Annotated in this window: 46 protein-coding genes and 1 riboswitch; of the genes, 31 read left to right on the top strand and 15 right to left on the bottom strand. The window is 65.8% G+C overall.

Translation table 11 applies throughout. The features are described 5' to 3' along the window. The first annotated feature begins 98 nt into the window (after positions 1–98). Positions 99–971 carry a sugar phosphate isomerase/epimerase family protein gene (locus ACXR2W_RS13070; protein WP_458816459.1) on the top strand — a complete coding sequence of 291 codons (873 nt, stop codon included), beginning with the start codon at positions 99–101 and terminating at the stop codon, positions 969–971. A gap of 73 nt (positions 972–1,044) precedes the next feature. Here ACXR2W_RS13070 and ACXR2W_RS13065 read toward each other — a convergent pair whose 3' ends face one another. The 3 genes from ACXR2W_RS13065 to ACXR2W_RS13055 form a co-directional block, all read right to left on the bottom strand. Next, complete coding sequence (locus tag ACXR2W_RS13065) at positions 1,045–1,434, bottom strand: hypothetical protein (RefSeq protein ID WP_458816461.1); 390 nt, start codon at positions 1,432–1,434, stop codon at positions 1,045–1,047. 81 nt (positions 1,435–1,515) lie between these two features. Next, positions 1,516–2,979 carry a SulP family inorganic anion transporter gene (locus ACXR2W_RS13060; RefSeq protein ID WP_458816463.1) on the bottom strand — a complete coding sequence of 488 codons (1,464 nt, stop codon included), beginning with the start codon at positions 2,977–2,979 and terminating at the stop codon, positions 1,516–1,518. A gap of 34 nt (positions 2,980–3,013) precedes the next feature. Continuing rightward, positions 3,014–3,775: a sulfite exporter TauE/SafE family protein gene (locus ACXR2W_RS13055; RefSeq protein ID WP_458816545.1), complete on the bottom strand. Its 762-nt coding sequence runs from the start codon at positions 3,773–3,775 to the stop codon at positions 3,014–3,016. A gap of 224 nt (positions 3,776–3,999) precedes the next feature. Between ACXR2W_RS13055 and ACXR2W_RS13050 the strand changes: the two genes are divergently transcribed. Then, the gene (locus ACXR2W_RS13050; RefSeq protein ID WP_458816465.1) at positions 4,000–5,442 is read left to right on the top strand and encodes a sugar porter family MFS transporter; all 1,443 of its coding nucleotides are present in this window, start codon (positions 4,000–4,002) and stop codon (positions 5,440–5,442) included. Positions 5,443–5,605: 163 nt separating this feature from the next. Next, positions 5,606–7,078, top strand: a complete 1,473-nt coding sequence (locus ACXR2W_RS13045) for a sugar porter family MFS transporter (protein WP_458816467.1) — start codon at positions 5,606–5,608, stop codon at positions 7,076–7,078. 18 nt (positions 7,079–7,096) lie between these two features. Here ACXR2W_RS13045 and pnuC read toward each other — a convergent pair whose 3' ends face one another. The 4 genes from pnuC to ACXR2W_RS13025 form a co-directional block, all read right to left on the bottom strand. Then, positions 7,097–7,825: a nicotinamide riboside transporter PnuC gene (gene pnuC / locus ACXR2W_RS13040; RefSeq protein ID WP_458816547.1), complete on the bottom strand. Its 729-nt coding sequence runs from the start codon at positions 7,823–7,825 to the stop codon at positions 7,097–7,099. Positions 7,826–7,901: 76 nt separating this feature from the next. Then, positions 7,902–8,030, bottom strand: a riboswitch (FMN riboswitch). Between the two features lie 79 nt (positions 8,031–8,109). Continuing rightward, positions 8,110–8,478 carry a hypothetical protein gene (locus ACXR2W_RS13035; RefSeq protein WP_458816469.1) on the bottom strand — a complete coding sequence of 123 codons (369 nt, stop codon included), beginning with the start codon at positions 8,476–8,478 and terminating at the stop codon, positions 8,110–8,112. A 140-nt stretch (positions 8,479–8,618) separates the two neighbouring features. Then, the gene (locus ACXR2W_RS13030) at positions 8,619–9,626 is read right to left on the bottom strand and encodes a sugar phosphate isomerase/epimerase family protein (protein WP_458816471.1); all 1,008 of its coding nucleotides are present in this window, start codon (positions 9,624–9,626) and stop codon (positions 8,619–8,621) included. A 43-nt stretch (positions 9,627–9,669) separates the two neighbouring features. Next, positions 9,670–10,857: a Gfo/Idh/MocA family protein gene (locus ACXR2W_RS13025; protein ID WP_458816473.1), complete on the bottom strand. Its 1,188-nt coding sequence runs from the start codon at positions 10,855–10,857 to the stop codon at positions 9,670–9,672. Between the two features lie 235 nt (positions 10,858–11,092). Between ACXR2W_RS13025 and ACXR2W_RS13020 the strand changes: the two genes are divergently transcribed. The 4 genes from ACXR2W_RS13020 (at position 11,093) to ACXR2W_RS13005 (ending at position 15,490) form a co-directional block, all read left to right on the top strand. Then, complete coding sequence (locus tag ACXR2W_RS13020; protein ID WP_458816475.1) at positions 11,093–12,124, top strand: LacI family DNA-binding transcriptional regulator; 1,032 nt, start codon at positions 11,093–11,095, stop codon at positions 12,122–12,124. Positions 12,125–12,437: 313 nt separating this feature from the next. Next, a complete protein-coding gene (gene iolG, locus ACXR2W_RS13015) occupies positions 12,438–13,445 on the top strand; it encodes an inositol 2-dehydrogenase (protein ID WP_458816477.1) in 1,008 nt (335 codons plus the stop codon). A 34-nt stretch (positions 13,446–13,479) separates the two neighbouring features. Then, the gene (locus ACXR2W_RS13010; RefSeq protein ID WP_458816479.1) at positions 13,480–14,256 is read left to right on the top strand and encodes a TIM barrel protein; all 777 of its coding nucleotides are present in this window, start codon (positions 13,480–13,482) and stop codon (positions 14,254–14,256) included. A gap of 100 nt (positions 14,257–14,356) precedes the next feature. Next, entirely contained in the window at positions 14,357–15,490 is a 1,134-nt protein-coding gene (locus ACXR2W_RS13005; RefSeq protein WP_458816481.1) for a LacI family DNA-binding transcriptional regulator, read from the top strand. A gap of 802 nt (positions 15,491–16,292) precedes the next feature. On the opposite strand, the gene ACXR2W_RS13000 is transcribed toward ACXR2W_RS13005, so the two are convergent. From ACXR2W_RS13000 to ACXR2W_RS12990, 3 genes are all read right to left on the bottom strand, one after another. After that, on the bottom strand, positions 16,293–17,177 hold the full coding sequence (locus ACXR2W_RS13000) for a sugar phosphate isomerase/epimerase family protein (protein ID WP_458816483.1): 885 nt from the start codon (positions 17,175–17,177) through the stop codon (positions 16,293–16,295). A gap of 101 nt (positions 17,178–17,278) precedes the next feature. Then, on the bottom strand, positions 17,279–18,331 hold the full coding sequence (locus ACXR2W_RS12995; RefSeq protein ID WP_458816485.1) for a Gfo/Idh/MocA family oxidoreductase: 1,053 nt from the start codon (positions 18,329–18,331) through the stop codon (positions 17,279–17,281). 257 nt (positions 18,332–18,588) lie between these two features. Beyond that, positions 18,589–19,650, bottom strand: a complete 1,062-nt coding sequence (locus ACXR2W_RS12990) for a LacI family DNA-binding transcriptional regulator (protein WP_458816487.1) — start codon at positions 19,648–19,650, stop codon at positions 18,589–18,591. A gap of 142 nt (positions 19,651–19,792) precedes the next feature. On the opposite strand from ACXR2W_RS12990, the gene ACXR2W_RS12985 reads away from it, so the two are divergent. The 11 genes from ACXR2W_RS12985 to ACXR2W_RS12935 all read left to right on the top strand — a co-directional run bounded on the left by ACXR2W_RS12985 (position 19,793) and on the right by ACXR2W_RS12935 (position 32,642). Next, entirely contained in the window at positions 19,793–21,262 is a 1,470-nt protein-coding gene (locus ACXR2W_RS12985) for an aldehyde dehydrogenase family protein (RefSeq protein ID WP_458816489.1), read from the top strand. A gap of 51 nt (positions 21,263–21,313) precedes the next feature. Continuing rightward, a complete protein-coding gene (gene iolD / locus ACXR2W_RS12980; protein ID WP_458816491.1) occupies positions 21,314–23,263 on the top strand; it encodes a 3D-(3,5/4)-trihydroxycyclohexane-1,2-dione acylhydrolase (decyclizing) in 1,950 nt (649 codons plus the stop codon). Continuing rightward, positions 23,260–24,105 (top strand): HpcH/HpaI aldolase family protein, encoded by an 846-nt coding sequence (locus ACXR2W_RS12975; RefSeq protein ID WP_458816493.1) that lies wholly within the window; start codon positions 23,260–23,262, stop codon positions 24,103–24,105. The genes iolD and ACXR2W_RS12975 overlap by 4 nt, the downstream gene beginning before the upstream one ends. Next, positions 24,102–25,037 (top strand): NAD(P)-dependent oxidoreductase, encoded by a 936-nt coding sequence (locus ACXR2W_RS12970; RefSeq protein WP_458816496.1) that lies wholly within the window; start codon positions 24,102–24,104, stop codon positions 25,035–25,037. The genes ACXR2W_RS12975 and ACXR2W_RS12970 overlap by 4 nt, the downstream gene beginning before the upstream one ends. 94 nt (positions 25,038–25,131) lie before the next feature. Next, positions 25,132–26,112 carry a substrate-binding domain-containing protein gene (locus ACXR2W_RS12965; RefSeq protein WP_458816550.1) on the top strand — a complete coding sequence of 327 codons (981 nt, stop codon included), beginning with the start codon at positions 25,132–25,134 and terminating at the stop codon, positions 26,110–26,112. Positions 26,113–26,134: 22 nt separating this feature from the next. Beyond that, entirely contained in the window at positions 26,135–27,181 is a 1,047-nt protein-coding gene (locus ACXR2W_RS12960; protein ID WP_458816498.1) for an ABC transporter permease, read from the top strand. After that, on the top strand, positions 27,178–28,095 hold the full coding sequence (locus ACXR2W_RS12955) for an ATP-binding cassette domain-containing protein (protein ID WP_458816500.1): 918 nt from the start codon (positions 27,178–27,180) through the stop codon (positions 28,093–28,095). The genes ACXR2W_RS12960 and ACXR2W_RS12955 overlap by 4 nt, the downstream gene beginning before the upstream one ends. 419 nt (positions 28,096–28,514) lie before the next feature. Continuing rightward, a complete protein-coding gene (locus ACXR2W_RS12950) occupies positions 28,515–29,762 on the top strand; it encodes a Gfo/Idh/MocA family protein (protein WP_458816502.1) in 1,248 nt (415 codons plus the stop codon). 37 nt (positions 29,763–29,799) lie between these two features. Further along, the gene (locus ACXR2W_RS12945) at positions 29,800–30,684 is read left to right on the top strand and encodes a sugar phosphate isomerase/epimerase family protein (RefSeq protein WP_458816504.1); all 885 of its coding nucleotides are present in this window, start codon (positions 29,800–29,802) and stop codon (positions 30,682–30,684) included. Next, entirely contained in the window at positions 30,681–31,730 is a 1,050-nt protein-coding gene (locus ACXR2W_RS12940; protein ID WP_458816506.1) for a Gfo/Idh/MocA family protein, read from the top strand. Before ACXR2W_RS12945 ends, ACXR2W_RS12940 begins: the two co-directional genes overlap by 4 nt. A 72-nt stretch (positions 31,731–31,802) precedes the next feature. Then, entirely contained in the window at positions 31,803–32,642 is an 840-nt protein-coding gene (locus tag ACXR2W_RS12935; protein WP_458816508.1) for an SDR family oxidoreductase, read from the top strand. Positions 32,643–32,753: 111 nt separating this feature from the next. Here ACXR2W_RS12935 and ACXR2W_RS12930 read toward each other — a convergent pair whose 3' ends face one another. Together ACXR2W_RS12930 and ACXR2W_RS12925 are read right to left on the bottom strand one after the other, a co-directional pair. Beyond that, positions 32,754–32,927 carry a hypothetical protein gene (locus ACXR2W_RS12930; protein WP_458816510.1) on the bottom strand — a complete coding sequence of 58 codons (174 nt, stop codon included), beginning with the start codon at positions 32,925–32,927 and terminating at the stop codon, positions 32,754–32,756. Positions 32,928–32,930: 3 nt separating this feature from the next. After that, entirely contained in the window at positions 32,931–34,226 is a 1,296-nt protein-coding gene (locus ACXR2W_RS12925) for a helix-turn-helix domain-containing protein (protein ID WP_489948862.1), read from the bottom strand. Between the two features lie 530 nt (positions 34,227–34,756). On the opposite strand from ACXR2W_RS12925, the gene ACXR2W_RS12920 reads away from it, so the two are divergent. The 7 genes from ACXR2W_RS12920 to ACXR2W_RS12890 all read left to right on the top strand — a co-directional run bounded on the left by ACXR2W_RS12920 (position 34,757) and on the right by ACXR2W_RS12890 (position 44,816). Next, positions 34,757–35,347 carry an RNA polymerase sigma factor gene (locus ACXR2W_RS12920; protein WP_458816514.1) on the top strand — a complete coding sequence of 197 codons (591 nt, stop codon included), beginning with the start codon at positions 34,757–34,759 and terminating at the stop codon, positions 35,345–35,347. Positions 35,348–35,641: 294 nt separating this feature from the next. Next, a complete protein-coding gene (locus tag ACXR2W_RS12915) occupies positions 35,642–36,904 on the top strand; it encodes an RNA polymerase sigma factor (RefSeq protein ID WP_458816516.1) in 1,263 nt (420 codons plus the stop codon). Positions 36,905–36,910: 6 nt separating this feature from the next. After that, positions 36,911–38,269 (top strand): Ig-like domain-containing protein, encoded by a 1,359-nt coding sequence (locus ACXR2W_RS12910; protein ID WP_489948861.1) that lies wholly within the window; start codon positions 36,911–36,913, stop codon positions 38,267–38,269. Positions 38,270–38,418: 149 nt separating this feature from the next. Further along, complete coding sequence (locus ACXR2W_RS12905; protein WP_458816520.1) at positions 38,419–41,130, top strand: DUF7927 domain-containing protein; 2,712 nt, start codon at positions 38,419–38,421, stop codon at positions 41,128–41,130. Positions 41,131–41,201: 71 nt separating this feature from the next. Beyond that, complete coding sequence (locus ACXR2W_RS12900) at positions 41,202–42,689, top strand: SpaH/EbpB family LPXTG-anchored major pilin (protein ID WP_458816522.1); 1,488 nt, start codon at positions 41,202–41,204, stop codon at positions 42,687–42,689. 105 nt (positions 42,690–42,794) lie between these two features. Then, positions 42,795–43,751 (top strand): class C sortase, encoded by a 957-nt coding sequence (locus tag ACXR2W_RS12895; RefSeq protein ID WP_458816524.1) that lies wholly within the window; start codon positions 42,795–42,797, stop codon positions 43,749–43,751. Between the two features lie 249 nt (positions 43,752–44,000). Continuing rightward, positions 44,001–44,816: an RNA polymerase sigma factor gene (locus ACXR2W_RS12890; protein WP_458816526.1), complete on the top strand. Its 816-nt coding sequence runs from the start codon at positions 44,001–44,003 to the stop codon at positions 44,814–44,816. On the opposite strand, the gene ACXR2W_RS12885 is transcribed toward ACXR2W_RS12890, so the two are convergent. Next, the gene (locus tag ACXR2W_RS12885) at positions 44,806–46,257 is read right to left on the bottom strand and encodes an amidase (RefSeq protein WP_458816528.1); all 1,452 of its coding nucleotides are present in this window, start codon (positions 46,255–46,257) and stop codon (positions 44,806–44,808) included. The genes ACXR2W_RS12890 and ACXR2W_RS12885 overlap by 11 nt on opposite strands. A 93-nt stretch (positions 46,258–46,350) precedes the next feature. Between ACXR2W_RS12885 and ACXR2W_RS12880 the strand changes: the two genes are divergently transcribed. The 5 genes from ACXR2W_RS12880 to ACXR2W_RS12860 are packed head-to-tail and all read left to right on the top strand — an operon-like array spanning position 46,351 to position 50,852. Beyond that, positions 46,351–47,685: a metal ABC transporter solute-binding protein, Zn/Mn family gene (locus tag ACXR2W_RS12880; protein ID WP_458816530.1), complete on the top strand. Its 1,335-nt coding sequence runs from the start codon at positions 46,351–46,353 to the stop codon at positions 47,683–47,685. Continuing rightward, positions 47,682–48,464 carry a metal ABC transporter ATP-binding protein gene (locus tag ACXR2W_RS12875; RefSeq protein ID WP_458816532.1) on the top strand — a complete coding sequence of 261 codons (783 nt, stop codon included), beginning with the start codon at positions 47,682–47,684 and terminating at the stop codon, positions 48,462–48,464. Before ACXR2W_RS12880 ends, ACXR2W_RS12875 begins: the two co-directional genes overlap by 4 nt. Then, positions 48,464–49,549 carry a metal ABC transporter permease gene (locus ACXR2W_RS12870; protein WP_458816534.1) on the top strand — a complete coding sequence of 362 codons (1,086 nt, stop codon included), beginning with the start codon at positions 48,464–48,466 and terminating at the stop codon, positions 49,547–49,549. The genes ACXR2W_RS12875 and ACXR2W_RS12870 overlap by 1 nt, the downstream gene beginning before the upstream one ends. Then, positions 49,546–50,460, top strand: coding sequence for a metal ABC transporter permease (locus ACXR2W_RS12865; protein WP_458816537.1), 915 nt, complete (start codon positions 49,546–49,548; stop codon positions 50,458–50,460). Before ACXR2W_RS12870 ends, ACXR2W_RS12865 begins: the two co-directional genes overlap by 4 nt. Continuing rightward, positions 50,457–50,852, top strand: coding sequence for a Fur family transcriptional regulator (locus tag ACXR2W_RS12860; RefSeq protein WP_458816539.1), 396 nt, complete (start codon positions 50,457–50,459; stop codon positions 50,850–50,852). The genes ACXR2W_RS12865 and ACXR2W_RS12860 overlap by 4 nt, the downstream gene beginning before the upstream one ends. Before the next feature lie 317 nt (positions 50,853–51,169). On the opposite strand, the gene ACXR2W_RS12855 is transcribed toward ACXR2W_RS12860, so the two are convergent. Both ACXR2W_RS12855 and ACXR2W_RS12850 read right to left on the bottom strand, forming a co-directional pair. Further along, on the bottom strand, positions 51,170–54,898 hold the full coding sequence (locus tag ACXR2W_RS12855; RefSeq protein ID WP_458816541.1) for an efflux RND transporter permease subunit: 3,729 nt from the start codon (positions 54,896–54,898) through the stop codon (positions 51,170–51,172). Positions 54,899–55,058: 160 nt separating this feature from the next. Continuing rightward, positions 55,059–55,835: an SGNH/GDSL hydrolase family protein gene (locus tag ACXR2W_RS12850; protein WP_458816552.1), complete on the bottom strand. Its 777-nt coding sequence runs from the start codon at positions 55,833–55,835 to the stop codon at positions 55,059–55,061. Between the two features lie 203 nt (positions 55,836–56,038). Between ACXR2W_RS12850 and ACXR2W_RS12845 the strand changes: the two genes are divergently transcribed. After that, complete coding sequence (locus ACXR2W_RS12845; RefSeq protein WP_458816543.1) at positions 56,039–57,319, top strand: dicarboxylate/amino acid:cation symporter; 1,281 nt, start codon at positions 56,039–56,041, stop codon at positions 57,317–57,319. Positions 57,320–57,476 lie beyond the last annotated feature (157 nt).

Raw genomic sequence — 57,476 nt, 5'->3', positions numbered from 1 at the left:
GTCAAGTGTTTCGGCAGTTGAACGCCGCGGCCGCCCCTCAACTGGCGAGTTGACAAACATAGAAGAATCAGAATCCACCCCCTTCCTAAGGAGTCACGATGGTACGCATTGCACTTGACCCAACGCCGTACAACAACACGGTGCACCTGCTCGACTTCCCTGACCTCGTCGCCCGCCTGGGCTATGAGTACTTGCAGCTCACCCCCAACCCCGACTTTGGGCGTCACTTTCACTACCCGAAGGTCGACACCGGAATGCTGCAGACGCTCAAGAAGAGGGCGGCAGACGCCGGCGTGACGATCACGTCGGTGCTACCCGTGCAGCGCTTCTCGTGGCCCGAGGAGCCGCAGCGTGAAGCCGCGGTGCGCAACATGAAGCGCTACATTGAGGTCGCGTCAGAGCTCGAGGTGCCGATGGTCAACACCGAGTTTTCGGGTCGGCCCGAGCGCTCGGAAGACTCCGAGGCTGGCTTCTACAAGTCGATGGAGGAGCTGATTCCCGTGCTTGAGCGCGCGGGGGTTCAGCTCAACATTGACCCGCACCCCGACGATTTCGTCGAGGACGGCCTTGAAGCATGGCGCATTATTCGTGGGCTTGACTCGACGCAGGTGGGTTTTGTTTACGTTGCCTCGCACTCGTTCCACATGGGCGACCGGGCTACAACGCTCATTCCCGAGCTGGGGGATCGCCTGGGCGCGGTCTACGCCGCAGACACGTTTGACCACAATCGTTCGAACGGGCTGCGCTACATCACGAATCCGCCCGGTAACGCGGTGCGCGTGCACCAGCACCTCGCGATCGGCGACGGCGACGTGAACTGGGATGAGCTGTTCGGCACACTCAAAGCGAGCGGCTACCTCGACCGCGAGGACGCGCTGATCGTGTCGAACGTGTTTGCAGAGGACGAGCGCGCCGACGAGTACTCACGCTCGCAGCTGGCGAAGCTACGCGAGCTGATCGCGGGCGCGTAACGGCACCCAGCGCTGCCCACGGGCGGTGCTGATGTGGGTGTACTTGAGGGCCTGCCCGTTACGGGGTGGGCCCTTAGTATTTCCAGCCGCGCTCGGCGGTGCCTGCCATCGCGGCGACCGCGAAGGACTCTTCGGTGCAGTCGCCACACGCCGGCGTGAATATGCGAACGGGGGCATCTAAGCCGTGGTGGGCGGCAGCCCAGGCGCGATGGTTCCCATCGATGAGCTCTAGACCTTGTGGGCCGTGGGTGGCGAGGATCGGCTCGAGGATCCCGTCACTGAGCACAGAAGCGATTACTCGCTGAAACCAGCCCGACGGTTCGAGCGGCTTGTGCGCACCCACCTCCGCGTACTGAACGTCTGACACGGGCCGCAAGTCATAGTCGCGTGAGCGCAGGGTGGCAACGGCGTGCGCAGGCAGTACGCGCTCGGTTACGCACTCGCTGCACGAAGCCTGTGGCATGATGGCAGGCCCCCCTCGATCAAGTCTGCGTGTTGGTCGATCGAGAACACTACGCGACGATGCCTGTGGCTTCCTGAAAAGTCACCCGAGAAATCCGCTGAGGCGATCGCGCAAACCGCTTGAGCGGGCGTCAAGTCCGACGAAAGTCACCTGAGTGCCGTGCTCTGCATACTTCGACTGCACCGAATCCAGAGCCGCAACGGTAGAGGCATCCCAGATCTGCGCCGCCGAAAAGTCGATGGTGACCGGCAACGCATCGTCCGCGTAGGTGAACTGTTCGACCAGGTCGTTGCTGCTGCCAAAGAAGAGCGGCCCGCGCACCGCATATATAACGGCATCGGCATGTGCGACGCGCGTGACCGTAACGACGTGGGCCACCCGGCGCGCAAACAGTACCATCGCGATCAGCACCCCGGCACCCACGCCGATTGCGAGATTGCCCGTGGCGACGACGATGGCCACGGTGGCCAACATCACGAACGTCTCCGAGCGCGGCATGCGTTTGAGGGTCGCGGGCCGCACGCTGTGAAAGTCGATGGTCGTTACGGCGACCACCATCATGATCGCCGCGAGCGCGACCATCGGAATCCGCTCCATCACATCGCTGAACACTGTGATGAGCGCGAGCAAGAATACTCCCGCCACAAACGTTGAAACTCTGGTGCGCGCCCGCCCCAGTTTGACGTTCACCATCGTCTGCCCGATCATGGCACAGCCCGCGATGCCGCCCCAAAAGCCCGCCAGAATGTTGGCGACGCCGAGGGCCCACGACTCGCGGCCCTTGTGTGAGCGGGTGCCTGTCATATCGTCGACGAGTTTCGCGGTGAGGAGCGTCTCCATGAGGCCCACGAACGCGATACTTAGAGCGGTCGGCCATACGATCGACAGGGTCTCAAGGTTGAGCGGTGCAAGCCACGGCGTGATCCCGGGGAGCCCGCCAGAGACGGGGCCCTGGTCGCCGACCGTCGGCACGGTCAGGTGGGCAACCATCACGATGGCGGTCACGACCATGATCGCGACGAGTGGCGCCGGCACGGCCGAGGTGACCCGCGGTAGCACGATCACAATGAGCAAGGTGAGCGCAAACAAGGAGTACACGAGCCACGGCACGCCAATCACATGCGGCAGCTGCGCGGTAAAGATCAAGATGCCCAGTGCGTTCACGAAGCCGATCATCACCGAGCGTGGAATGAACCGCATGAGGCGTGCGAGCCCCAGCACGCCAAACAAGATCTGCACGAGGCCCGCCAGCACGACGGCGGGCAGCAGGTACTCGACCCCGTGTTCACGGGTGAGCGGGGCGACGACGAGCGCGACGGCGCCTGCGGCGGCCGTGATCATGGCGGGCCTGCCGCCCAGGATCGACATCGATACGGCGAGCACGACCGAGGCGATGAGGCTCACTTTGGGGTCAACGCCGGCGATCACCGAGAACGAGATCACCTCGGGAATCAGAGCGAGCGTCGTGACAACGCCCGCGAGCACCTCGGTGGTGAGGAGCCGCGGCTTGCGCAGGGCCTGGAGCGTCGAGGGGGTTGAGGTCACCGCTCCACCCTACGCGCGATCCTCGTCTCGCGGTCTACGCGACCAGCAGGTACACCGCCCCGAGTACTGTGCACACGATCACGGCCCAGTCAAAGGTCTGCTGCTTCATGCGCGCGGCGATCCGGCGCCCGGCGAGCGCCCCCACGATCACGGCCGGGGCGAGTACGGCGTCAAGCACGAGTGCGCTCGGGGTGATGAGCCCCAGGCCGATCGAGACGGGCACCTTCGCGAGGTTGATGACGGCGAAGAACCAGGCCGCGGTGCCCAAAAACGCCTTCACGGGAAACCGCGCGGCAAGAAAGTACATCGACATCACGGGGCCCCCGGCGTTCGCGACCATGGTCGTGAACCCGCCCAGCGCGCCGTAGCCACTGCGCGCGACAGGCCCTGATCCGGTGCCTGAAGCGCCGGATCCACGCGCCGATCTGGCCCGCTGCCACAGCGTGACTGCGATCACGAGCAGCAGGATCACGCCGATGACGCGGCGCACCGAACCATCGTCGGCGAACGCGAGAAAGACGGCGCCGAGTGCGACGCCCGCGACGACCGCGGGGATCAGCCGCACGAGTGTGCCCCAGTCGGCGTGGCGACGGTAGGTGATGAGGGCGAACACGTCGCCGACGATCAAGAGCAGCAGAAGCGCGCCCGTCGACGCGCGGGCGGGCAGCACCGCCGCAAAGATCGCGATCGAGATCGTGTTGATGCCGGGCACTGCGGTTTTCGAGAAGCCGACGAGCAGCGCGGCGACGGCGAGCAGGGCCCACGCGACGGCGGGGAGGGTGGGCAGCATCGTCATCACTTGTACAGCCTAGAGCCGCCGACAACTTTGTTCAATTGTGTGAACAAATCAGCTAAGGGTCAAGGAGCGCCGTGGCGCGAGTGTGTCGCCCCATTTTGTTCGTTTGACAGGACATTGTTATGCTGCGGGAAAGCGCTACGAAATAAGCTCGTCGGCGTGAATACGACGAAGCACGGCCCGGCAGTTCTCCTGCGGCGCCGGGCACGACGAAGGAGTCAGTAATGGCCGCCCACACCCAGCCCCAGGGGGGTCTGCTGCCCGCGCTCACGAATGGGCCGCACAAGAAGCGGCTCGGAGTGGTCGCGCTGATCGCGACGTTCGGCGGCTTGCTGTTTGGCTATGACACGGGCGTGATTAACGGCGCACTGCGCCCGATGGCGGCCGAGCTGGGGCTCACCCCGTTCACCGAAGGTGTCGCCACGAGCGCTCTCGTGTTCGCCGCGGCGATCGGCGCAATGCTGTGCGGTCGACTGTCAGACGGGTGGGGTCGTCGCAAAGCCATCATCTTGCTGGCGGTCATTTTCTTCGTCGGCACAATCTTCGTGGTTGCTGCGCCGGGCCTCGGCATGCTCGTGCTCGGACGCGTCTTCTTGGGTCTTGCGGTCGGCGGCGCCTCGACCGTGGTGCCCGTTTTTCTCGCAGAGATGGCGCCCTATGAGATTCGCGGCTCCCTCTCGGGGCGCAATGAGCTCATGATCGTTGTGGGCCAGCTGGCGGCCTTCATTATTAACGCCATCATCGGTAACACGTTGGGGCACATCGAGGGCGTGTGGCGCATCATGTTCGCAATCTGCGCGCTCCCGGCGATTGTGCTCTTCTTCGGCATGCTGCGCATGCCCGAGTCGCCCCGGTGGCTCGTCGACAAGGGTCGTGTCGATGACGCTCTTGCGGTGCTCAAAACCGTGCGCCCTGAAGACCGGGCGGTCGCCGAGTTCACTGAGCTTACGAGTGTCACGGTGGTAGAGAACGGCGGCTCGCAGCTGGGCTGGCGTGCAATCTTTGCGAACAAGAACCTGTTGAAAATCGTGCTCATCGGCATTGGGGTGGGCGTTGCGCAGCAGCTCACCGGCATCAACTCGATCATGTACTTCGGCCAGACGGTGCTGGTTGAATCTGGCTTTGATGAGAGCGCGGCGCTCATCGCCAACATTGCACCGGGGGCAATCGCGGTGATCGGTGCTGTCATCGCGCTTGCGATGATGGATCGCTTCGACCGGCGCAAGACATTCATAGCGGGCTTCTCTCTGACGACCGTGAGCCACCTGCTGATTGGGGTCGCGTCGATGACGCTCGCGATTGATAACCCAGCTCGGCCCTGGGTGATTCTCACCCTCGTGGTCATCTTCGTCGGGTCTATGCAGACGTTCTTGAATGTCGCGACCTGGGTGTATCTTTCAGAGATCTTCCCACTGCACATGCGCGGGTTTGGCATGGGGGTCTCGGTGTTTGCGCTCTGGGTTACGAACGGCTTCTTGTCGCTCTACTTCTTGTCGCTCGTCGCCGCAGTTGGCATCACCGGCACCTTCTTTCTCTTCGCCGCCGTCGGGGCGCTCGCCCTGCTGTTTGTGTGGCGCTGCCTGCCAGAGACACGTGGCCGCACGCTTGAGGCGCTCGAAGAAGACGTGCGCACCGGTGCGATCTATGTCGCCAGACCCAAACGATAAATTTGAGGCCGTTCGCGTGCGCTAGAACACAAGACCCACCCGTGTGCGCGGCCGATTCGCAAAATAATGCGCGACTGGCTATTTTGTCCTTTTGACATGACATTGTTAGGGTGGGGGTGCCCGTGCGTAACCCGCCGGGCGCAACAGACAAAGGAGTCCCCTCATGTCAGCAGGTGCACCTAGCGCATCCCGCAAGACGCTGCCGCCACTCAGTACCGGTCCACACAGCAGGCGCCTGGGCGTCATTTCCATCATCGCCTGCTTCGGCGGGTTGCTTTTCGGTTACGACACCGGGGTGGCAAATGGTGCAGAAGGACCCATGCAGCTCGAGCTGGGGCTCTCAAACATTCAGCTCGGTCTGGTGATCAGTTCGCTCGTGTTTGCCGCAGCCGTGGGTGGGCTCGTCGGTGGCCGCCTCTCTGACAGTGTGGGGCGACGCAAGACCATTATTCTGTTGGCCGTGCTGTTCTTCCTCGGCACCATGCTCGTCATCTTCTCGCCGGGCGGGCCCGAGCACGGCACCCACACCACGCTCGGGTTCTCGATGCTGGTGGGCGGGCGCATCATGCTCGGGCTCGCCGTGGGCGGCGCCTCAACCGTGGTGCCCGTGTACCTCGCCGAGCTCGCGCCCTACGAAATTCGCGGCTCGATTACGGGCCGCAACGAGCTGGCCATCGTCTCGGGCCAGCTCGCCGCCTTTGTGATCAACGCCATCATCGCGACCACCCTCGGCGGCCACCTCGACGGGGTCTGGCGCATCATGTTCGCGGTGTGCGCGGTGCCCGCCGTATTCCTGTTCTTCGGCATGCTGCGCATGCCCGAGTCGCCACGCTGGCTGGTCGAGAAGGGCCGCCACGCTGAGGCACTCGCGGTGCTCAAGACCGTGCGCCCCGCCGATCGTGCCGCCGCAGAACTCGCCGAGGTGAAGGCGATCGGCGAGGCCGAGAAGACCGCCGCTCACACGGGGCTCAAGGCGATCCTGACGAACAAGTGGCTGTTTCGCATTGTGCTGATCGGCATCGGCGTGAGCATGATGCAGCAGCTCACCGGCATCAACTCGATCATGTACTACGGCACCCGCGTGCTCGAAGAGTCGGGCATGTCTGAGCAGCAGGCGGTGCTCGCCAACATCGCGTTCGGCGTGGTCGCTGTGATCGGCGGCATCATCGCGCTGCGCAACATGGACCGGATCGACCGCCGTAAGACCTTCCTCATCGGCCTGTCACTCACGACCACGTTCCACTGCCTCGTGGGCGTCGCCTCCATGCTGCTCGCCGACGACAACCCGGCACGCCCCTACGTGATCCTCGTGCTCGTGGTCGGCTTTGTTGCTTCGATGCAGACGTTCTTGAACGTCGCCGTGTGGGTGTGGCTCGCAGAGATCTTCCCGCTGCACATGCGCGGCATGGGCATTGGCATCTCGGTATTCTTTGGCTGGGCGACGAACGGATTTCTCGCGCTCTACTTCCCGTCACTCGTGGCCGGCATTGGCATCACCGGCTCGTTCTTCATCTTCGCCGCGATCGGTCTCGTGGCGCTCACGTTCGTGTGGCGTTTCGTGCCCGAAAGCCGCGGCGTGAGCCTCGAGAAGCTCGAGGAAGACGTCACCACCGGCGCAATCTACGTGCAGTCGTAGGCTGCTTTGTGATCCGGATCAGTGGGCCCGGGCGTCTTCGAGCGCCGGGCTCACCCTGGGGTCGGGCATGACCCGGTCGATGCGGGGCTTCGCGCCCTGTTGGGCGCGGGCCCACACGACGAAGCCGACCGCGGTGAACGCGCCGTAGAAGACATACATGAGACCTGTCGCGTAGTAGCCCGAGCTAAACAGCAGGGGCACGCCGACGATGTCGACGGCGATCCAGATCAGCCAGAACTCCGTCCACCCCTTCGCCATGCCGTAGGTGGCGAGCAGCGAGCCTACGAAGGTCCACGCGTCGGCCCACACCGGATCCCATGACCCGAGCGCGCGAAACAGTGGGGTCAGCGCGACCGTACCCAGCACGAGCGCGAGCACGAGCCCCACGCGGGTGCCGTTCGACGCCCAGCGCGGGGTCACCTGGCCGCCACCGCCACCGCTACTGTCTCGGCTTGCCTGCCGCCAGCGCACCCAACCGTAGATCGCGACCGTGATGAACATGACCTGCCTGCCAGCCTGGCCGAGCAGGCTCGGTAGGGCATGATCCGGGGCGAGAATTGAGCCGAGAAACACGGTGAGCAACAGCAGATTGCCCACGATGCCCACGGGCCAGGCCCAGATCTTGCGGCGCATGCCGCCGAACGCGCTCGCGAGCCCGAACGCGTTGCCGACCACCTCGCGCACGAGCAGAGTCTGCCCGCCGGGCAGCACCCAGTGGGAGTTGAAGGCGTCGATCAGCCAGTGCAATGTTTCTCCTCTCGTCGATGCAGCCGAGGAGAACGCGGGTGCGCGCAGGGTCGTGCCTACGCCAATTGCTCCCACGCCCGTGCTTCTCTCATCCAGACTGTAACTGTCGGTACCGGAGTTTCACCGGTTCAACCTTGGCCCTTGCGGGCCTCGGGTCGCGGACTATCACCGCCGGTTCGGAATTTCACCGACCCCGGAGCACGTTTGTGTATCAAGTAGAAGTGTAGCCGACGGGTTCTATTCCAGGGCCGTTGCAGGCGCGAGGCGAGGTGAGCGTGACCGCGCTACTCCGCGGTAGCGTCGACGACGCCGGTGAAGCGAGAGCCCACGCCGTAGGTGAACTCGCGGTGCGCGCCAGCATCCGCGGGCTTTGGCAGCTCACTGAGGTCGTGGTCGAAGCAGGCGAGCATGGTGAACTCGGGCCACCACTTCTTGGGGCGGGCCTGCTCGGCGTACCCGCAGACCGCGCACTCGAGCGTCACCCAGACGGGCTTCTTGCCGGTGCGGTTGGCGCGCGACTGCGCGAGCCAGGCGGGCGGGTTTTGGTCGATCTCGTCGAGCTCGGCCTGAGTTAGGTGCGCGGGCAGGCCGTGACGCTTCGCCATTTCGAGCGAGATGTCGAGCTTGAGGGCAGCGTCGTAGAGGGAAGGCATCCCTCAAGGGTACGCGGGTTGCCTGCGGCCCGTGAGCGGGGGCCTGCGGTGTGGCCCGGGTGCTTCGTGCTTGCTGCGTGTGCTCCGGATCGCAAGAGCTGATCCGGAGCACACGTCGGCTGCAACCTGGCCGAGGCCGGTTACAGCGAGGCCGTGAGTGCGGTGTCGGCGTCGCGCAGCACCTGCGCGGCGACCTCGAGGCCCTCAATGCGGCCGAGCGAGACGTCTTCGTGCTCGATGTTGACCCACATCTCGGGGTCGACCTCGCGCAGCGCGCGCAAGAACTCGGTCCAGAACGCGGTGTCGTGGCCGCGGCCGAGCGCCACGAAGTCCCACGCCGAGTTCTTGGGCCACTCGTTGGCCCACTCGTCGCCACCCAGGTTGGTGCGCGGCTCGTTCGGCGCAAGTCGGCGGAACGAGTTGTCGAGCACGCCGTTGATGCTCGCCCACTCGGGGTTCACGCGCACGTCTTTGGCTGCGGCGTGGAACACGAGCTCGCCGAGGTGGCGCACCACCGTGACGGGATCCATCTGCTGCCAGAACAGGTGCGAGGCGTCGAGCTCAACGCCCACGTGTGTGGCGCCGGTGAGCTCGATCAGTTTGTGCACGTCGGCCGAGTTGAACACGAGGTTCTGCGGGTGCAGCTCGAGCGCGACCTTCACGCCGTACTCGGCGGCGAACCGGTCGGTCTCGCGCCAAAACTTTGCCGCGACGTCCCACTGGTAGTCGAGCACGTCGAGCGCAGCGGAGTTCCAGGCGTTGACGACCCAGTTCGTGACGCTCGCACCGGGCTCGCCGCCGGGCAGCCCCGACATCGTAACGACCCGATCCTGCCCGAGCCGCTGGGCAAGCTGGATCGAGCGGCGCACGTCGTGGGCGTGCGCGTCGCCGATCGCGGCCTTGGGGTGCAGCGGGTTGCCGTTGCAGTTGAGGCCCGCCGGGCTCACGCCCGTGCCCTCGAACAGGCCGAGAAAGTCGTCGCGCGCGGTGTCAGAGACGAGAATCTCGTCGAGGGTGGGAATGTGCTGGGCGGGCAGAAACCCGCCCGAGTTCAGCTCGATGCCGGTGAGGCCGAGGCGCTGCACGACCGCGATTGCTTCGGGGAGGCTGCGGTCATGCAGGATCGCGTTGTAGACGCCAAGTTTCATGGTGTGTGCTGCTTTCGATTCGTAAGTTGAGCTGCGGCCGCGCTTAGACTGCGACGGCCTGGCCGTTCTGTGCGGCCGACTCGGCGACCGCCGCGAGAAACTCCATGTTGTGCACGCCGTCGTCGAAGGTGCGGCAGCGCGGCAGCGACTCGGCCTCGGGCAGCCCCGCGACCTCCTCGAGAAACGCGCGTGCCTGGTGCACGAACAGGTCGTTCTGGCCGATACCGACGCCGGGGGCGTCCATCGCCCAGCCGCCCGCGTAGCCGGGGTGGGCCGGGCCGAGCGGCACGGTGCGGTAGCCGGCGAGGTCGCCCTGCTCGTCGTGCAGCATGACCTCCACCTGTGACGGGTTTGTCTGCGCCCAGCGGGCGGCACCCTTTGAGCCAAACACCTCGAGGAACAGGTCGTTGGGGTGGCCCGCCGCGACGCGCGACACCTCGAGGGTGCCCACGCAGCGCTCAAACTTTGCGTTGAAGGTGGCGTAGTCGTCGTTGGTGACGGGCGCGGTCTCGTCGCTGACGTTACCGCGGGTGTGCCCCACGACCTGCCCCAGCGGCTTTGGCCGCTCGGTGATGGACGTGTGGAACCGGCCACCCGAGACCTCTTGCACCTCACCGCACAGGTACTCGGCGATGTAGCTGAGGTGGCTGCCCACGTCGCCCAGCGCGCCCGACCCCGCGGGGCCCTGGTAACGCCAGCTGATGGGGGCGTCGGGGCGGCAGCCGTAGTCCGTCCAGTAGCGGCCCGAGAAGTGCAGCACCTCACCGAGTCGGCCGTCGTCAATGAGCTGGCGCATGAACGCGATGCCGGGGGAGCGCAGGTAACTGAACCCGATGCGGGCGACGATGCCGCGCTCGGCAGCCGCGCGAGCGTCTGCCGCCATGGCACGGGCGTCTTCGATGGTGTCACTCAGCGGCTTCTCGCAGAGCACATGCTTGCCCGCGGCGAGCAGGCCCGCCACGATCTCGCGGTGCAGGGAATTGGCGACGACGACGCTCACCACGTCGATGTCGTCGGCGGCTGCGATGGCGCGCCAGTCGCTCTCGTGGCGTTCGAAGCCAAACCGCTTTGCCGCTTCTTGGCCTAGCGGGGCGTACACGTCGCCGATCGCGACGAGGCGAATCTCGGGCAGTGTGGGGCTGTAGACGGTGGAGGCTGCGCGGTAGGCGGCGGCGTGTGCCTTGCCCGCCATGCCGGCGCCGATGACGGCTACGCCGATTGATGTGGTCACGGGTGGTCCTTTCGATTGCGTCGTTGCGACGAAGGGGGCGCAGGCGATAGCGTTAGACCCATCGTTGGAGCGCTCCAATGGAGATTACGGTAACCCGAATCGAATTGTTCTGTCAATATGAATTCAGCGTGTCTTGAGGGGCGGCCGCGAAACGCGTCACAGCACGCACGAACAACACGCACGCACGCACAACACGAACAACACGCGCTCACAGCACGCGAGAGGAGAAGTCGACATGGCCACCGCAAAGCGAGCCACGATCTACGATGTCGCCGAACGCGCGGGCGTCTCAAAGTCCCTCGTCTCGCTCGTGCTGCGCGGCTCGCCCCGGGTGAGCGCAGAAAAACGCGAGGCCGTGCTGGCCGCCGCTGCCGCGCTGAACTACACGCCGAGTCGCCTCGCCGCCGGCCTCGCGGGCACCCGCACCCGCAGCGTCGGCGTGGTGATTGACGATTTCGCCAACCTCTGGTTCGTCGAGGCGCTGGCGGGCCTGCGCCAGGCGCTCGCCGCGGGCGGGTACACGCTCAGCGTCGCCGACGCGCACCTCAACGCCCACCTGGGCGTCGACCCGCTCGAGGCGTTTGCGTCGCTGCGTGTCGACGGCCTCGTGCTCGCGGGCGAGGCTGCGGCCGCCGCGGTTGCTCGCAGCGGTATTCCGGCCGTCGTGCTCGGCGTGCGCGCGCTCGAGAGTGAGCTGCCGCAGCTGCCCGTGGTGCACAGCGACGAGGTCGAGGGCGGCCGCATTGCGACGCGGCATCTCGCGCAGCTCGGCCACCGTGCCATCGCGTGCGTGTCGGGCCCCGGGGCGAGCGCGGCGCAGCGCGAGCGCGGCTACACCGAGGCCATGCGCGAGCTCGGCCTCACGCCCACCGTACTGCGCGCCCCCAACACGGGCGAGGCCGCCGCCCGCGAGGTCGCGCGCGGGCTGCTCGCGGCGAGTCCTCCGCGGGGCGCGGGGTCGCTCGAAGCGCCACCGGCCGCAGTTTTTGCCGTAAATGACCCGATGGCGGCGGGCGTCATTGGGGCTGCGCGCGAGCTGGGGCTCGCGGTACCGCAGGATCTCTCGGTCGTAGGGTACGACGACTCGCCGCTCGCGAGCTACGGGCTCGTCTCGCTCACCACGGTGAGCGGCGACCCGCGAGAGCTAGGCGAGGCCGCGGGGCACGCGCTCGCCGCAAAGCTCGAGGGTGACACGAGCCGGATCGAGTCGCGCAGCTTCACGCCGCGGTTGGTGCAGCGTGATTCGACGGCCGCGCCTAGGGCGTGAATCGCGTCACCAAACCCAACTGCAGGCGCTTGTGCCTGACTCGTGCCTGACTCGTGGCTGTCCAACCGTGACGAACATAAAATATGCGCGACGAATTCCGCTTCTGGGTCGGGTATAAGCGGAAGTAGTCGCGCATATTTTTGGGAGACCAAGCCAAGCTTCCTGGCGCAAGGCGCGGATAGAAGTTGTTGGCGCGCAAAATTGGGTGGTCACTTGTCTTGGCGCAGCCCCGTTTGGGCCCTACAATGATTCCATTGTCCTATCAATTTAGATCGTGCTAAATCGGCGCGATCGAGACCCCAAGGGGATCGCAATGACGCAGCAGCCCGTACGTTTTGGACTCATCGGCACCGGCCGAATCGGCCAGGTTCACGCGGCCACCATCGCCGCCATGCCCGAAGCCACCCTGTCGTGGGTCGCAGACCCGTTCATCGCTGGCGCCGAGAGTGTCGTCGCTCGCTTCGGTGGTACCGCGACCGCCTCGCCCGAAGAGCTCATCGCATCGGGCGAGATCGACGCCGTGCTCATCGCATCGCCGACCCCCACCCACGTCGACCTCATCGAGGCTTCGATCAAGGCGGGCCTGCCCGTGCTGTGCGAGAAGCCCATCGACCTCGACATTGCGCGGGTCGACGCGCTGCGCCCGCTCGTGGCCTCGTCGGGTGTGCCCGTCGCGCTCGGATTCAACCGCCGCTTTGATCCGGATTTTGCCAGCGCACGTGCCCGCGTGGCCGCCGGAGAAATTGGCGACCTCGAGCAGCTCATCATCATTAGCCGCGACCCCGCGGCGCCGCCGGCAGACTACGTGAAGGTGTCGGGCGGCATCTTCCGTGACATGACGATTCACGACTTCGACATGGCCCGCTTCTTCTTGGACGGCATTGTCGAGGTGCAGGCGACGGGCACGCAGGCGTTCGACGCCGGTGCGAAGCAGCACGGCGACTTTGACACCGCGGTCACCACGCTGCGCGCAGAATCGGGGGCGGTCGTCACGATCGTCAACTCGCGCCACAGCGCGATCGGCTACGACCAGCGCATCGAGGCGTTTGGTGCGAAGGGCATGCTGCAGGTCGCGAACGAGCCGACGAGCCTCGTGAGCCTGTCGACCGCAGACGCCGTCGAAGCGAAGCCCGCCTACGGCGAGTTCTTCCTCGAGCGCTACAAGGATGCGTACGCGCTCGAGCTCGTCGAGTTCGTGAAGCTGGTGCGCGGTGAGGCGTCGACGAGCCCCACATTTGAAGACGGCCGCGCCGCCCTCATTCTCGCCGATGCCGCGCAGCGCTCGGCCACCGAGGGTGTCGCCGTCAAGGTTGAGCTCTAGCCGCGCGCTGGCGTCTGGGACAGGGAGCATATTCATGACGAAGTACCGGTTGGCGGCCTGCGCCGAGATGCTGTTTCTGGACCTGCCATTCGAGGAGCGCGTGGCGCGCATTCACGAACGGGGGTTCCTCGTAGAGATCTGGGACTGGAGCAATAAGGACCTCGCGGCGCTGAAGGCGACCGGGGCTGAGTTCTCGTCGATGACCGGGTACCTGCGCGGTGATCTGACGACGGCTGCGGGCCGGGCCGAGCTGCTCGCCACTGCCCGTGAATCACTCGCGGCGGCAGAAATCATCGACTCGCCCCGCCTCAACCTCCACGGCACCGGCCTGGGCGAGGGCGGCATTCCCGTCGTCGCGCACTCCGACGTGAGCGGCGAGGACTGGGTGCACGCCGCCGAGACGCTGCGCCAGGTGGCCGAGCTTGGGACGGCGGCCGGCCGCACGTTTGTGCTCGAGAACCTCAATCTCGCGGTCGATCACCCGGGTACCCCGTTTGCGCGTGCCGCTGACACGCTCGCGCTCGTGCGCGGGGTCAATCACCCCAACCTGCGGCTCAACCTCGACCTGTACCACGCGCAGATCGGGGAGGGCAACCTCGTGTCGCTCGTCACCGAAGCGCTGCCCTGGATCGGCGAGATTCAGGTGGCCGACGTGCCGGGCCGGTGCGAGCCGGGCACGGGCGAGATTCGCTACGAAGCCGTCGCACGAGCACTGCGCGAGCTGGGCTACGACGGCGTGATTGGCATGGAGGCGTGGGCGAGCGGCGACCCCGAGGCCGCGCTCGACGCGTTCAAGGCGGCGTTCGCGTAGTTCGCGGGGCGGGCGGGGCTCGCGGGGCGGGCCTGACGGGGCTCGCGGGGCGGGTTGTCGGGCCGTGCTCCCGTAAGATGATCGGGTGCAAGGAGGTGCCATGACTGACCCAACGAAGGCCGCAGCCGCGCCCCAGCGCAAGCAGCAACAGGCCGCGCCCCGCAGCGCGCCCCAGCGCCCGCCCACCATTCGCGATGTGGCCCGCGAGGCCGACGTGTCGAAGTCGCTCGTGTCGCTGGTCTTCAATGGCGGCGAGAACGTGAGCGAAGAGCGTCGACTGCGCGTGCTGCACGCCGCCGAGCGCCTCGGCTACCGCCCCAACCTGGTCGCACAGTCGCTGTCGGCCGGCAAGCGAGACTTCGTCGCGATTCTCGTCTCAAACCTGCATAACCCGCTGTTCGCCGAGATCGTGGGGGCAGCGCGGGCGCAGCTTGCCGACGCTGGTCGTCGCACCATGATCGTGAGTGCCCAGGTCGATGACGGCGACGGCGCCGCGATGCTCGATCAAGACAATATTGCGATGCTGCGCGACCTGCGCCCCTCGGGGTTGATCACGGTCGGCACCATCCCCGGATTCGCTGAGCTCACCGACTTTGCGGCCACGATTCCCACCGTCGTTGCCAGCGCGATCGATGCGACGCCCGACGTCCTCGCCACCGTGCGTAGCGACGACAACGCGGGCGTCGACCTCGTCGTCGCGCACCTCGCGCACCAGGGCGTCACGCGCATCGCGCTCGTCGGCGGCCGCGGCGGTACGGTGTCGGCCTCGCGAGCCGCGGCGTTCACCGCGTCAATCGAGCGCCGCGGCCTCGCCGCCGACTCGTGGGTCGAGACCGCCGACTTTACCGAGGCTGGCGCGCACCGCGCGGTCGAGCGCATGCTCGCCGATGGCCGCCTGCCCGAGGCCATCATTGCCGTCAACGACCTCGCTGCGATCGGCGCGATCACCGCGCTCGAGGCGGCCGGTATCGCGGTGCCCGGCGGCTGCCGCGTCGCGGGCTACGACGACACGACGCTCGCCGCGATCCCGCGCATCTCGCTCACGAGCGTCGACCCCGGCAATCGCCGCATCGGCCGCGACGCCGCGACCGCGCTGCTCACCGCGCTCACGGAGCTCGATGGTCCCGCCGCTCATTCGGCTCCGGATCAGGCCGTGCCGCCCAACCCGCACCGCGGCCTCGAAGTGCTCATCGAGCCACGGCTCGTGGTGCGCGGGTCGACTACCGCGGGCTAGCTCCGCCGAGGCGGCACACACGGCGGCAGTACACCGCTGTAGCTGTAGCTGTAGCTGTAGCTGTCGCTGCCGCCGTCGCTGCCGCCGTCGCTGCGGGCCCGTGCCGGTTAGGAGCTGAGTTGACCGGTTGGAGCTGATTTCGCAGCATGCGGTATCAAAAGTGTTGAATTCATGCGGTCTTTGGGTGCAAACGTGGTCACTAACGCACCGTGTTCCGCAACCAAGTGACCACGTCGACTGACGTGTATGAGTTCGAGTGAGATGTATGCTTTCGTGACCATTTACCGCCTCAATTACATACATCTCACTCGAACGCATACATGAAAGTCGCTCTGGTGTCGGGAACACCGCCAGTCGGCGCTGCAGGTTGATCCACCGCGTTCACGCGACGCGACCATGTTCACCCATGCCTACGATTTCGACCTACGCCTACGAAAACTGCGGTTGTTTGGCTGCGAAATCATGGGCGCAGAGGTCGGAATCATAGGCGCGAGTGGGCAGCGCCGACTTTGCACACACTTACACAGACACAGACACAGACACAGACACAGGCACAGGCACAGGCACAGGAGCCGAGCTCAGTGGCTTCGTGTGATCGTGCGCGTAGTCAAGCCGAGGGGGTCCATGCCTGCGCGCCGATGATTGGCCGGGGATCATTGGCCGAGGAGACAATATCTAGGTGGTCACTAATTCGGTCAACTCAGGTGCGCGGGTCTACCACCGCGGGCTAGCTCCGCCGAGGCGGCAAGCACGGCGGCAGTACACCGCTGCCGCTGTCGCTGCCGCTGCGTGCCCGTGCGGGTTAGGAACTGAGCCGGCGGTCTGCCTCGGCGAAGCAGGCGAGTGCGGCGTCGCGGGCCTGCGTGAGCCCGTCTGTCAGCGGCAGCGTGCGGTGGTGGTCAGACAGTATTTCGACACCCCACGGGCCCGAGAATCCCGTCGCGCGCACCGCATTAATGAACGCGGGCACGTCGAAGCTGCCCGTGCCGGGCAGCAGGCGGCGGTGAATCGTGTCTTCAAATAGCGTGCCCACCACCTCAGAGTGGGCGTCGTTGAGCTCGACCGAGAAGACGTACTCGCCGGGCAGGCGTTCGGCGATGACGGCATAGTCGGTGCCTGGCCTGGCGACGTGCCAAATGTCGAGGCACAGCCCGCCCGCCGGGTGCGCCACCTGCGTCACGAGCTCGATGCCCATCTCGAGCGAATCGCCGTAGCTGGCGAACGGCAAGAACTCGAGGGCGACGCGCGTGCCGTGCTCGGCCGCCTCGACTGCGAGGGCTTCAAAGCTCTCGGCGAACTGTGCCGGGTCGACGGGGCGGCCTGTCGTTTCGGGGCCGATCTTGATGGTTTGCGCGCCCAGCGCCTCGGCGGCGGTAAAGATGTCGCGTCGCACCCGGTCAGATTCGGCCTGGCGGTCGTCGTTCGCCCACCAGTTCTCGATGAGTTCGAGTTCTAGGTGCTTGATGCCGTGGTCGGCGAGCATGCTGCCAAGGTCGGCGAGCGTGCCCGGGCCCGCAAGATACGCCTCGAGGTCTGCGTGCACGAGGCCGAACCCCTGCCAGCCACCCTGCGCGGTGGCGGCGATGCGTTCTGCGAGGGCGATCGGGCTGCGCGAGCGGTCGGGGAGCGGCAGGGCGGTGCCCGCGGTGGTCCAACAGGTTGCGAGTAGTTCGGGTGTGGCAGGCATGGTGCTCCTAGTGCGAGAGGGGTGGCGGTGCGGCGAAGGGCGCGCTGAGGGTGCGCCGACGACGCGACAGCGTGTGCAGTGTGCAGTGGGCAGGGTGAGCCTTACGCGAGCGTACCGTCGGCCCGCAGCACGACGGGGCGCTGCTGATCGACCGAGGCGATGCACGCGAGCGCGATGGCGAGAGCGGCGCGTGCGTCTTCTCCGCAAGCGGGGGTGGTGAGGGGGAGCCGGGATCCGGCACTGATGTGTTCTGTGCCGCGCGCCGCCGCGGCAAACGAAACGAGCTCATCGGTGTAAGCCTGATGAAACAGGTCGATGTTGAGGCGGGTGGTGGCGCTTGTGGCCCCCGCGGCCGAGAAATGGCGGGCGCTTGAGGCGTGTACGTCGCCCGCGGTGACCATGCCGGCCGAGCCAAACACCTCGCCACGAACGTCGTAGCCGTAGGCGGCTGAGAAATTTGCTTCGGCAGTTGCCATGGCGCCGTTGTCGTAGCGAATCGTCACGACCGCCGTGTCGAGCAGGCCCGCGTCCTTGAACTCGGGCGCAACGAGTGCGTCAGCCATCGCGAACACCTCGACAGGCCGGGCACCCGCGTTCAACCAGTTGAGGGTGTCGAAGTCGTGAATGAGGGTTTCGAGAAAGATGGTCCAGGGTTTCACGGCCCCCGGGTTTGCGAGCCCCGGGTCACGGGTGACGGAGCGCATGAGTTGCGGGGTGCCGACGCCGCCTGACGCGATGATCTCGCGTGCTGCAGCAAAATCTCGGGCAAAGCGTCGATTGAAGCCCGTGCGCAGGGGTACCCTCGCGGTGTGAGCGGCAGCAATCGCCCGATCGGCATCGGCGAGGGTGAGCGCCATGGGTTTCTCGACGAACACGGCCTTGCCGGCCTGCGCCGCTGCGACTACGAGGTCGGTGTGAGTGAAGGCAGGGGACGAGATGACGACGCCGTCGACGTTGGAGTCAGCAATCAGGTCAGCCGGATCGAGGTACGTGCGGGTCACCCCGAGTGGTGCGGCTACGCGTTCAGCAGCTCCAGGTTGCGGGTCGGCGACGGCCGCGAGGCAGGCGCCGGGAATGCGTTGGGCGATGGTCTCGGCGTGAAACGCGCCGATCCAGCCTGATCCGATGAGTCCGAGACGTGCGGTTGCGGTCATTGTTCGCTCCTTTGCGTATGCGCGCGAGTGGGTTTGGGTGTGGGTGTGGGTGTGAGCCCGTGGCGAGGCGAGATGCTGGGATGCCGCCAACTCCGGCCGTTCAGCAGAGACTAGCACGTGCTAGTTCGGGTGGGAAGTGGGTTGACGTCTCTCTGGGGGCCGGGGCCGCGACTGCAACGCCGACTCGGGCATCGATCCAGCTCCAAGCATCAGTTTTCCCCGGAAATTGATGCTTGGAGCTGGATTGGTGGGCCTGGCTAGACTCGGGTCGCGGCAGGTGCGGCAGGTGCGGCGGGCGCGGCAGTGCTCGCGCGCAGGGTGAGCGTGGGGGTTACGTGCAGCCTGGTGGGGGCGGCGTCGGGGTGCTCGAGCCTCGCATGCACGGTCTCGATGGCGAGCTGCGCCATGCGGTCGGGGTCTGGTCGCACACTTGTGAGCTGAACGAACGGCAGCGCCGCCGCGCTACTGTCGTCAAAGCCGATGATCGACACGTCTTCGGGCACGCGCACCCCCGCGCGCACCAGCGTCTGCAGCGCACCAATCGCACAGTGATCGTTCACGCAGATCAGCGCGGTGGGGGCGGGGCGAAGCTCGGCGAGGAGCGCGGTGGCGGCCAGGTGCCCGCCCTCCTCGGTGAAGGCGCTCGGGACGATCCGGCTCGAAAAACCCAGCGAGCGCATGGCGTCGCGGTACCCAGTGAGGCGCTCGGCGGCGTTGGGGCCCGCCTCGGGCCCCACGTACGCGATGCGCTCGTGGCCGAGCGCGGCGAGATGCTCGACAGCGAGGGCGATGCCCGAGCGGTTCTCGACATCGACGCTGTCGTGCGGCTCGGGGGAGGCGGGGCCGCCGAGCAGCAGGGTGGGGATCCCCGCGGGGAGGCCGATGAACTCTTCGTTGCCCTCGTGCGCGTCGAGCACGATGAGCGCCTCAATGCGCTGCCGCATGAGCTCAGCGAGAGCGGTTTCTTGTGAGCGAGACGCGCTCATCGTGCTCAGGGCGAGCGCGAATCCGCGTTCGGCGGCGCGACGGTACAGGGCTTCGACGAGGTCGACCTCGAAGGGCTGCCGCATGGTGAAGAGCACGCCGATCTGGCCGCTGCGGCGCCGGCGCAGCATGCGCGCCGAGTCGTCGGGGTGGTAGCCGAGCTCGCGTGCCGCGGCCAGAATGCGCTCGCGTGAGGCCTCGCTCGCGCCGGGGGCGCCGCGCAGCACGATCGACACGAGCTGCCGCGAGAGACCGACGCGCTCGGCCACGTCGCGCATGGTGGGGCGGACGTGGGGAGCGGCTGAGGCGGGGGGCGCGTCGTCACGGGAGGTCACGCGTCTATCGTGCCACGGCGGGGCGCCCGCGTGCGAGGTTGACGAACCAGGCACCATGTGCTTACAATTTGGACCGGTCCAAACGATCGCTGAATCACATCAGCTGCGATCTACATCAACGACGACGGGCAAGGGCGCACCAATGAGCAATCACACCAGCGCAGGGCAGGGCACGAGCGAACACGGCAGCTACGGGCTGCTCATTGGTGGCGAATGGCGCGAAGCCGCCACGGGCAACCGCGCCGAAGTGCGCTCACCGTTTGACGGCCGCGCCGTCGGCGAGGTCGCGCTCGCCAGCCCGGCAGACGCGCTCGCCGCCGTCGACGCCGCCGAGCGCGGGGCGGCCATCTGGCGCCGCACCCCCGCCCACGAGCGCGCCGTGATCTTGCAGCGCGCCGCAGATCTTGCCGACGCGCGGGCAGATCAGCTCGGTGCCACGATCTCGGCCGAGAACGGCAAGCCGCTCGCCGAAGCCCTCGGTGAAGCGCGCCGCTCGGGCGCCATCATTCGCCTCGCCGCACACGAAGGCACACAGCTCTACGGCGACTCGCTGCCCCTCGACGCGAACCCCGGCACCGGTCAAGACAAGGTCGGATTCACCCTGCGGCAGCCCGTCGGCATCGTCGTCGCGATCACCCCCTTCAACTACCCGGCGCTGCTCGTGCTGCACAAGCTCGCCCCCGCGCTCGCCGCAGGCAACGCGGTGGTGCTCAAGCCCGCGGGCGCCACCCCGCTCACCGCGCTTGCGCTCGCGCAGCTGTTCATCGAGGCCGGCCTCCCCGAGGGCGTCCTCTCGGTGATCACCGGCGCGGGCGGCTCGATCGGCGACACGCTCGTGAGCGACCCTCGCGTGCGCAAAATTTCATTCACCGGATCAACGGGCGTGGGTGAGCACATCGCACGTATCGCGGGTATCAAGAAGCTGTCGCTCGAGCTCGGGGCGTCGTCACCGACCTTGATCTTGCCCGGCGCCGACCTCGAGAAGGCGGCCGCCGCGGTGGCGGCGGGCGGTTACGTCAACGGTGGCCAGGTGTGCATCTCGGTGCAGCGCGTGATCGTGCACCGCGATATCGAGCGCGACTTTCTCGACGCACTCGTGCCCAAGGTCGAGGCGATTCGCATGGGCGACCCGTCGGCCCAGGGCACGACGCTCGGCCCGCTCATCACCGAACGCGACGCTGAGCGCGTCGAGCGCAGCATCGCGCAGGCGGTCACCGAGGGCGGGCGGCTTCTGACCGGCGGCGCACGTGACGGTGCGTTCGTGTCACCCGCGATCGTGGCGGGCGTCGATACGCGCCAGGCGCTCGCGCAAGAAGAACTCTTTGGGCCCGCCGTCGCGGTCACCACCGTCGACTCGTTTGACGCGGCGATCGACGCGGCCAACGGCACCCCGTACGGCCTCGCCGCAGGTGTCTTCGGGGGCACCCTCTCAGAGGGGGTACGCGCGATGCGCGAAATCGACGCGGGCAGCGTGCACCTGGGATGGACGCCGCTGTGGCGTGCAGACCTGATGCCGTATGGCGGCTTTAAGGCCAGCGGGTACGGCAAGGAAGGCGTGCGCGCCACGGTCGAGGAGATGACCGAGGTGAAGACCGTGATTCTGCACAGCTAGCCCGCACAAGAACTACAACAACATAACCAGCAAGCAATAAGGAGCACAGCAATGGTGCAAGGACTCTCGGGCAAGACCGTACGTCTTACGGTCTCCCAGGCGATCGTGAAGTACACGGCCGCCCAGTACACGGTCGCCGACGGCGTGCGTCGCCGCTTCGTCCCCGCGGCGCTCGGCATCTTCGGCCACGGCAACGTAGCCGGGCTCGGCCAGGCGTTTGCCGAGTATGCAGACAGCCTTCCGTTTGTGCAGGGCCGCAACGAGCAGGCCATCGCGCATCTCGCCACCGGCTTCGCGAAGGCCACCAAGCGCCGACAGACCCTCGCGGTTACCGCATCGGTTGGCCCGGGTGCCACGAACCTCGTGACCGCGGCGGCGCTCGCGACCGTGAACCGGATCCCGCTCTTCTTGCTGCCCGGCGACACGTACGCCACACGCCGCCAGGGCCCCGTGTTGCAGCAGATCGACCTGCCGGGCACCCCAGACGTGACCGTCAACGACGCGTTTCGCCACATCTCGCGGTTCTTCGACCGCATCAACCGCCCCGAGCAGCTGCTCACGGCGCTGCCGCAGGCGTTTCGCGTGCTCGCGAACCCCGAGGAGACGGGTGCCGTCGTACTCTCACTGCCGCAAGACGTGCAGTCGCACGCCTACGACTTTCCCGTCGAGTTCTTCGACGAGAAGGACTGGGTGATTCGGCGCCGTGTGCCCGACGCGACCGAGATCGCCGAGATCGCGCGCCTGCTGCGTGCGGCCAAGCGCCCGCTCGTGATCGCGGGCGGCGGCGTGATCTACTCCGACGCGCAAGAGCGCCTCACCGAGCTCGGCCGCCGCACCGGCCTGCCGATCAGCGAGACGTTCGCGGGTAAGGGCGCGGTTACGAGCGACGGCCCGTTCCGCGTTGACGGCATCGGGCTCGAGGGCTCGCCCGAGACGAACCGGCTCGCAGAGCGCGCCGACCTCGTGCTGCACATCGGCACCCGCCTCACCGACTTTGCGACCGCGTCGCAGTCCATCTTCCAGGGCGAGAACGTCAAGTTCGCGTCGATCAATGTTGTCGAGCACGATGCCGTGAAGCAGGGCGCGTACGCCGCGCTCGCCGACGCGGGTCTCGCGCTCGACGCGCTCACCGAGGCGCTCGGCGACTACCGCGTCGCGGCCGACTGGGCCGCCGATGTCGAGGCCGCGCGCGCCAAGTGGGCCCCGGCGCGGGCGCGGGCGCTCGATCCGGACCCGGTATTCGACAAGGCCACTCGGCCCGAGGTGCCCGACACCGATGCGATCCTCACACAGGGCCAGCTCATTGGCCTGCTGCAGGAGCACGCGCAGCCCGGCGACACGATCGTCGCCGCGGCCGGCGGCCCTCCCGGCGATCTACAGAAGGTGTGGGATGCCACGAACGGGCGCCACGCGCACCTCGAGTTTGGGTTCTCATGCATGGGCTACGAGCTGCCCGCGGCGATGGGTGTGCGCCTCGCCGACCCCGACCCCAGCCACCGCGTCACCGCGTTTATTGGCGACGGCACCTTCGTGATGGCACCCACCGAGATCGTGACCGCGGCGCAAGAGCGCATTCCGTTCACGCTCGTGGTGTCAGAAAACCACGGCTACCAGGTGATTCGTCGGCTGCAGATGTGGCGCACTGGCGAGCACTTTGGCAACGAGTTTCGCTACCGCGAAGCGGGCGGATCGCTCGCGGGCTCCGATGCGGGCCGACTCGAGGGTGACTACCTGAACATCGACCTGACCCAGATCGCGGCCGGCCTCGGCGCGGTGGTGCGCAAGCCGTACACCGCTGACGAGGTACGCCAGGCGCTCGCCGAGACGCGCGACGTTAAGGGCCCGGTCGTCATCGTTGTGCCCACCATCCCTCACGTGGACCTGCCCAGTTCAGAGGTGTGGTGGGACGTTTCTCCCGCCGAGGTGTCGCAGGCGCCCGATACGAGCGTCGAGCTGGCCGACTACCTCGAGGGTCGCGCGAACCAGCGGTGGCACGGATGAGCGCGGCAGAATCTGGCGCGGCAGCTGTGAGCGCCGCCGCTGTCAGCTCCGGATCGTTCCAAGCTGCCGGCCCGCTGGCCGCGGGCCGCGCCCTGCGCGCCCGGTTTCTCGCGGGCGAGCCCACGGTCGGCACGTTCTTGGGGCTCGGCTCGGTCGCCGCGGCCGAGGTGTGTGCCTCGGCCGGGCTCGACTGGGTGCTCGCAGACCTTGAGCACGGTGGCGGTGACGAGGCCGAGGTCGGCTCGATCGTTGCCGCGGCCGGCGGCTACGGCGCCGCGACGCTTGTGCGCGTGGAGCAGCCCGACCGCATTCGGGTTGGGCGGGTGCTCGACGCGGGGGCGGCGGGCGTGATGCTGCCGCGCATCTCGAGTGCGGCAGAGGCGGCAGCCGCGCTGCGGCACCGACTGTACCCGCCCGAGGGGGATCGCGGTGTCGCCACCTATAACCGTGCTGCCCGCTGGGGTGGCGAGGTGGAGGCGCTCGACGCCGCGAACGACCGCGCCGCGGGCATCGTGCAGATCGAGACGGCCGGAGCGATGGCCGAGCTCGACGCGATCGCTGCGACGCCCGGCGCCGACGTCTTGTTCGTGGGCCCGCAAGACCTGAGCTACGCGCTCGGCGTGCCGCGCCAGTTCGACGCCCCCGTGTTTCAAGAGGCGCTCGATCGGGTTGTTGTCGCCTGCCGTGCACACGGCAAGGTCGCGGGCATTCTCACGAACGACCGGGCGGGGGCCGAGGCGTACCTTGCACGCGGCTTCAAGTTCATCGCGATCGGGTCTGATGCGACACTGCTCGCTGCGACCGTGCGCGGCGCGCTCCCCGATCTCGGGGCAGCGTCATGACGGCGAAGCCGATCGCAGGATCCAGCCCGCTCGTCGTGGGGCTCGGGCCCGTTGATCCGGCGCTGGTGCTGCCGCACTTGGGGGCCGGGGTGCGATTTGAGCCCGAGCCCGACGCGAGCGACCTCGCGGCCGCCGAGGGGGCGATCGTGCGGGCAGCGTACGACGTCGACCGGGCGCTGCTCGCGCACATGCCCGCGCTGCGCGTCGTCGCGCGCACCGGCGTGGGCGTCGAGCGCGTCGACGTCGCCGCGTGCCACGAGCGCGGCATCGCCGTCGCGGTGACGCCGGGCAGCAACGCCCGCGCGGTCGCAGAGGGGGCGTTCGCGATGCTGCTCGCGCTCATTAAGCGGGTGCCGCAGTCGCACGCGTTTGTGGCGGGCGATCGGTGGGGCGAAGCCGCGGTGCCCGTGCCGGGTGACGCCCTCGGCAAGACGCTCGCGGTGATCGGGTTCGGCCGCATCGGCCGTGTGATCGCGGGGTTTGCCACCGCGTTTGGTATGCGCGTGCTCGTGCACGACCCGTTCGTGCAGGCCGAAGAGTTTGAGAACGTGACACTCGCAGAAGCCGTGGCACGGGCTGATGCGATTACGCTGCACCTGCCGGGCGGTGACGGTGAGTTGCTGCCGCGTGAGTTGCTGGCGACGGCGCAGCCGGGTCTCGTGCTCGTGAACTGCGCCCGCGCCGAACTCGTATCAACCGCTACACTCGCGTGGGGGCTTGGCTCGGGCATTCTCGCGGGCGTCGGCCTCGACGTGTTTGCGGCGGAGCCGATGCGCGGGCACCCGCTCGCGCACGACCCTCGCGTGGTTCTCAGCCCGCACACCTCTGGGCTGTCTGAGGCGGCCATGGCCGCTACGTTTCAGATGGCTGCCGAGGCGGTTCGCGAGAGCCTCGCGGGACGTTATCCAACCTTTACCGTAAAGGTCGCCTGACGCGAAAACTTGCTGTACTGTACAGAGCAGAGCTAAAGCTTTGTAACGACATTAGTTCAATTAACACGATGGAGTGAAGACAATGAAGTCACAAATGAAGCGCTGGACCCGAGTCGGATTTGCCGGCATCGCAGCAACCGGAGCCCTGCTCCTCGCCGCCTGTGGCAGCCCCGCAGGCGCCGGTGGTGGCGCGGCTGGCGGCGACGACGGCAACGCTATTAAAGAAGACAAGCTCAAGGTCGCGATGATCACGCACGCGGCCCCCGGCGACACGTTCTGGGACACGATCCGGTCGGGTGCCGAGAAGGCAGAGTCGCGCAACAACATCGAGCTGCTCTACACCTCGGATCCCGATGGCGCACGCCAGGCGCAGCTCGTGCAGCAGGCGGTAGACCAGGGTGTCGACGGCATCGTTGTCACCCTCGCGAAGGCCGACGCCATGTCGGGCGAGGTGAAGAAGGCCGTTGAAGCGGGGATCCCCGTGTTTAGCATCAACGCGGGCGAAGACGACTACAAGGCAATGGGCGTGCTCGCGCACTTCGGGCAGAACGAGTTCGTCGCCGGCCAGGCTGCTGCTGAACAGTTCAACGAAGCTGGCCTGAAGAAGGTCGTCTGCGTGATCCAGGAGCAGGGCCATGTCGGGCTCGAAGCGCGTTGCGAAGGTCTCGCCGACAAGCTGAATGGCTCGTCTGAAGTGCTCTATGTGCAGGGCACCGATATGACGAACGTTGCTTCGACGATCACCTCGAAGCTGCAGACCAACAAGGACATTGACGCCGTGCTGACGCTCGGTGCACCCTTCGCGATGACCGCCGTTGACGCGATCAAGGACGCCGGTAGCTCAGCCACGCTCGCCACGACCGACCTGAACTCTGACGTGTACGCAGCGATCAAGGACGGCACGATGCTCTTCGGTATCGACCAGCAGCCGTTCATGCAGGGCTACGAGTCGGTCGAAGCGGTGCGCCTGTTCCACGAGGGTGGCTACGTGCTCGGCGGCGGCCAGGCAGTGCTCACCGGCCCCGCTGTTGTGAACGCCGACAACGCTGAGAGCGTTGCCGCGCAGTTCAAGTAATGCTGCGAGAGAGTTGAAATCTATGTCTACAGCCACTGCGCCAAAATTTGATGAGCGTATTGCCACCGGCAACCTCTTCACGCGCTTCTTCTCGAAGCCTGAGGCGGGCGCCAGCACAGCAGCACTCGTCTTGGCCATCATGTTTGCGGTCGTTGCACCGCAGTTCACCAAGCCTGACTCGATCGCCACGATTCTCTACGGTGCATCCACCGTGGGCATCATGGCGGTCGGTGTCTCGCTCTTGATGATCGGCGGCGAGGTCGACCTGTCGGCCGGTGTCGGCGTCATCTCAGCCGCACTGTCATCGTCCCTGTTCATGTACTGGTTCGGCGGCAACGTCTGGGTCGGGGCCACGATCGGTCTCGTGTTCTCGCTGCTCGTTGGGTTGCTCAACGGCTGGCTGTTGACGAAGACGAAACTCTCGAGCTTTATCATCACCCTGGCCACGTTCTTCATGCTGACGGGCCTCAACCTGGGTGTAACGCGACTGATCACGGGCGGGGTCGCTGCCCCGTCGATCGCGGGGTGGCCCGGCTTCGAGTCGGCCGCCGCCGTGTTCGCATCAGATGTTCCGGTGTTCGGGGTGAAGGTGAAGATCACGGTCTTCTACTGGATCCTGCTCGTGGCAGTCGCAACCTGGATCTTGAAGCGCACCCGCATTGGCAACTGGATCTTTGCGTCGGGTGGCGCGCCCGACGCGGCACGCGCTGTCGGCGTGCCGGTCGTGAAGACCAAGATCGGCCTCTACATGGGCGTGAGCTTCTGTGCGTGGCTGCTGGGCATGCACCAGCTGTTCGCGTTCAAGACCGTGCAGTCGGGCGAGGGCATCGGCAACGAGTTCCTCTACATCATCGCCGCGGTCGTCGGCGGCTGCCTCATGACGGGCGGCTACGGCTCGGCGCTCGGCGGCGCCATCGGTGCGCTGATCTACGGCATGGCACTCAAGGGCGTCGTGTACGCAGAGTGGAACCCCGACTGGCTCAAGTTCTTCCTCGGCGCCATGCTGCTGGGAGCGACCGTGCTCAACTTCACGCTGCAGCGCCGCGCAGCGCAGGGAGGTAAAAAGTGAACGCCACAACAGCTACGGCCACGCCGCTCGTAGAGCTGCGCGACGCCGAGAAGCGCTACGGCAACATCATCGCCCTGCGCGATGTCAGCCTCAAGGTGAGCGCGGGAGAAGTGATGTGCGTGCTCGGCGACAACGGCGCCGGTAAATCCACCCTCATCAAGATCATTGCTGGTCTGCACCAGCACACCGGCGGCGAGTTTCTCATCGACGGTGACGCGGTCAAGCTTGACTCGCCTCGTGAGGCGCTCAACAGGGGGATCGCGACGGTCTACCAGGATCTCGCGGTCGCACCGCTGATGCCGGTGTGGCGCAACTTCTTCTTGGGCTCCGAGAAGACGATTGGTTGGGGCCCGTTCAAACGCCTCGACATCGAGTTCATGCGCGAGACGGCGAAGAAGGAACTGCTCGACATGGGCATCGACCTGCGCGACGTCGACCAGCCGATTGGCACCCTCTCGGGCGGCGAACGGCAGTGTGTAGCGATCGCGCGCGCCGTGTACTTCGGCGCGAAGGTGCTCATCCTCGACGAGCCGACCGCCGCCCTCGGCGTGAAGCAGTCGGGTGTCGTGCTGCGCTACATCATTCAGGCGCGCGACCGCGGTCTCGGCGTGATCTTCATCACGCACAACCCGCACCACGCCTACCCCGTCGGTGATCGGTTTCTGCTGCTCAAGCGCGGCCAGAGCATCGGCTACCACGAGAAGGCAGACATTTCACTCGAAGAGCTCACGGGCCTCATGGCTGGCGGGGCCGAGCTCGAGCAGCTCGTGCACGAGCTGCGCCAGGTGGGCACGAGCACCGACACGGTGCGCACGATTCGCGACGAGATTGAAGAGGACGAGGCTGCAGGAGTGGGCCGGGTCACCGTCACCGAGGTCGTCAACGTCGTGATCCCTGAGGAAGACGAGCGCTAACGTTCGGCCCGCGGCCTAGCAAGACGAGAGGGGGTGCCCAGCAGGGCGCCCCCTCTTTCTGCGCTCCCCTGAGTTCACTGCCCACCTCAGCCCAGCCGGAGTCCCTGTGACCGCACGCCGCCGCATCCTCGTTGCAGCGCTCACCCACGCGAGCTTCACTGGTGTGGGCGCGATGGCCGTCGCGCGTCGCGCGCCGCTAGCCGCACCGATCCGGCGTCAAGCACCAGTTTTTCGGGTAACGAGATGCTTGACGCGAGACTGGTGCGCGAAGCGACGCGCCGAGCAGCAATCCCGCGGCGGCTTGACACAAAACTCATTATGTACTTACAATTTGGACCGGTCCATATTTCACGCTTGGGCCCCTGCAACGGCGCACCCGGTGACAGGCATCTCAGCCCACCTCGACGAAAGAATCTCAGATGCAGACGAACGAAGACGGCACCATCACCATCGGCGTGGGCCTCATTAGCGTGGGCTGGATGGGCCAGCTGCACAGCCGCGCATACTCGAACTTGCGCTACGCGTACCCCGACCTGGGCATCAAGACACGGCTCGTGCACGCAGCCGACACCGCACCCGCGCGGGCGCAGGAGGCTGTCGAGGTGCTCGGCTACGAGCGTGCCTCGGCCGACTACCACGCGGTCTTGAACGACCCCGAGGTTGATGTTGTGTCGATCTGCGCCCCCAACTTTTTGCACGCCGAGATCTCGATCGCGGCCGCGAAGGCGGGCAAGCATTTCTGGGTCGAAAAGCCCGTGGGTCGCGGCGAAGACGAAACCCGCGCGGTTTCTGAGGCGGCGGCCGAGGCCGGCGTCGTCAGCACGATCGGATTCAACTACCGCCACGCGCCCGCGATTGAGCACCTGAAGCAGCTCATCGCGAGCGGCGAGCTCGGCCGCATCACGAACGTGCGCGGGCACATGTTCGCCGACTACTCGGCTGACCCCCGCGGTGCGCTGTCGTGGCGTTTCATTCGTAACCTGGCGGGTTCGGGTGTGCTGGGCGACCTGATGGGTCACCTCGTCGACCTCGTGCAGTACTCGCTCGGTCCGATCGCCGAAGTCAGCGCCGTCACCTCTACCGTCTACACCGAACGGCCCGAGCTGCCCATGGGCACCGGCACCCACTTCGCGGTGATCGAAGACGGCGACATGAAACCGGTCGAGAACGAGGACTATGCGGCGATGCTCGTGAAGCTCTCGGGCGACGCAGTCGCACACGGCGCCGTCGGCACGCTCGAAGCCTCACGCGTGGCCGTGGGCCCGCGCGCCAGCTACGGTATCGAGGTTTATGGCACCAACGGCTCGGCCCACTGGGATTTCGAGCGCATGAACGAGCTGCACATCTCGAGCGGCCTGGGCGCCGCTCACCAGGGGTACACGCGCGTCATGGCGAGCCCCGGCATGGGTGACTTCGGCAGGTTCCAGCCCGGCGCGGGCACCTCGATGGGGTACGACGACCTGAAGGTCATCGAGGCGAAGAAGTTTCTGGAGGCCGTCGCAGGCCGCACTGCCGTGAACTCCAACATTCAAGACGCGCTGTCTGCCGCACAGGTCATCTCGGCGGCCGAACGCTCGGCGGCAGATCGCCGCTGGGAGGCCAGCGCACCCGTTGTGGGCACCACCGCGGCGACCACCGCGGCCGCCCCAACTGGCGCTACCGCCTAGCGCCCAGCCACCACACTTACGACGAAGGAGTCACGACATGAACGCACGCATCGCATCAGCCCCCATTAGCTGGGGCGTCATCGAAGTGCCCGGCTGGGGCGAGCAGCTCGGCCGCGACCGGGTGCTCGGCGAGATGGTGTCACTCGGCATCACCGCGACCGAGTTTGGCCCCGAAGGCTTTCTACCCGACGCGCCCGCCGAGCGTGCGCGCGTGCTCGCCGACGCGGGCCTGAGCGCGGTGGGTGGCTTCTACCCCGCGGTGCTGCACAAGTCTGCAGAGGCCGAATCTGCCGATGACCCGCTCCCCGCGATCGAGCGCGAACTCGAGGCCTACGTCGCGGCGGGCGCCACCACCCTCGTGCTCGCAGCGGTCACGGGAGCCGATGGCTACGACGAGGCGCCGCAGCTCAGCGCTGTCGAATGGCAGACGCTCCTCACCAACCTCGATCGCGTGCAGCGCGCCGCCGCCGCGGTGGGTGTGGTGGCTACGCTGCACCCGCACATGGGCACACTGATCGAAACCCCAGAGGCGGTGGGCCGTGTCGTGGAGGGGTCAACGATTGGTCTGTGCCTCGACACCGGCCACTTCACGCTCGGCGGTGGTGACCCCGTCGAGCTGGTGCGCCAGCACGGCGACCGCATCGTGCACGCGCACCTGAAAGACGTGAGCGTGGCCGTGGCGAAGCGCGTGCGCGCGGGCGAGATCGACTACCGCGAGGGCGTGCGGCAGGGCATGTATCAGGCGCTGGGTGAGGGCGACGCGCGCGTCGGCGAGATCGTCGAGGCGCTCGCGGGCGCAGGGTTCGACGGCTGGTACGTGCTCGAGCAAGACACCGTCGTCGAGAACGAAGACGACGCCGCCCGCGCGCTCGAGAACGCGCGCAAGAGCGTGGCGTTCATTCGACAGGCGGTCGCATCATGACCTCGCAGCCGCAATCTCAGCCAGCCGAGCCGCTGCGCATCGGCATGCTGGGGGCCTCCCGCATCGCCGAGCTCGCGATCCTCGAGGCGACCGCGCACACGGGCGATGTGCGGGCCGCCGTCGCCGCGCGCGACCCGCAGCGTGCCACCGCATACGCGGCCGAGCACGGCTTCGCCGCCACCCACGACGACTATGCGGCCCTCATTGCCGACGACTCGCTCGACATCGTTTACATCGGTCTGCCCAACGGGCTTCACGCCGAGTGGACGGCGCGCGCGCTTGAGGCGGGCCGCTCGGTGCTCGTCGAGAAACCGTTCGCCGCAAACCTCGCAGAATTCGACCGGGTCGTGCAGCGTCTCGACGCCTCGCCCGGCTGGGCGTGGGAGGCATTTCACTACGCCGACCACCCACTCATCGCCCGCATACTCGAGCTGCTTCAAGCGGGCGAGATCGGCGAACTGCGCGAGGTGCGGGTGCACATGCGCATGCCCGATCCGGGGGCGCATGACCCGCGGTGGAGTTACGACCTCGCCGGCGGCGCGATGATGGACCTGGGCTGCTACGCGCTGCACGCGCTGCTCACGATCGGCGACGCGACGGGCCGGGCGCTCACGCTCGCCCGCGCGAAGGCCACACCATACGGACCCGACAAGCGAGTCGATGCGGCCGTCGACGCCGAGTTCACGCTGGGCGACGCGCAGGTCACCATGCGCACCAACATGCAGCACAGCGAGTTCGACTTCGCGCTTGAACTTGTGGGCACCGCGGGCTCGCTCCTCACACCCAACTTTGTGAAGCCGCAAGAGGACGACCGGCTCATCGTGCGCACTGGCGCTGCAGGGGCCAGCGCAGAGGCAACCGAACGCACCGAGCGCGTCGGCACCACCTCTTCGTACGTGTACCAGCTCGAGCGTGTGCGCCGCGAGCTGCGCGCGGGGGTGCGAGACAGCGAGCGCCTCGCCCGCTCGCGCAACACGATGGCACTCATCGACGAGATTTACACGGCGACGGGGCTGCCGCTGCGCCCCGCCCGCCTCGAAGACTAACGTCGACCATAACGACTCGCACCGAGGTGCGGCACCCACGAAACCACCACTGAAGCGAAAACAGGGAGCGTCATGCAGGCACTCATGCAGGGCAAGATCGTACTCGTCACCGGCGGCACGCAGGGCCTCGGGCTCGCGGTCGCCTGCGCCGCCGCCCGCGAGGGCGCCGCGGGCGTCGTGATCGTGGGCCGCAGCGCCGCGAAGGCCGAGGTCGCGCTCGAGGCGATCCGTGCGGCGGGATCCGGATCGACACCCGGCGCCGCAGCGGGCACCGGCGCCGCAGCCAGCACAGGCATTGAAGCTCACGCGGTGATTGCCGACCTGAGCGTCGACGGCGAGGCCGAGCGCGCGGTCGCCGAGACGATCGCGCGGTTTGGCCGCGTCGACAGCCTCGTGAACGCGGCGGGCGCGACGAGCCGGGGCACGCTGCTCGACACGAGCCGCGAGCTGTTGAACGAACACCTCACCCTGAACCTCGCGGTGCCGTTCATGACGATGCAGGGCGCCGTCGCCGACATGGTGCGGCGCGGCGAGCCCGGCACGATCGTGAATGTCGTGTCGATGGCGATGCACGGCGGGCAGCCGTACCTCGCGCCCTACGTGGCTGCGAAGGCGGGGCTCGCGGGGCTCACCCGCAACGCGGCGTTTGCGCACCGCTTCGACCGGGTGCGCATTAACGGCCTCAACATCGGCTGGACCGCGACGCCCGGTGAGGCACAGACGCAAAAGAACTTTCACGGCGCCGCCGATGACTGGCTGGCGGTGGCTTCGGCCGCGCAGCCGATGGGCAAGCTGGGCCAGCCCGACGAGATTGCCGACGCGATCGTGTTCTTGCTGAGTGATCGCAGCGGAGTGGTGACCGGATCGATCATCGACTGGGATCAGAACGTTCCGGGGGCGTACGACCAGTAGTTTTGAGGTGTTTCGCCGTACTCGCCGCGCTCCGTTACCGTGAAGTTGCTGCCCAACCACTCGACGCAGGGGTCCGCCAAAACTACCTCCGCGTGGTCTTGCAGTAGCTTCTTATTCTGCTGCAAGAAGCGACTCCCGGGCCTCGTCAGCAGACACCATGCGTGACCTGCCGGCAGCCAGCGAGGTGGCGACCGCAAGAATGCGCAGTTCAGCCTCCTTGAGCGCCCTACGCTGTTCATCACGCTCGGCCGGGGACATCACTACAGCGACAGGTTTGCCAGACACGCTCTAAGGGCCAAGTGCATCCTCGACGACGACGCTGATCGCCTCTTTGCGTGACTTGACTCCGAGTTTGCGGTAGATGGATCCAGCCTGTGTTTTTACAGTGTTGGGAGAGACTCCGAGCGCTTCAGCAATCTCGGCGAGCGTGCGAGTGGTGCGTAGCTGCGCGAGAACGAGACGTTCGCGCTTTGAGAGTTCGTGCAGCGGGTGCGATTCGGTCTTTTGCGAGAAGCAGCCGGTGATGAACTCGGAGTACCGGGTGCCCCACGCGAGATGCTCGGTAAGGAGTTTGCGTAGCTCAAGGTCCCACTCGCAGAACGGGCGGCAGATGCCCTCCTCTTCGGCCGCCTCTAGCGCCAGCTCGAGTAGCTCGTGCGCGGCAGCGGGGTTGCCGCTGAGTGACGAACTAATGGCACCTGTCGATAGCGTGGCCACGCGCACATACGACAACTGTTGATAGTTTCGTAGGTTCTGAAGCATGCCCAAAGCTTCGTTCACCTGCCCCGCGCGTCGCAGAATGCCCGCGAGAACTACGATCACGAGCGGCATATCTTCGGTGCCCGAGAATTTTCGGGCGATCGCGAGCGCCCGGTCGCGGCCGCCGGTCGCCTCCGACAATACGGCCTGGCACATTCTGTGGAATGCCTCCCACGAGACTCCTCGTGAATCTTGCCGCGGAATGTGTTGCAGCTCGAGGGCCGCGCGTCGCATGAGCGAGGGATCCCGAGACGCGGCCGCCGTGAGTATGAAGAGGAACCTGGCCGTTCCGGTGAAGGAGACGACCTGCGTGTCGCTCCCTTTGATGTTCGAGATGCTCTTCTTTGCGAGCTCGAGGTCGTCGTTGAGGTAGGCAATATAGGCCTCTGCTGCCTGCACATCACCGACGCTATTGAGCTGCCAGGAGGTCACGGGTTCGGGCAGGTCGTCAACCCGGCTGAGGGCTTGCTGCGCCGCACGAATCTTGCCGACCCAGGCGAGAATGAAGGCAAGGTGACGCGTTGCACGATTGCGCAGCACTGTGTCGCCAAGTGCGGTGGACTCGCGCACGGCGAAGGTGAGGGCCTGGATGCCGCGTTCGGGTGAGCCTCTGTGCCGCAGGTAAGCCCAACCGATGTGGTGAAACGCGGCGGCGCGGCTGTGCGTCTCGATTTCGACTCCCTCGCCCAGTAGACTCCACACCCTGTCGGTAACGGCGATTACGTGAGCGCGGTCATCGAGCAGAACCATCTCGGCAAAACCGAGATGCCACTCGAGGTCAGGGTACTGTCCCAGCTCAGCTGGTGACGTAAGCGCTGCAGCCATAGTTTGCGCTCGGGCAAGAAGAATCTGGGCGAGCTGATCGGACCCCAGAGAGTCTTGTGCACAGGCCTTGACCGCGAGAATGCGCGGATCTTCAGCGACTTCGTGTGGCAAGCGCGCGCACAGAGCGTCGAGCTCGCGATGCCTAGGGCCGGTGAGTAACCCGATCCAATTCCTGAGGAGTACCTGAACGGCCTCGCTAGAGTTACCTGCCGACAGTGCTAGGTGCGCGGTAGCAATTTGCTCGTCTGCAAAGTCATCGTCAATTGGGGGCGCAAAAGGCGCGAATGGCAACGTGTGTATCTCTTTTCCACCCATTGTCGCCGGCCGCGAGAAATTTGCTTATGGCCGTAGAGCACGACGGGTGCGCTCGAAGTATATAGGCCAGTAACAAGCAAAGAGTCTTTTCCGGTAAGTTCATTCATTTGGTCTACAACTCACCCCCACGGGGTGAGTTTTCGGTGTAAGGGCTGGTGCCGCCACCTAAGGTCATCCTGCGATCAGCCGTATGGCTGTCGCAGGGGGAGGCCAAAATGCCATGGAGAACGAAGCGGCGCGAGTACATTGACCGGCTGGAAGAGCTATCGCGGCTTGCTAACGCAGGGGACAGCGCAGCTGCGACAGAATTTCTTGCCGCGAACAGTACATATTGGATTGCTGCAACCAGAAAACTCGTCTACGCGTGTCATCAGCGCATGGCCGAAGATCTCGTACAAGACGCAGTCTTGAAACTGCTCGAACTGTGGGAAGGTGGGCGCGGTCCTGCACGCAACGTTCGTGCGTACGTGATGGTCACAGTTCGGCACGCATACATTGATCTCTTGCGCTCTCCTCGCTCTCGAGTGGGGTCATTGGACGAAGCGGAAGAACCGGGATTAGAACTGGCAGTGGCACCAGCTGAAATTGATGACCTGTACGAACGTGAACAGGTGAGACGCACACTCACCAAGTTGTGTGACGACCACAGGGCCGTGCTTGAGGCGGTCTTGATGGACGGGCTGAAGCCAGCATCTTTAGTGGTGCAGCTGGGACGCAGCGCCCCGGCCATCTCCAACCTCTTGTCTCGCGCAAAACGTGCCTTTCGTGAGGAGTGGAGCAGAAATACGTACGCGGAGCTTCGCTGATAAATGCGCATTGAGAATGCGCGACTCGCCTGTGTAGACCGCCGGCGACAGATTCGGTGCACCGACTCGTCCCCTTCATGCGCACTTTTGTAAGTAGTCCTTTGGGTAGGCGATGCTGCTTCATCCGGTGCGCGAATACTGCGGACAACATGGGGGCATAGTTTGGGAGCAACGAGAGAATCAGCGGAACAACTTGAAGAACTCGCAACGCGTGCGAACTCGGGTGATCTCGAAGCTGGAAGCAGGTTCATTGCTGGCTGCGTAAGCTACTGGCTGGCTGCGACGAGAAAACTTGTGCAGACCCAGCATCAGTCTGACGCAGAAGATCTGGTGCAAGACGCAATTGTTCGGCTCGTCGAGCTGTGGCAGGCTGGCAGGGGCCCCGACCGCAATGCCAGGGCCTACGTAGTCGTGAGTATCCGTCATGCCTACATTGACAGGTTGCGGTCACCGCGGTCCAGGGTTCGATCATTAGACGATCTCGAAGCCACCCCGCAGGAGCCGGCGCAAGAGGAATCCTTTAGCCCGGATCTGATCTTCGAGTGCGAGGCGGTGCAGCATGCTTTTCTGACGTTGAGTGATGACCACAGGGTCGTGCTCGCAGAGGTGCTCGTGAACGGCGCCAAGCCAGCGGATCTGGTTGAGCGTTTGGGGCGCCCGGCACCAGCGATCTCAAACCTCCTTGCACGTGCGAAAGTGTCGTTGCGGCGTGCGTTGCTCATCGAATACCTGTCGAGCGGCAGCCTGGAGTGCGCGGAGTTTGCGCACAAGCTACCCACTCAGATCCATGATTCGCTGGAGCAGCACGAAAGGCAGGGTCCTGCGTTAGAGCATGCCCACGATTGCGACGACTGCACGTCGAACTGGCGCAGGTTTGCGGCCGTCGGCGCGCTGCTCGGCGTTGTGCCCCTGTTTGTTGTGGCTCAGTTTTCCCAGCGGGCGTCTGCAGGCTTGGCGCTTCTGCCAGAGGCCAGCGCTGCTCTGCCTCAACCGGTCACAGATGCCAGTGCGCAATCGCATACGTTGACCCCGTCAACGCGTATCGCCGCCACTGCACCGGTCGCGGGTGCCATGATTCGGCAGCTCGGATCGAAGAAAGCCTTGGCGGGCGGGCTCGTGCTGCTTGCCACTGGTGCTGTAGTGCTTGCCGGGTCGCTTCTAACGCAGCCGAGCGGCCCTGAAACAATGCGGTTACAGGGGAATCAGCTCGAACAGAGCCCGCTGGGTGAAGCGTTCAATGCTGACCTGAGCGGAGGGCCAGGTGAGAGCAGTAGAACCTTGACCGCCAGTTTTGATGTAGGGGGATCTGGCCAATCGCATTTAGACAGCGTGCGGCTGGAGGTGTCGGCGGGCAATGAGATAGTGACCTGGCCTTCTCACCTCGATTGCAGTGCTGCGTCGACTGCGGTCAAATGTAAGGTTCCGCCGGGCGCATTGGGTGCAACACTGCTCGTCTTTGACCTGCACACGGCAGATACGGGCACGCTAACGCTGGAGTTAAGTGGGGGTGCTGGCCGCGACGCTTTTCTCGCCAGTGCAACTGGGGAATGGAACTGACTGGTGTTGAGCGCTTTGAGCAATGGTTCAGCCAAAGAAATGCGAGCCAAGCGTGTTCTGCGGCATAAAACATTGGCTCCTCACGCCGCGACCCTGGCTATGGGGTTGTTCGCTACGTCAATTTCGGGGGTGTGGTTGGCGGCCCCTGCCCTGGGAGCGACAGGGGCTCAAGCTGCCGTATACGAGAACTCAGAGTTACTTTCAGGTGAGCTCATCGTTAATGGGGGCGCGGAGGCAGGCAGCTCGACAGGCTGGACGGCAGGACTGGACGTGTTTCAGCATGGCGTCAACGGTTACCCAGAGTCGGTCGTCGTTGATGCGAACGGGCTCACCGGTGAAACGTTTGAAGGCGGTGCCAACCTGTTTGTCGGAGCGGGAGCTGCATCTAACTCAACGCAGGTCGTAGATGTGAACCCGGCCGCCGACGCGATTGATAACGGCGCGACGAGGGCAGTGATCTCTGCGTTTGTAGGGGGTTTCGCGGCTCAAGACGACAACGCCACCGTCGTTTTCGAGTTCTTTGATGCGCTCGGAAACAGCGTTCACAGTGTACAGTTTGGTCCGATCTATGCCGCTGATCGTGGTGGGGTGTCTGGGTTTGTGGGCTTCAATGAACCCGTAGCGCTAGCGCCAGGTGTACGCAGTGTTGAAGTCACGGTCAGCACGATCGTGACTTTTGGTGTGAACGATGGCGCCGTCGATAATTTGTCACTGCGGCTCGAAACCCCCTCTGTCGTGCTGCAGCCAGACCACGCTCAGGCGATGCCAGGAGAACCGGTCACGATCACTCCACTTGCGAACGATCAAGCGGGTGAGGGCGCATCAATAATGCCTCAGTCGCTCAGGTTCGTGGTGAATGGGCAGGAAACGACTGAAGTCAATACCGGCGTCGGAGTTTGGCAAGTCAACGCGCAAACCGGATCGGCGGCGTTCACCCCTGCGGCTGGGGTAACTGAGGCAACCGATGTGATCGCCTATCGAGTGCGTGACAGTAGCGGGCAGAGCGCCGAAAGCACGATGACGGTCGAAGTCCTTGCCCCGCAAAAGCCAGAAGAGCCGGGCCTGCCACCTACAGAGGCACCGGAGTCTCCGCCGGTTGTCGAGAAGGAAGCAACGAGACCTGCGACAGCTGCACTCAAAAATGTGATTGAGCCAGAACTTGCCGAGCTCGCCCCATTTGTCGAGGAGGCTGTGTCGATGCAACAGCAGAACCGAGGTGTATCTGTCGCCAGAACACTGGAGCTAGAAACTCCTCACTCAGTTGGAGTGGGAGGCATTCCCCTCAGCGTGTGTGCATTCCTGCTTGGTGGTGTGCTGGTAGGTGCTAACCGGCGGATTGCCAGGCTATACAAGGCCCGCGGCTGAGCGCATCGCACCCGTGCGTGATCGCGACACGCCGGTGGAATCGACGCAACGACAGATTCTCACTCATGGCTACGTCCTATCTGCAGCTCACCAGAACTGCGTGCTACTGCGCGGGCCAGAGCACGCGCGCGAAAATGAGGGAGGTACCGATGTTGCATCAGCTAGTCAATGCGGTCACAGGGGCGGGGAGTCCTGGCCATACGCAGTCAAACCATACGTCAGCTCAGAAGGCTCGCGTCTTCGCAGGACGGCTGGGCGTGGGTGCGCTTGCGGTGGCAATTGCCGGGTTTGGCTTAACCATGACCGGCCTTGGTGGTGCGCCCTCTGCCGAGGCTGTTCCCGGGCAGCCGGGCGTACCGTCGGACCCGGTCGTGCTCTACTTGGAGGATTTTGAAGAGGGGATGGGAAACACCCCAGTTCCGCTTATCAACTACACAGGTGCGTTGGGGAATAGCTACACTGCCGATGCTCAATACTTGAGCCTGTATGCGTGCAATGGGGCAGTCATCAGCTTTAACTCAAGTGATGTACAAGAGTGCTACGACAGGCCCGGTAGCTTTGGTGGGCTCCAGAACGGCCCGCAACAAGCTGGTGAACTGCGCAGGCAGGCGTATGCGCTAGGTCAGGTTGCAGCGTCTTCAACCCCAGCGGATAACCACTCCCTTTCGGAATATACGCAGTACAGCATGCCGTATTGGACCCCTCAGTATCCGCAGGCAAGCATCCCGCACTATGCAGATTCAGTCATGTTCGCCACAAACGGGCAACTGCCTATCTCTGCCCAGAACCGATTCATCTCGTTCTCTGCAGATGTCGTGGCATCGGCGTGTAATGGTGCTGATCAGCCAGCTATGCAGTTCTTCCTCCGAGACGGTGACGGAAATGAACTCGACGCCAACAACGGTGGAGTCATCAACCCATGCGGTGGGGGCTCGGGTGCCAAGCAATACTTCCCGCCAGCAGCGAATAGTGATTCTAGTATGGTGTCCGAGTTTTGGGGCGGGAACTTCTCGACCTCTGGATCGCACCTTTACACGGGGACATCCATTGGCATTGTAATGAAAAACAAGACCGCGGGCGGCAACGGAAACGACACTTCTGTTGACAACATACGAATTCTAGATGCGTCCCCGCAGTTGGATAAGGCCTTCTCTCCGACGCGAGTGCCAGTGGGTGAAACATCGCGTCTCACCTTGACTGTCACCAACACTTCTGAGCTCGCGAAGAAGGATGGCTGGGCATTCACAGATACTCTGCCTGCCGGGCTTGTACTTGCGGCGAACCCCGATCTTGACACTACTTGCGATGCAACAGTGTCTGCTCCGGCCGGAGGAAGCGCGATTACAGTCACAAAGGGGGTACTCGATGCCGGTGAAGCGTCGTGCGAAATTAACATAGATGTTACTTCGGAGTCGCCGCGCGGCGCTGAGCCATCACCAAAGATTTACACCAACGGTGCAGGTAATATCTCGGGGCAAATAGGTATCAATGACCCGAATGACGCCACGGTGGAATTCTATTCCACACCCGAACTCACGGTGAAGAAGTCATCAGACGCTACTCCCAGCACGCGGATAGGCGACGAAGTCACCTATACCGTGACTGCAAAGAACACTGGTACTGGGGACTATACGGCTACTTCTCCTGCCTTAGTGATGGACGACCTCTCTCATGTGCTTGATGACGCTACCTACGAGAACAATGCGGTTGCAGCAACCGATGGTGCGTCGGCAGACGGGGTGCTGAACTTCACTAGCCCCCGTTTGTCATGGCAAGGCTCGTTGGCAGTAGGAGAGACCGTCACGCTCACTTACACGGTGAAAGTGAAGGGCGGTGGAGACCGCATCGCAAAGAACGTTGCGTTTGTCGGTGATCCCGAGAATCCAGAAGAGGAGACGCCGGAATGTGTAGCGAGCGGGCCCGACAAGACGACCGGTGACGTATCGTGTACCGAGTTCGAGCTGCCCAAACTCACCGTCACAAAGAGTGCTGACAAGACCGAAGGTGTTGTCGCCGGTGATGTCGTTACCTATACGGTGACAGCAAAGAACTCAGGCCCGGGCGTCTTCACCGAAGACAACCCGGCGGTCGTCACCGATGACCTCTCAGACGTGATTGACAACGGTACTTATGCTGACGATGCGACCGCAAGTGTCGCAGGCGGCACGCTCGACTACACCGAGCCTCGCCTCAGCTGGACCGGCCCGCTCGCGAAAGATGGAGAAGTCACTCTCACCTACTCGGTCACGATGGGTGTCAGCGGAAACGGCCAAGTGCGAAATGTCGCGTTTGTAGGCGATGGTGACACTCCTGACGAGTGTGACGTCGATTCAGACACCTGCGCAGAGGTTGAGTTTCCAGTTCTGAAGCCGGGTCTTACCTGGCAGAAGGTAGACGGTAGCGACGCATCACTCTCGGGTTCAGAGTGGCGCCTCGTGCCACTCGATGAGAACGGTGCAGAGCTTAATAACAAAGAGATCCCCGTTGTCGACTGTGACGAAGCCGATGCTACTGACTGTGATGCGGCCGGCGCAGACGTAAACCCTGCGGCGGGCGAACTCCACGTGAAGAAGCTCATGCCCGGGGCCTACAAGCTCTACGAGACTAAGGCTCCGATTGGCTACAAGCTGCTCGAGGATCCCATCGACGTGACAATCTCTGCTGCCGAATGGGACGAGGACGGCATCGTCGACCTCGGCACCATCGTCAACGACCAGCAAGAAGTGCCCGCGATCCCCCTAACGGGTGGACTGGGTGAACATGCCTTCCTGCTCGGCGCAGGCGGCGCGACGTTGATCGCAGCCACGCTGATCTTGATTCGACTGCGCAAGAAGCGCGGCGACTTCGAGCTCATCTCTTAAATCCCAACAGTTACGACTTACCCACTAATTTCCACACCCCGAACTGTGGATACCACCGAAAGGAACACACCATGACTGTGCGTAAAAATCGCGGCACACGAGTGCTCGCGGCAGGCGGTGCGATTGCACTCGGCCTCGCCGGAATGCTCGCCGCGACCACTACTGCAAACGCTACGGATGCTGCAGCCGGAGACATCGACACGTCAGTGACTGACGGTTCGATCATCATCCACAAGCACGAAACCATCGATCCCGCCAACGAGGGCAACCCCAAGACTGGCGCGTTCAACGGCGGCGCTGCAATCGATGGCGCAGGCTTCACCGCCTGGCCCATCACCAGCGTCGACCTGACCGACGCAGGAGACTGGGATGACGTCAGTGCGCTGGCCGGCCAGGTCAACGCCAGCGGTGTTTGCGAAGTTCCCGGCGAAACCCTGGGTGCCTCACTCGGCGAGAAGACCACCGCAGGCGGCGGCCTCGCCACCTTCGATGGCCTGACCATCGGCGCATACCTGGTGTGCGAGACCACGCTGCCCGACGGGGCCACCGTTGGTTCGGCCCCGTTCATTGTGACCGTGCCGTCACCGTACGCGGGTGAGTGGCTGTACGACGTGAATGTGTTCCCCAAGAACACGCTCAACAAGGTTGAGAAGACCGTGAGTGCACCTGACGGCTACGGCCTGGGCGCGACCGTGAAGTTCCCGGTTTCGACGACGATCAACCCGCTGCCCGATGGGGCGCCGTACACCTCGTTCATCATCTCGGATACGCTCGACGCGCGCCTCGGCAGCGCAGCGATCGAGTCGGTGAAGATCGACGGCGTAGACGTTCCTTTCACTGTCACGGGTACGGGCAACGCGCTCGCCGCGGTCGTTGACGTGGCGCAGATCAACGCAAACATCGGCAAGACGATTGAAGTAGTCTTCTCGGGCGTTGTTGAAAGCCTCGGCACCGCTCCCGACAACGACGGTGTCATCAAGAACACGGCTAACCTGTTCGTCAACGATCCGAACCAGGACGGCGAAGGCGTGCCCTCGAACGAGGTCACCACTTCATGGGGCGACCTGAACATCAGCAAGGTCGACGCAGACGACACCACCAAGGGTCTCGAGGGCGCAACCTTCGAGGTGTACGAGTCAAGCGACCCGTACGCAGCCGATTGCTCGACCACCACGCCCGGCGCAGGCCCGGTCGACGTTGCTGGCAAGACCGAGTTCACGACGATCGCCGGTGGTATCGCCAACGTTGCAGGTCTCTACGTCACCGACACCAGCAACACCCCCAACGACAAGGCAGAACAGCGCTGCTACTTCGTGAAGGAGACGCAGGCCCCTACCGGCTTCGTAACCCCGACTGGCGACGACGCGTTCACGGCAGTCGCTGTGGCTCCGGGCACCTCGACCGGTGCCGACATTGAGGTCAAGAACACCAAGCAGTCCGTACCCAACCTGCCCCTCACCGGTGGTGCAGGCCAGACGGCACTGATCATGGGCGGCCTCGCCCTCGTAGCAGGCGGTATCGCTGTAGCTGCAACCCGTCGCCGCAAGGCTTCGGTCTAGTAGCTGCACCCTGGTGCAGGCGGGCGAGTGAGCCTCTTCGACGCTCACTCGCCCGCCTGCACCGGGCCAGCCCCCAGCCCCCTTCCCCATCACAACGGAGATCACGTGAGCATCGACGGCAGCCTTATGACTCGCCCTGAGGCCCCAGCTGTGGCTACGGCTACGGCGACTCAGGCTGGTCACACACGCTGGCGGCCTTCGCTCATCACCTGGTTTATCGCCGTAGTAGTACTTATCGGCCTCGGTGTGGCGCTCTACCCGAGCACCGCGCAGTGGTTCTCGTCATACAACCAATCAAAGATCGTGCGCAGCTACGCAGAAGAAGTTGATCTCGTGAACCCCGACGCGGGGACGCAGCTGGGGCAGGCGCAGATGTACAACGAAGCACTCACTGCCGGAGTAGATCTACTGGCGGGTGCCCGTGTTCCGACGGGCTCCGGCAACACCACAACCGAAATTGACTACAACGAAACCCTCGTCGCGAATGGAGAAGGCATGATGGCACGCATCCGCTTTCCCGCGGCCGAGGTAGACCTGCCGATCTTTCACGGCACTTCAGACGCCACGCTACTCAACGGAGCTGGTCACCTCGAAGGGTCCCACCTGCCCATCGGTGGCGAAAGCACCCGATCGGTGATCACCGCGCATCGCGGGCTCGCAACATCGACCATGTTTAGTCACCTTGACCTTGTCAAGGATGGCGACAGGTTTACTATCGAAACCTTTGGTGAAGTGTTCACGTACGAGGTGCGTGAGACCAGGGTGATTGCGCCAGAAGAGACAGACTCGCTGCGCGCAGAACCCGGCCGTGACCTCGTTACCCTCGTTACCTGCACGCCGCTAGGTATCAATACCCACCGTATCCTCGTCACTGGTGAGCGGGTCACGCCGACTCCGCCCGCAGACCTCGCGAGCCTCGGCCGCGCATCCACCCTTCCAGGGCTTCCCTGGTGGGCAGTTGGATTTGGGGCGGGTGTGCTCCTCACGGCCGCATTTGTGTGGCGCGCAGGCTACACCGACCCTCGAAGCCGGGCACCAAAGGCCTCAGCCAACGAAGGCTGACCTAGGCTGCCACCGGTATAGGACTCTTCGCCCCCCCCTGGAAGGTCCTATCCGTGTGGCCCGATTGGCGCGCACTCTTATGCCGCCGATCTCAAGAGTGCCGCTTGTCCCCAATGCAAGAAATCAACTCTCCCCCCCTGATTTCTCGCGCCACGATTGGGTTCTGACAAGCGGCACTTTTCCAACTGACCAGGCAAGCAAACCTAAGGTGTCACTCAAGTTCTGGTGTTCATGTAGATGAGGTACGCAATGAACTTCGTAATGAATGCACTGCCCGCCGCAGGCTTGAATATGGCGGCAGACCGGTGGCTCGTGCGGCGTGCGCGAGCCGGCGCCGAGCCCGCGTTCGATGCACTGTGGCAGCGACACCTCGAAGCGGTGTCAGTGACCCTGGCCGTTGCAGACGCAGGCGAGACGCTTGGGCGCGTACGTGCGCTCCAGTGGCAACTCCTCCAAGCGGGTGTGACGCCCTGCATCTCGGTGCGCAGCCACTTCGTGCTGGTAGCGCAGTCGGTAGTGTGCGACGAAACACCGACCGGACCAGAGGGCGTCAGCGAAGTGGCAGGGTGTGAAACTCAGCTCATGGCCGAGGCTGCAACGACCGCGCTGGGCGCGGCGTTCCTCGCCCTGTCACCCCAGCAACAAGAGCTGCTCTGGTATCGCGATGTTGATGCACTGTCGCACGCAGAGTGCGCGCTCTTCACCGGCATTGGCGAGTCGGCGCTCGACAGCAAGATCGCTGCTGCGCGCACACTGCTGCGCCGAACCTGGGTGTCAAAGCTTTTGGGCGGCGGCGGGGCCTTGCCCGATGAATGCCGCTCCTTCACAAAGCACATCGGCCAGCACGTGCAAGGGGTGCTGCCGCTGCGAAGCTATTCCGCCGCCCTGCAGCACGCCGGAACCTGCACCCGTTGCCTCGTCCTCGCTGGCAGCTACGAGCGCGTGCACGAGTACCTGCCCGACGTTCTGCTCACGCCCCTATTTGGTCACGCGGCCACAGCGTATCGACAACTGACCGCAGCCCGCCCAGAAGGCCAAACCCCAGCCGACCGTACTACCCCATAATCTGCGCGGCGAGCTGCAGCAGACGCGGCTCGCGGCCCATCTCGCCGATCATCTGCACGCCCACCGATAGGCCAGATGCCAGCGTCTGCACGGGCGCCGCGATCGCGGGCAGCCCCGCGACGTTCACCATCGACGTGAACGGCGTCCACTCGCACTGCATTTGGTAGTCGGCGTCGGCATCGAGGGCCATGAATTCACCGATCCGGGGCGGCGCGAACGCGAGACCCGGGGTGAGAATGATGTCGTACTCACCCCACGCGGCGCGCATGCCCGCCGCGATCTCGGTGAGCTCGGCCGCTGCCTCCTGGTGCTCGGCGAGCGTGCGCTCGAGTGCCCGCGTGCGAAACGCGCGCGACAGCGCCGTGAGCTTCTCCTCACCCTCGGCGCCCAGCCGCAAGAGCGACATGCTCGCGGTCCACGCGCGCCCAAACACCTCGGGATACCGCGGATCGTACGCGATTTCGGCGAGCTCGACGTCGTGGCCGCGGGCCGCGAGCACGACGGCCGCGGTCTCGACGGCGGCCTGCTCCTCGGGCGAAATGGGGGTGGGGTGCGCGCTCTCAAACGGCGACGCGAAGCTCACGCCAATGCGCAGCCCCAGCAGCCCGTCGGCCGCGTGCACCGCCGCCACCGACGGCTCGGCGCGCTTGCCGCGCATCGCATCAAACAGCATCGCGGCGTCACGCGCATCGCGCGCGATCGGCCCCGACACCGCGAGACGCGGCGCACCAAACTCGTCAACCTCGCCCTGCACGACGTCGGTTTCGATCGCGCCGAGGCCCGGCTTCAGGCCCACGAGCCCGCAGGCCAGGGCTGGGATCCGGATCGAGCCGCCGCCGTCACTGCCGGGCGCCACCGGCACGAGGCCTGCGGCCACCGCGGCTGCGATGCCGCCCGACGAGCCGCCCGGGGTGCGGGTGGGATCGAGCGGGTTGCGAGCGGGCGGCGCGATCAGGTTCTCTGAGTAGGCGTTGAGGCCAAACTCGGGAATCTGGGTCTTGCCGACCGAGATCGCGCCAGCGCTGCGCAGCACCGCGACGCCGGGGGAGTCGCGGCCCGCGACGGGGTGCGCGACCGCGGCGGAGCCCCAGGTAGTCGGCACCCCCTCGACGTCGACGAGGTCTTTGTGGGCGATCGGCAGGCCACGCAGGGGCGAAAACTCGAGCGTGCCCGTCACCGGGTGGTGGTTGGTCGGGTCGCTCGTGATGCGGTCGGCCGCGAGAATGCGGTCGGCGCGGTCGGCCTCGGCGAGCGCGCTCTCGGCCGTGACGGTGATGAACGCCCCCAGGTCTGCGTGCGCCTCGATGCGGGCAAGGGAGCGCTCGACCAGCTCGCGGGAGGAGACGTCGCCGTAGCGCAGGGCCTCGCGCAGCTCGTACGCAGACTCCGGCAACTCGTGTGACGACTCGTGTTCGGTGGCGTGTACGGGAGTATCGCTCATGTGCTCAGCCTATCGCCGCATCATCACAACCTTGTTGCGAATGATTCTCATGATTGGATATAGTGAGAGTCATTCTCATTTAGAAAGTACTTCATGCTCAACTTCAACAGCACCGCGCGTACCGCCGGTGCTCGCGCCGCGGCTCGTGCAACGACTCGCCCAGCCCAGATTCTTGCCGGGGTAACGGCGCTCGCCGCCGCATTCGCGCTCACGGCCTGCGCGGGCGGGAGTCTCGACACCGCAGGCGCGGCGGGCGGCACCAGCGACTCGACCGGATCGACCGGATCGGGCGGCAAGCTGCGCGTCGTCACCACCACGACTCAGCTCACCGACTTCGCGAACGAGATCGGTGCGCGTGACATCGTGCTGCACGGGCTCATGCAACCCGGATCATCGGCCCACCACTTCGACCCGAGCCCCGCCGATTTGCTCGCCCTCGCGCAGGCCGATGTACTCGTGACTAACGGCTTAGGTCTCGAGCCGTTTCTCGACAGCGCCATCGAGGCCTCGGGGTTTCAAGGTGAGATCGTGACCGCGAGCGACGGCATCGACCTCGATGAGGCGGCGCACGTCAGCGAAGAGATGGCCGCGGCCGGCGGCGAGCACGCCGAGCACGACGAGCACACCGAGCACACCGAGCACGACGAGCACAGCGACGAAGACACTGCAGAGCACGCCGCTGAACACACCGACGACCAGGCCGCCAGCGCACACGAAGACCAAGACGCACACGACGGTCACGACCACGGCCCCGTCAACCCGCACATCTGGACCTCGGTGCGCCAGGCTCAGGGCATGGTCGCCGAGATTGCGGCGGGGCTCGAAGCCGCCGACCCCGCGCACTCCACCAGCTACGAAGACCGTGCCGCGCACTACATCGACGAGCTCAAAGCGCTGGACGAGTGGGCTGCGACCCAGTTCAAGCGCGTACCCGAGGCCAAGCGCGTGCTCGTCACCGGGCACGACTCGCTCAGCTACTACCTACACGACTACGACATCGCCTTCGCGGGCGCCATCTTGCCGAGCTTTGAAGACAACGCAGAGCCCAGCGCGACCGAAATCGACGCGCTCGTCGCCCGCATCAAGGCGCAGGGCGTGCCCGCGATCTTCGTCGAGTCGTCGATGAGTCCCAAGCTCGCCCGCACCATCGCCCGCGAGGCTGGCGTGCGCGTCATCGACGCCGAGTCGCTCTACGCCGACGCGCTCGGCGCCCAGGGCTCGGGCGCGAGCACCTATCTGCACGCGACCGCCCACAATACGCGCGTGTTGCTTGAGGCGTGGGGTTTTGATCCGGATCCCTTACCCACCGAGCTTGCCCCGCAGGCTGCCAAAGCCCCGCGGGCCGAGGGGGCCGAGGCACCGGGCGCCGCGCCGGGTACGCAGCAGACGGCCGAGCCTGAGCGAGCACCGTACGGGGCGCGCGCATGAGCGCCGCGATCGCGCTCGCGGGCGCAGCGTTTGGCTACGGCGGAGTGAGCCGCGTCGAAGACCTCACGCTCGAGGTGCCCGAGGGGGCAGCGGTCGCGCTGATCGGGCCCAACGGATCGGGCAAGTCGACGCTGCTGCGCGGGCTGCTGGGGCTCTCGGAGCGCACCGCCGGCGCTGCGCTCGTGTTGGGGCAGACGCCCGAGCGGGCACGCAGCCAGGTGGGCACGCTGCCGCAGGCCGATACGCGCGACACGACCCTGCCGATCTCGCTGAAGCAGGCCGTCACGATGGGCCTGTACCGCGGCCGCGGGCCGCTGAAGCCGATCGGGCGAGCGGGCCGCCGAGCGGTCGACGACGCGCTCGAGCGGGTAGGGCTTGCGGCTTTTGGGCAGCGCCTGTTTGGCGAGCTGTCGGGTGGGCAGCAGCAGCGCGGCATTTTGGCGCGCGCGCTCGTCGCGAACCCGCGGCTGCTCTTGCTCGACGAGCCGTTTAATGGCCTCGACCGCGAGAACCGTGACACCCTGCTCGAGCTCGTGCGCGAGCTCACGAGCGAGGGGCGCACCGTCGTCGTGTCGACGCACGATCTCGAGATCGCGCAGCAGGTGTGCTCGCACGCGCTGTTGCTCTCGAGCGGGCACCACCCGGGGCAGCCCGGTCACCCCGCATCGTTTGGGCTCGTCGAAGACGCGCTCACGCTGGGCGCGGTGCAGCACGCGTTTCACGACGTCACGGTCGAGATCGACCAGCACACCGTCACCACGACGCGGGAGACCGAGTGATGGTGGAGGCGGCGGTGTTCGCGGGCGGGGGCGTGCTTGTGGGCGACGTGTTCGCGGGCGGGGGCGTGCTTCTTGGGGCTTCGCCGGGCGGCGGCTTGCCGTTGGTCGAGCTCGGCCCGCTGGGGGTGTTCTCGCTGCCGTTCATGTGGCGGGCGCTCGTCACCGTGGTGATCCTGTCGATCGCGGCGGGCATCGTGGGCTTGTTTGTGAGCTTTCGCGACCTGGAGTTTGTGAGCGACGGGCTCGTACACGCTGTGTTTCCTGGCCTCGTCATCGGCACCGCCCTTGGCGGCACCGCGGGGGTGTTGCCCGGCGCGCTCGTCGCGGCCGTGGTGGCGGCCGTGCTGTTCACCGTGCTTGAACGCCGCGGGGGAGTCGACGCCGACTCGGCGATCGCCGTCGTGCTCACCGGGCTGTTTAGCCTGGGCGTTGTGCTCGTGTCACGGCAAGAAAGTTATGTGTCTCAGCTGCAGGAGCTCTTGTTTGGCCGCCTGCTCACGGTAACGCAGGCGCAGCTGTGGCAGATCGCCCTCGTCGCACTGTTTGCGGTCGCGGTGGTCGCGGTGACGGGGCGGGCGCAGCTGTTTCGCGCGTTTGACCGGGTTGGGGCAGAGGCTGCGGGTGTGCACGTGCTGCGCACCGACCTCGCCCTGTCGGTCGCCGTCGCGCTGCTTGTCGTCGCCGGAGTACAAGCGCTCGGCGTACTCATGGTGATCGCGCTGACGATCGTGCCAATGGGGGTCGCCCGGCTCATCACGCGCCGGTTCACGTGGCTGATTCCGCTCGCGATCGTCACCCCGCTTCTCGCGGGTGTCGCGGGTCTGTCGCTCGCGTTCGACTGGTCGGTGCGGCTCGACGCCTCGGTGTCGCCGGGCGCGGTCGTCGTGCTGCTGCTCGTCGCGCTCTACGCGGTCGCCGTGCTGTGGCGGCTCGCGGCGGGCGCCCGCCGTCGGGTGCGCCCGCGTGGCCGAGCTAGTACCGCACAGCAGGGCGCAGCTCAGCAGGTCACCGCAGCTCAGCAGGTCACCGCAGCTCAGCAGGTCTCGGCTCAGCGGGGCACCGCAGCAGGGCGGGGGCACGCATGAGCTACTTCGCGCTCGCCGCCCTCGAACTCACGCTGCTCGGACTGCTCTCGGGCATCGCGGGCACGCTCATCGTGCTGCGTCGCCGCTCCTTCTTCGCGGTCGCGCTCAGCCACGCCACGTTTCCCGGCGGCGTCGTGTTCGCGATCGCCGGCTACAACCTGCTCATCGGCCAGGCACTCTTCGCGGTCGTGCTTGTGCTGCTCATGACGGCGCTCGCCCGCGTACCCGGCCAGGGTCGACAGGTCGCCAGCGGCATCGTGCTCGCCTTCGGGTTTGCGCTCGGCACGCTGCTCGCGAGCCTTAACCCCGGCCTCGGCGTGCCGGTCGAAGCCCTGCTCGTCGGTTCACCGCTCGCCGTCACGGTCACCGATCTTTTGGTCACCGCCGCGGTTCTGCTCGCGACGCTCGCAGTGGCGGCAGTGTTTCGCCGCCGCATCCTGTTTCACACGTTCGACCCCGCCGGGTTCGCGGCGACGGGCTTTCGCGCCTGGCCCGTCGAGCTCGCGGTCACCGCGATCATCACGGCCGCGGTCGTCGTCGCGATGCCCGCGGTCGGCGCTATCTTGGGGGTCGCGGTGCTCATCGGACCGGCCGCCGCGGCGCGCGTGCTCGCCCCCCGCACCACCTGGATCCCGCCGCTCGCCGCCGTCTTCGGCGTCACGGGCGGGCTCTTAGGCCTCTGGCTCTCACGCGAATTCGCGGTCGCCGCGGGCGGTGCGATCGGCCTCACCATGGCGGGCCTCTTTTTGCTCGCGCTCGCGGTGCGGGCGGGGTGGGGTGCTTTGATCCGGATCACGGGGCCGCGCCCCCACGCGGGTATGGTGGCGTCAGGGCCGCGGCAAGAACGGCAGCGGGCCAGTCAAATGGGTACGACAGACCAGATGGGTACAACAGTGGGAGGTAGCGCGTGAAGCCGAGGCGCAACACGTGGCAGCGGGAGGCGGTGCGCGCCGCGCTCGCGAGTGCACACGGGTTTGTGAGCGCGCAGCAGCTGCACCAGACGCTGCGCGACGCGGGCTCCACGATTGGGCTTGCGACGGTGTATCGGGCGCTCGCGAGCCTCACCGAAGACGGCGAGGCCGACTCGATTCAGGCGCCCGAGGGCGAGAACCTGTTTCTGTCGTGCACCTCAAAGGGACATCACCATCACCTGATCTGCCGCCGTTGCGGCTCGGCACGCGAGCTTGAAGCGACCGTGGTCGAGGAGTGGGCGCGCCTCGTGGGCGCCGAGCACGGATTCTCAGAGATCGAGCACGTCATCGACCTGTTCGGAGTGTGCGCCGACTGCCGCGCGCAGCAATAGCGCGCGTGGTGCGTCGTGCCCGAACTCGTCTATGTACGCAGTCAGCACAAGCACTCCCTAAAACGCAAGAACCCACGACTATGCGTGGGTTCTTCGAAGTGGTGCGCCAACCGTGTCTCAGGAATCGCTACCAATTAAGAGAATAGCTCAGGCTCGGTAATTGGTCTACGCGCGCGCGAGTTGCGCTGGAGTAGGCCAGCAACGCAACGTGCACGCGGTGTGTGTTTGGGGTGCGGGCCTGGTGTGCGCACATGCAGGAGCGCTGATCTCCTGTGTGCGTGCAAGGCACGCATGCAAGTCGCGCGTGCGCGCGGTGCTTACGTGAGGGCCGCCTGCTCCTCGCTCTGAGCGTCGCTCTGCTCCTCACCGAGGCCACCGAGACCCCCGAGGTCACCGAGCTCGCCCAGCTCCCCGCCGAGTACCTCGCCCCGCCTCGCGGCCGTCTGCTCCTCGCGGCGCGCGATCCGGCGCACAGAGCGTGCGCGCCGCTTGATGAGCTTGCGATCGCGGCGCCGCTCGACGAGCGTGTACAGCACAGGCACGAGCACGAGCGTGAGCAGCGTCGATGAGATGAGGCCGCCGATCACGACGATCGCGAGTGGCTTGGAGATAAACACACCGCCGCCTGTGAGCCCCAGCGACATGGGAACCAGCGCGAAGATTGTCGCCGCGGCGGTCATCAGAATCGGCCGCAGCCGCAGGCGCGTTCCGTGTTCGACCGCGGCGTCGAGGGTCGCGCCGCTCGCGCGCAGCCGGTTGATCAGGTCCATCAGCACGATCGCGTTGGTCACGACGATGCCGATAAGCATCAGCAGGCCGATGAGCGCAGGGAGGCCGAGCGGGGTGCCCGTGATGAGCAGCCCTAAGATTGCGCCGGTCGCCGCAAACGGGATCGAGATGAGCAGCACGAGCGGGCCGCGAAAGCTGCGAAAGGTTGCCACCATCACGAGCAGCACGAGCATGATCGCGGCGAGCATCGCGAAGCCCAGCTGGGCGAAGGCCTCGTCTTGTTCAGACGAGACGCCGCCGAGCTCAAACGTGACACCGGCGGGCAGCGTGGTCGTGGCGATCGCCTTGTCGACGGCGGCCGATGCCGCGCTGAGCTGCCCGGCCCGGGGTGTCACCGTGAGCGCGATCTGCCGCTCGCCGTCGGCCCGCGAAATGCTCGGCGGGGTGAGCTGCTCGCTCACCGTCGCGATGTCAGAGAGCGCAATGGGGGAGCCCGTGACCTCGACCGCGGCCCGCTGCTCGGCCTCGGCCTGCTGCTGCTTGGCGAGCTGACTCGCGGCCTCGCCCTGCGCCTCGCGCAACGCCGTCATCTGCTCGTCGAGCCCCTCGATGCCGCCCTGTGCAGCCGCTATCGCGCCCTGCAGAGCCGCGAGCTGCTCGGCGCGCTCGGTGGCGGCGCGCACCGCAGAATCCTCCTCAGGGGTGCGCGGCTTCTCGGGCGTAATGGGAGCCTTGCTGAGCGCGTCGAGCTGCGCGGTGAGCGTCGCAAGCTGGGTGACGAGTTCTGAGCGTGCCGTCGCAGCCTCGTTCAACTGGGTAGTGAGGGTGGCGTTCGCCTCGAGGCGTGCGTTCTCGGCCTCAGCCTCGGCCTGCTCTTGCAGCAGGTCTCCCGCGTGCTTTTGCGCCTCGGCGGTCTGCTGCGGGGTGACGGGCAGCAGGATCTCGCCGAGCTTGTCGGCGCTGCGCTCAGCGCCCGGGTTGCGCACTACGATCATGCGCTCTTGGCCCTCGAACATCAGCTGCCCGACAGTCTTTCCGTCGAGCGCATCGGCGACGGCGGCCGCGACCTGCGCGCGGTCGAAACCGAGCTTCATCGCTTTCGCCTCGTCGAGCTCCACGTGCACGACGGGCTGCTCACCCGACAGTTCACTCTTCACCGACTGCACGCCCGCGGCCTCGGCGAGCTGCTTCTCGAGCAGGTCGCTCGCGGCACGCAGTGCGGCCGGGTCGCTGCCCCTGATCTGCACCGAAATGCCGCCGCCCGCCCCGTCGACAAACGCGTCTTGCGAGGCCAACCGTAGTTCGCCCGCATCACTGAGCTTGTCGAGCGCTCGCTGCACGGCTGGCTCGACCGTCGCCACTGCGGCATCGTCTGCCAGCTGTACGGTGTAGCTGATCTCGGTGGGCCCGCCGGTGCTGGCGCCCAACGGAATCGACGTCATCACGTCAAGCACACCCGGCACCTTCGCGAGGGCCTGCTCGACTGGCTCGGCGGCCGCGACGAGCGCGTCACTGCCAGGGGCGTCATCGCCGGGTATCTGCGTGACCTGCAGGCTCTCTTGGCCCGATGACCCGAGAAAGTCGGTCGGAATGAACGCGCTCATCGCGAGGGTGCCCACGAGAATCAGCGTCGACGTGACGATCGTGACGACGGGGTGCCTGCGGGTCGCCCCGAGCGCCGGCATGATCGCCCGCTGCAGCCGGTCAGGCTGGGTGTGAATCTCGGCAAGATCTGATTCCGGATCAAGGGTGGCTTCGGGGCCGCCGTGCGTGGGGGCTGGGTGAGTGGAAGCGGTGTGCGTGGGTGCGGGGTGCGTGGGGGCGGGGTGCGGTTTGCCGCCGCGCATAAACCAGAACGCGAGCACCGGCACGATCGTGAGCGCTACTGCGAGCGACGCGAGCAGCGCAATCGATACGGTGACGGCGAACGGACGAAACAGCTGACCCGCAACGCCCGAAACAAACGCGATCGGCGCAAACACGGCGACGGTGGTGAGCGTCGACGCGGTGATCGCGCCCGCCACCTGCCGCACCGACGCGACAACACCCGAGATGGTGAGTGGGCCTGCGCCGCGGCGCCGACTAATGTTCTCGATCACCACGATCGAGTCGTCGACCACGCGGCCGATCGCGATGGTGAGCGCACCGAGCGTCAAAATGTTGAGCGTGTTCTCGCTCACCCACAGCCCGATCAAGGTGATGAGTAGAGACAGCGGAATCGAGACCGCCGCGATGAGCGTTGACCGCCACGACCCCAGAAACGCCAGAATGACGAGCACCGCAAACAGCAGCCCGAGACCACCCTCAACCGACAGGTCATGGATCGACTGCTCAATGAAGGGCGCCTGATCAAACAGGGCCACGAACTCGGCCTTGAGCGTGGGGGCGACCCGGTCGAGTTCAGCGTTCACGGCGTGTGAAATATCGACCACGTTGGCGCCCTGCGCGGGCATGATCTGCAGCGTGAAGGCGGGTTTACCGTTGACGCGTGAGATCGAGTCGGTGGGCACCTGCTCGAGGGTGACGTCGGCGAAGTCTGAGACTCGCACAACCCCGTCCTTGCCCGTGACAGGCAAGCCGCCGACCGCTTCAATCGCCTTTTCTGGGGTGGCCGCACCGAGGGCCGAGCCCACCGTCACGGGAACCGGAGCGCCGCCCTGGCGGGCCTGACCGGCGGGAAGCGCGGCACCGTGAGCCTCAAGCACGAGCGCGATCTGCGCAGCATCGACCCCGAGTCGTTTCACGTCGGCGTCGCGCAGATCAACCATGATGCGCTCGTCCTCGCGCCCGGCGAGCTCGACGGTTTGCACGCCTGCGATGGACTGCAGCGCGGGCACGACCGTCTGTTGCAGCTTGTCGCCGAAGGCGGCTTCGTCGCCCGTGGTGCCAGCGCTCAACACCATGGAGGGGACGCCTTCAGAGCCACCCGCCACAAACGCGAGCTCCGAGCCGCTCGGCAAGAGCGGCTTCACGCCATCGGCGGCGGCACGAATCGCGCGCATGGTTTCGTCTTCACCCGCGGTAAACGGCCACTCCACGATGACCGAGGCGTAGCCGCCAGCGGTGTTCGAAGTGACTGTGGTGACCCCGGTGACGGCGCTCAGCGCCTGCTCGACGGGCTCGGTCACCAGGCGCGCCATCTCCTCGGGCGCGAGCCCCTGCGACTGCACGGTCACCATCGCGATCGGTGCACGCATGGTGGGCATGAGCTCTTGCTTCAAAGCGCCCATCGAGAACAGGCCGATGACGGCGACCGCCAGGGTGGCGAGGCCGACAATGAGTCGATTCTTGAGGCTGGCGTGGGTGAGGAAGGACATGGGGCCTTTCGGGCAGCGAATACCGGCCCCGTCAGGGCGTACGGGGGTCTGCTTTCAAGCTTGGCCGCGCGCTCGCCGCCGCGCGTCGTCCCCAGGTACCGCCGCCGTCATCCCGCAGGATGAGATTTGGGTACTACTCGCGTGCCACCACGCACACGCACTACCGCGGTGCGACCTCTACCCATGCGGGGTGCTTGGCGGTGCGGCCGTCGCCGCTCGAGCGGCCCGTGAGTCTGCGCCCGATCCACGGCAGCACGTGCTGTCGCACGTAGCGCGCCTGCTCGCGCCGCGACGGTGCAGCGACCGGCGCCGCATCGAGCACCCAGTCTGCGGGCACCGCATACCCGAGCGACCGCAGCACGTTGGCGGCCACGCGGTGGTGGCCCACGGGCGCAAGGTGTAGCCGATCCGGTGACCAGTATTCGCGGCGTGCGAGCACCGGGTCACTCCAGTTGTCACAGAAGTCGATGCCGAGCGACGCCGCGAGCTCGCCCGCCGCTGCTGTCAGCTGGTTGCCCTTCGCGCGCACGCCCTCGCCGCGCGGCAGCCCCGCGGTCGGGTTGGCGCCCGCAATCAAGAGCGGGGATGCCCCCGAGGCGGCGATCCGGCGCAGCGCGCGCTCTGATTCAGCGATGATCCAGGGCATGTCAGTGCCTGGGCGTAGCATGTCGTTGCCGCCGCCGTTGAAGCTCACGAGCGTGGGGCCGAGCGCGAGCGCGGGTTCGAGCTGCTGGGCGATGATCGGGGCGAGGAGGCGCCCGCGAATGGCCAGGTTGGCGTACGCGATCGGCTCGCCCACCGAGTCGGCGATGCCCTGCGCGACGAGGTCGGCCCAGCCGCGCACGAGGCCTCCGGGCTGCTCGTCGCCGACGCCCTCGGTAAAGCTGTCGCCTATCGCGACGTAACGAATGCGCGCCTTGCTCAGGTCTCTGCCCAGGTCTCTGCTCAGATTCTCGCCCAGATCTTTGCCCAGATTCTCGCCCAGATTCTCGCTCACCGCTCCAGCCTATGCCGCGCATGCCCCGGGCCCGCGCAGCATCGCCTACTATGGCGTGAGACTCTCCACAAGGGAGTGCGTTTTCGTGCGGCTGCAACGACCAGACCCCGCGGTCACGCGAGTCGCTCGACACAAGGAACCTCATGAAACTCTTGCGCGCCCTGCCGCTGCTCGCCTGGATCGTCATCGCGATCGTCCTCGGAATTCTCACCGGCCCCGTCATGCCCGCGTGGCTCGGCAGCGTGTTTCTGACGTACAACTCGATCTTCTCGGGCTTCTTGGGCTTCGCGGTGCCGCTCATCATTCTGGGCCTCGTCACGCCCGCGATCGCCGAGCTCGGCAAGGGCGCCGGCAAGTGGCTCGGCCTCACCGCGGGCCTCGCGTACGGCTCCACGATCGTCGCGGGTCTGCTCGCGTACGTTGTGAGCCGCTGGCTGTTCACTCCGGCGCTGGGTGGCGGCGGGCTCGAGTCCCTCGAAGACGGCTCCGGATCAGGGTTTACCCCCTACCTGACCGTCACTTCGAGTGCCGCGGGCTCGGCGACCGAGATCGTGTTGCCTCCCGTGATCGACGTGATGAGCGCTCTCGTGTTGGCGTTTGTGGTGGGCATTGGGCTCACCGCGTTTCACAGCCGCGTCATCTTTCGGGGTGCGGTCGAGTTTCGCACCATCATTGAGTCGCTGATCAAGCGCATCATTGTGCCCGCGTTGCCGCTGTTCATCTTCGGCATTTTCATGGATCTGTCGGCGAGCGGAGCGGCGATGACGGTCGTCTCGAAGTTCTTGCTCGTGGTGGTCGTGTCATTCGCGCTCACGCTCGTGGTGCTGCTCGCGCAGTTCACTGTGGCCGGAGCGATCAACGGCAAGAACCCGGTGAAAGCGCTGTGGAACATGCGCGACGCCTACTTCACGGCGCTCGGTACGTCGTCGTCGGCGGCCACGATTCCGGTGACGCTCGAGTCGACGAAGAAGAACGGTGTGGCCGACTCGGTCGCCGGCTTTGTGGTGCCGCTGTGCGCGACGATTCACCTGTCGGGTTCAATGGTGAAGATCACCTGCTTCTCGATTGCGGTGCTGCTTTTGACCGGCGGCGACGTGTCATTTGGGTCGTACCTGCCGTTTATTCTGATGCTCGGTGTGATGATGATCGCGGCGCCCGGTGTGCCCGGCGGTGCGATCGCGGCGGCGGCCGGGCTGCTCGTGCAGATGCTCGGGTTCGGCGAGGTCGAGATCGGCCTCATGTTTGCGGCGTACATTGCGCTCGACAGCTTTGGCACCGCGACGAACGTGACGGGTGACGGCGCGATCGCGATGATCATGCACAAGCTGACCCGCGGGCACTTGGGTGCGCAGGCGCAAGACGAGATCGACGAAGACGTCGAGGGGCTGCCCGGCGCGGCGGGCGAGAAGCACTCACTGTCGTAGTCGCGTTGCCGCGTTGCCGCGCTGGTAGGGTTTTTGTCATTCTGTCGCGTCGGTAGGGCCCTTGTCATTCTGCGCGACGGAGGAGTCGCTGTGAGTATTAAGTTGGCTGGTCTGGGACTGGCTGGCAGGCTAGGCACTGGCCGTTGATTCTCACTCC

It is taken from the genome of Leucobacter faecis (assembly GCF_054456695.2).
Note: the sequence above shows the minus strand (reverse complement) of the source record. Positions and strands in the feature narration are given on the sequence as shown.

What these genes read in the sequence shown, in the direction of transcription:
- ACXR2W_RS12965 (WP_458816550.1), top strand. Translation starts at nt 25,132, where the DNA reads ATGAAGCGCTGGACCCGAGTCGGATTTGCCGGCATCGCAGCAACCGGA.
- ACXR2W_RS13030 (WP_458816471.1), bottom strand. Translation starts at nt 9,626, where the DNA reads ATGAAACTTGGCGTCTACAACGCGATCCTGCATGACCGCAGCCTCCCC.
- ACXR2W_RS12940 (WP_458816506.1), top strand. Translation starts at nt 30,681, where the DNA reads ATGACCTCGCAGCCGCAATCTCAGCCAGCCGAGCCGCTGCGCATCGGC.
- ACXR2W_RS12900 (WP_458816522.1), top strand. Translation starts at nt 41,202, where the DNA reads ATGACTGTGCGTAAAAATCGCGGCACACGAGTGCTCGCGGCAGGCGGT.
- ACXR2W_RS12920 (WP_458816514.1), top strand. Translation starts at nt 34,757, where the DNA reads ATGCCATGGAGAACGAAGCGGCGCGAGTACATTGACCGGCTGGAAGAG.
- ACXR2W_RS13050 (WP_458816465.1), top strand. Translation starts at nt 4,000, where the DNA reads ATGGCCGCCCACACCCAGCCCCAGGGGGGTCTGCTGCCCGCGCTCACG.
- ACXR2W_RS12945 (WP_458816504.1), top strand. Translation starts at nt 29,800, where the DNA reads ATGAACGCACGCATCGCATCAGCCCCCATTAGCTGGGGCGTCATCGAA.
- ACXR2W_RS12985 (WP_458816489.1), top strand. Translation starts at nt 19,793, where the DNA reads ATGAGCAATCACACCAGCGCAGGGCAGGGCACGAGCGAACACGGCAGC.
- ACXR2W_RS12885 (WP_458816528.1), bottom strand. Translation starts at nt 46,257, where the DNA reads ATGAGCGATACTCCCGTACACGCCACCGAACACGAGTCGTCACACGAG.
- iolG (WP_458816477.1), top strand. Translation starts at nt 12,438, where the DNA reads ATGACGCAGCAGCCCGTACGTTTTGGACTCATCGGCACCGGCCGAATC.
- ACXR2W_RS13035 (WP_458816469.1), bottom strand. Translation starts at nt 8,478, where the DNA reads ATGCCTTCCCTCTACGACGCTGCCCTCAAGCTCGACATCTCGCTCGAA.
- iolD (WP_458816491.1), top strand. Translation starts at nt 21,314, where the DNA reads ATGGTGCAAGGACTCTCGGGCAAGACCGTACGTCTTACGGTCTCCCAG.
- ACXR2W_RS12905 (WP_458816520.1), top strand. Translation starts at nt 38,419, where the DNA reads ATGTTGCATCAGCTAGTCAATGCGGTCACAGGGGCGGGGAGTCCTGGC.
- ACXR2W_RS12890 (WP_458816526.1), top strand. Translation starts at nt 44,001, where the DNA reads ATGAACTTCGTAATGAATGCACTGCCCGCCGCAGGCTTGAATATGGCG.
- ACXR2W_RS13005 (WP_458816481.1), top strand. Translation starts at nt 14,357, where the DNA reads ATGACTGACCCAACGAAGGCCGCAGCCGCGCCCCAGCGCAAGCAGCAA.
- ACXR2W_RS12935 (WP_458816508.1), top strand. Translation starts at nt 31,803, where the DNA reads ATGCAGGCACTCATGCAGGGCAAGATCGTACTCGTCACCGGCGGCACG.
- ACXR2W_RS13020 (WP_458816475.1), top strand. Translation starts at nt 11,093, where the DNA reads ATGGCCACCGCAAAGCGAGCCACGATCTACGATGTCGCCGAACGCGCG.
- ACXR2W_RS13000 (WP_458816483.1), bottom strand. Translation starts at nt 17,177, where the DNA reads ATGCCTGCCACACCCGAACTACTCGCAACCTGTTGGACCACCGCGGGC.
- ACXR2W_RS12855 (WP_458816541.1), bottom strand. Translation starts at nt 54,898, where the DNA reads ATGTCCTTCCTCACCCACGCCAGCCTCAAGAATCGACTCATTGTCGGC.
- ACXR2W_RS12870 (WP_458816534.1), top strand. Translation starts at nt 48,464, where the DNA reads ATGGTGGAGGCGGCGGTGTTCGCGGGCGGGGGCGTGCTTGTGGGCGAC.
- ACXR2W_RS12950 (WP_458816502.1), top strand. Translation starts at nt 28,515, where the DNA reads ATGCAGACGAACGAAGACGGCACCATCACCATCGGCGTGGGCCTCATT.
- ACXR2W_RS13045 (WP_458816467.1), top strand. Translation starts at nt 5,606, where the DNA reads ATGTCAGCAGGTGCACCTAGCGCATCCCGCAAGACGCTGCCGCCACTC.
- ACXR2W_RS13065 (WP_458816461.1), bottom strand. Translation starts at nt 1,434, where the DNA reads ATGCCACAGGCTTCGTGCAGCGAGTGCGTAACCGAGCGCGTACTGCCT.
- ACXR2W_RS12875 (WP_458816532.1), top strand. Translation starts at nt 47,682, where the DNA reads ATGAGCGCCGCGATCGCGCTCGCGGGCGCAGCGTTTGGCTACGGCGGA.
- ACXR2W_RS12970 (WP_458816496.1), top strand. Translation starts at nt 24,102, where the DNA reads ATGACGGCGAAGCCGATCGCAGGATCCAGCCCGCTCGTCGTGGGGCTC.
- ACXR2W_RS12975 (WP_458816493.1), top strand. Translation starts at nt 23,260, where the DNA reads ATGAGCGCGGCAGAATCTGGCGCGGCAGCTGTGAGCGCCGCCGCTGTC.
- ACXR2W_RS12880 (WP_458816530.1), top strand. Translation starts at nt 46,351, where the DNA reads ATGCTCAACTTCAACAGCACCGCGCGTACCGCCGGTGCTCGCGCCGCG.
- ACXR2W_RS12995 (WP_458816485.1), bottom strand. Translation starts at nt 18,331, where the DNA reads ATGACCGCAACCGCACGTCTCGGACTCATCGGATCAGGCTGGATCGGC.
- ACXR2W_RS13010 (WP_458816479.1), top strand. Translation starts at nt 13,480, where the DNA reads ATGACGAAGTACCGGTTGGCGGCCTGCGCCGAGATGCTGTTTCTGGAC.
- ACXR2W_RS13055 (WP_458816545.1), bottom strand. Translation starts at nt 3,775, where the DNA reads ATGACGATGCTGCCCACCCTCCCCGCCGTCGCGTGGGCCCTGCTCGCC.
- ACXR2W_RS13070 (WP_458816459.1), top strand. Translation starts at nt 99, where the DNA reads ATGGTACGCATTGCACTTGACCCAACGCCGTACAACAACACGGTGCAC.
- ACXR2W_RS12960 (WP_458816498.1), top strand. Translation starts at nt 26,135, where the DNA reads ATGTCTACAGCCACTGCGCCAAAATTTGATGAGCGTATTGCCACCGGC.
- ACXR2W_RS12845 (WP_458816543.1), top strand. Translation starts at nt 56,039, where the DNA reads ATGAAACTCTTGCGCGCCCTGCCGCTGCTCGCCTGGATCGTCATCGCG.
- ACXR2W_RS12925 (WP_489948862.1), bottom strand. Translation starts at nt 34,226, where the DNA reads ATGGCTGCAGCGCTTACGTCACCAGCTGAGCTGGGACAGTACCCTGAC.
- ACXR2W_RS12865 (WP_458816537.1), top strand. Translation starts at nt 49,546, where the DNA reads ATGAGCTACTTCGCGCTCGCCGCCCTCGAACTCACGCTGCTCGGACTG.